Source organism: Cupriavidus sp. 05N39 (assembly GCF_056397325.1).
This window is the reverse complement of the sequence record NZ_JBFTNE010000010.1, coordinates 55016-105553: the sequence shown is the minus strand read 5'-3', so window position 1 is coordinate 105553 and position 50538 is coordinate 55016. Positions and strand designations below refer to the sequence as shown.

Sequence of the window (50538 nt, the reverse complement as noted above, 5' to 3'; positions counted from 1 at the left end):
TGCCTACTTTTTTGGCAAGACAAAAAAGTAGGTCGCCGCCCCGAAGGGGTGGTGAAACTGCCTTTGACTTTAAGCCTTTGACGTTGACGTTAGGCAGTTGCAAGTTGCAAGTTGCAACCAACAACAAACCCTCACTCAACAACAGCCCCACCCACCACCCCCTTCTCAAACCGAACAAACTCCAACTTGTTCTCCTCCATCCCACCAGCAAAAACCAACGGCTGCTGCGAAAAGGTGGTCTCGCCAAACAGCGCAGCCTCATCCACCTTCGCCAACCCGGTAGCCAGCCCATTGAAGTCAAACAAATCCGTATCTGCCAGATGCGAAGGCACCACGCTACGCAGCGCGGCAAAGATATTGTCGGTGCGGCCCGGATTCTGCCGCTCCCACTCGACCAGCATCTCCTTGACCTTCTTGCGCTGCAGGTTCTCCTGCGAACCGCACAGATTGCACGGAATAATGGGGTACTCCATGGCGCGCGCGTAGGCGGCGATGTCCTTTTCCGGGCAGTAGGCCAGCGGACGGATCACGATATGCTGGCCGTCGTCGGTGGCCAGCTTGGGCGGCATCGCCTTCATCTTGCCGCCGAAGAACAGGTTCAGGAAAAAGGTCTGGATGATGTCGTCGCGGTGGTGGCCCAGCGCGATCTTGTTGGCGCCCAGTTCCTTGGCGGTGCGATAGATCACGCCACGGCGCAGCCGCGAGCACAGCGAGCAGGTAGTCTTGCCCTCGGGCACCTTCTCCTTGACGATGGAATAGGTATCCGCATCGACGATCACATATTCCACCCCCACCGATTTCAGGTAGGCGGGCAGGATATGCGCGGGGAAGCCCGGCTGCTTCTGGTCAAGGTTCATCGCGATCAGCTTGAACTTGACCGGCGCGCGCTTCTGCAGCGCCATCAGCACCGACAGCATGGTGTACGAGTCCTTGCCGCCAGACAGGCACACCAGCACCGTGTCGCCATCCTCGATCATCTTGAAATCGCCGATGGCACGGCCCGTCTGCGACTGGAGATAGGTCTCCAGGCGGAAGAAGTTCTTGGAATGCGTGGTGGCGGTCATGGCAATAAGGCGACGGGGCGACGGAGACAACAAGGAAAAGGCGAAGCGGCGCACAGTGCGGCAGTTGCATCACATGCAGGCTGCCGGGGCCGGACAACCGGGTATTTTACCGTGGCCGGCCTCCCCGCGCCGGCCGGCTTACTCGCTCTTGATATGGAAAACCTCGACGCCGACGGAATCGCAGTCCGGGTAGACGTCGGGCTTTTCGGTCGATACGCGCACGGCGCGCACCTTGGGGTGCTTGAGCATGGCGCGCGCCACGTCGTCGCACAGCGTTTCCTGCAGGTGGACGTGGCCTTGCGCCATGCGCTCGGCCACGGTGTTGCGCATGAAGTCATAGTCCACCACTTCCTGCAGCTTGTCGTCGTGCGGCGTGCTCTGGGCCAGCGGCACGAACAGGTCGATATTGATCAGCACGCGCTGCTCGCCTTTTTTCTCGAATTCGTGCACGCCGATATTGATCTGCACTTCGTAGTTGCGCAGGAACATGCGGCGGCAGTCCTGCAGGCTGGGGTGTGTGAGGGCGGCGAGCATGGTCATGATGGAGAGAGGGGAAAAAGTAGGAAAAGGCACGCGCGGTCTGGGACGCGCGCCGGGTACGTCATTCGGTCAGGAACATCACGTCGCGCGCGAGCGGCATCAGGTGCTGGCCGCCGTCGACGTAAAGCGTGGTGCCGGTCACGGCGCGCGCCTCGGCCAGGTAGGCCACGGCCTGCGCGATGTCCTCGGGAGTGGACGACTGGCCCAGCGGCGTCATGCGGTGGGCGCGCTTGAAGCCGGGGCTCGACTGGTCGCCTGAAACCATGGTGATGCCCGGCGCCACGCCCACCACGCGCAACTTCGGCGCCAGGGCCTGGGCCAGTTGTACCGTGGCGGTCTGCAGCGCCGCCTTGGACAGCGTGTATGACAGGAAATCCGGATTGAGGTTGTCCAGCTTCTGGTCGAGCAGGTTAATCACCACGCCGCGCTGCTTGTCCGACAGCGCCCGATRCATTTCGCGCGCCAGCAGCAGCGGCGCGGCCACATTGGTGCGCATATGCGTGTCGAGCGAGGCATAGGAAAAGCTGGTCGCCACGTCATATTGGAACAGCGAGGCATTGTTGACCAGGCAGGTCGGCACGCCCAGCGCTTCGCTGCAGGCAGCGATCAGTCTGGCGGTGGACGCCTCGTCGGCCAGGTCAGCCTGCAGCACCGCCGCCCGGCGGCCGCCGGCGCGGATCTGCCCGGCCAGCGTCTCGGCCTCGGCCAGCGAGCGGTGGCAGTGGACCGCCACGTCCCAGCCGCGGGCGGCCAGTTCCAGCGCGATCACGCGCCCGAGCCGGCGCGCGGCGCCGGTCACGAGCGCAACGCCGCGCGCGGGGGTAGCGGAGGCTGCGGCGGCGGTGGCGCCGGCAGGCGATGCGGAGTCAGGAGATTCGGAGGCTGGCATTGCTACAATCGCGGTATGCACAAAGGCGCTAGTTTACCCCTTCCCCCCGCGGACGCACTCTCGGCGTCCGCCGCGCTGACCGCGCACATCGGCCAGGCCATCGACGACGCAGGCGGCTGGCTTGGTTTCGACCGTTATATGGCGCTTGCGCTATATGCGCCCGACCTGGGCTACTACAGCGGCGGCGCCGCCAAGTTCGGCCGCGACGCGCGCGACGGCAGCGACTTCATCACCGCCCCCGAACTGAGCCCGTTCTTCGCCCGTACGCTCGCACGCCAGTTCGCGCCGCTGCTGGCGCAGGGCCTGTCGCAGTTGCTGGAATTTGGCGCCGGCACCGGCCGGCTCGCCGCCGACCTGTTGCTCGCGCTGGAGCAGGAAGGCCAGTTGCCTGAGCGCTACGACATCGTCGAACTGTCCGGCGAGCTGCGCGCGCGCCAGCAGGCCACGCTGGCCGAACGCGCCCCGCACCTGGCGCCGCGCGTGAGCTGGCTGGATACGCTGCCCGGACATTTCGAAGGGATCGTCGTCGGCAATGAAGTGCTCGATGCCATGCCGGTGCGGCTGTTTGCCCGCAGCCATGGCCGCTGGCTGGAGCGCGGCGTAGCCCGCCGGGACGACGATGCCGGTGAAACGGACGCCGCCTTTGTCTTTTCCGACCGCCCGGTAGCAGCCGACGCCCTGCCCGAAGCGCTGCACGCCGTGCCCGGCGACCACGACATCGTCACCGAAACCCACGCCGAGGCGGAAGGCTTCATGCGGGCGGTGGGTACGATGCTGACGCGTGGCGCGGTATTCCTGATCGACTACGGTTTTCCCACTGCGGAGTATTACCATCCGCAGCGGGTCGGCGGCACGCTGATGTGCCACTACCGCCAYCACGCCCACCCGGATCCCTTCCTCTACCCCGGCCTGCAGGACATCACCGCSCACGTCAACTTCASCGGYATCGCCCACGCCGCCGCCGATGCCGGGCTGACCGTCGCCGGCTTCGCCTCGCAGGCGCGCTTCCTGATGAATGCCGGCATCACCGAGTTGCTGATGGCGCTGGACCCCAACGACACGCGCAATTTCCTGCCTGCGGCCAATGCGGTGCAAAAGCTGCTGTCCGAGGCCGAAATGGGCGAGCTGTTCAAGGTCATCGCGCTGACCCGCGACTTCGATGCGGCGCTGCCGCTGGCGGGATTCGCGCGCGGCGACCGCAGCCACGCGCTATAGTCCAGGCACCTCACCTCAGGCACGCCAACATGCTGCGCTGGACTTTCACCATCTTCCTGGCCGTCATCGTGCTATCGGCGGCGCTGCCGTGGCTGCAAAAGCTGGGGCTGGGCCGGTTGCCGGGGGACCTGCGGTTCCGGTTGTTCGGACGGGAGATTGTGTTGCCGTTTGCTTCGACGATCTTGTTGTCGATGGTGGCGTTGCTGGTAGGAAAGCTGCTGTAGCGGCCCCCTACTCTCCCAGCCGCGCCGCCACCGCCGCCACCCGCGCCGCATGCACGCGATCCTTGATCAGGCTGACGTTGTCAGCGCATTCCCGCGCCACCGCCCCCGCATCCACCGAAGCCGCCGCCTCCAGCGCCATCAATAACCGCGCCGTCTGCGGATACTCCCGGTCCTCGAACCCGAGCCGCCCGCGCGCATCGGCCTCGCATGCCTGCAGCGCCTGCGCAAAACGCCCCGGCTTGCGCAGCGCATCGCAACGCTCCAGCAGGCGCGTCAATGCCGCCGCGCCGAACGCCTCCGAACGATGGATATTGCCGTGCTCGCGCGCCACCACCACCGCCAGATCGCGGCAGTCGGTCGGCACGCGCAGGCGCTTGCAGACGGCTTCGAGCAATTCCACGCTGCGCTGCTCATGTCCGAGATGGCGCGGCAGCACATCATCCGGCGTAGTGCCCTTGCCCAGGTCATGCACCAGCGCGGCAAAGCGCACCGCCAGCGAGCCTCCCATCGCGGCGGCGGTATCCACGACCATCATCACGTGCACGCCGGTATCCACCTCGGGATGGTAATCGGCACGCTGCGGCACGCCCCACAGCCGGTCCAGCTCGGGCAGAAGGCGCGCCAGCGCGCCGCATTCGCGCAGCACCTCGAACATGCGCGAGGGCCGCGCCTCCATCAGGCCGCGCGCGAGTTCCTGCCAGACGCGCTCGGCCACCAGCGCGTCGACCTCGCCGGCCTCCACCATGCGCCGCATCAGCACCAGCGTCTCGGGCGCCACGGTGAAATCGATGAAACGCGCGGCAAAGCGCGCCACGCGCAGGATGCGCACCGGATCTTCGGCAAAGGCATCCGATACATGCCGGAACTGCCGCGCGGCAAGATCGCGCTGTCCGCCGTAGGGATCGATCACGGGGCCGGCGAGCGCGCCGCCGTCGTCCACCGCCTGCGCCATGGCGTTGATGGTGAGGTCGCGCCGCACCAGGTCGTCTTCCAGCGTCACGTCCGGCGAGCAGTAGAAAGCAAAGCCCTTGTAACCCGCCGCGGTCTTGCGCTCGGTGCGGGCGAGCGCGTACTCCTCCCTGGTCCGGGGATGGAGAAAGACCGGGAAATCCTTGCCCACCGGCTTGTAGCCGGCGGCTTCCATCTCGGCCGGGGTCGCGCCCACCACGACGTAGTCGCGGTCCTGGCTGGGCTGGCCCAGCAAGGCGTCGCGGATGGCACCGCCTACGGCATACACCTGCATGGACATGCTCAATGGTTGATCACGATCGCGTCGGCGCGATCGGGGGCCAGCCGGTAGGGCTCGTCGGACGCCAGGAAGTCGCGCTCTTCGCGCGCATCGGCGATCCAGGCCTGCATGGCCGGCAGCGCGAGAATGAAGTCCGCGTATTGCTTGGCGGCATCGGGCAGGTGGATGCCATAGGTGGCAAAGCGGCTGACCACCGGCGCGAAGTACGCATCGGCGATGGTGAAGGTGCCGAACAGGAACGGACCGTCGGCGGCATGGCGCGCGCGCAGCTCGGACCAGATCGTGGCGATGCGGCTGACATCGCGCTGTACCGCCACGTTCCAGCCGCGGCCCGGCAGCACCGCGGTGACGTTCATCGGCAACTGGCTGCGCAGGTTGACGAAACCCGAATGCATCTCGGCGCAGATCGAGCGCGCGTACGCCCGCTGCGCGCGGTCGGCAGGCCACAGTTGCTTCTCGGGGAAGGATTCGGCCAGGTATTCGGCAATCGACAGCGTATCCCACACGGTGATGTCGCCATCGACCAGCACCGGCACCTTGCCCGTGGGCGAGTGCTGCGCGACGGCTTCCTCAAACCCCGGCGCGAACAGGCGCACCTTGATTTCCTCGAAGGCGATGCCGGCATGCTGCATCAGCAACCAGGGGCGCAGCGACCAGGACGAGTAGTTCTTGTTGCCGATGACGAGCTTCATCGCGAAATCCTTGCAGGAAACATGGGGGAGAGTGAGGCCGGGGCAAACCGCCACGCGATGGGGCGGGCGGGACAACGCGCCGGCGAACGAACCATTGTAGCCAGCCGCGCCGAGCCCCTCAAAGCGAATTACGCTCGCAGCGATGTGAATCCAGGTCACAAGCGGGCAGCCTGGCCGGGTGCCTGATCAACCTGCGCCCGGCCGCGCCGGGCGGCTGATGGCTCAGCGATATACGCTACGCCGCAGAACCTGCATATAGCTCTCGTGCCCACGGCCCGCCAGCACGTCGGTCATCACCACTTCGAGCCCCACCGGCTGGCGCAGGCCAAGTTCGGGCGCGATAGCCCCGTGCATGACGCTGTCGAGCCGCATGGAGTCGAGGTTGTCGCGCGACATCACCGGCGCGCCCGGCAAATGTTCCAGCATGGCCGCCTGCACGCGCGCGAGCGCGTCAGGCAGGTGCAGGACCGGGCGCGGATGGCCGCTGGCGCGGCCGGCATAGCGCACCAGTTCCTCCAGCGTATAGACCTGCGGTCCCGCCAGGTCGTAGGCGCGGCCGATGGTAGCCGGCGCGGCCATGGCGTTGACGAAGGCCTGCGCCACGTCCTCCACGTACACCGGCTGAAATTTCGCCTGCGCGCAGGCCAGCGGCACCACCGGCGCCAGTTGCTGCATATGGGCGAAGAGATTGAGGAAATGATCGTCGGGGCCGAAGATCACGGACGGCCGGACGATGGTCCAGTCCAGGCCGCTGTCGCGCACGACGCGCTCGCCGTCGCCCTTGCTGCGCAGGTACATCGACGGGCCCGAGCTGTCGGCGCCCAGCGCGCTCATGTGCAACAGCCTGCGGACACCGGTGCGCCTGCAGGATTCCACGATGCGCCGCGGCACCTCCACATGCGCAAAGGCGAAAGCCTCGCCGTAGGGCTCGGCGCGTTCGCCGTGGAGAATCCCGATCAGGTTGACGACGATGCCCTCGGTGCCGAGCGTGCCGATGGCCGCGTCCAGCGCGACATCGTTTCTCACGTCCAGCCCGGTCACCTCCACCCGTGGCAGCAGCAGCAGGTGCTGCGCGTGCTCCGCGTCACGGGTGGCGACCACGATGCGTTCAGGGTCGAGGGGCGGCTCCACGACGGTGCCAGGCTCCAGCGGCGTGGCCGATGCGGTGGCAACGCCTGCCAGCCGGGCTACCAGATGACTGCCGACGAAGCCGGCCCCTCCGATCACTAGAACATTGCTGATCTGCATGGATTTCTCCGTGGCAAGGCATGACTGGCGCGTTCTCCAGGGCTGGTGAACGCACCGGCAACCGCATTGGCCGGCAGACCGCGCGCCCCTGAGGCTCAGGGCAGGCTGGTGGTGGTGACCTGCGACGGTGCCACCATGCCCAGGCGATCCTTGAGCGACTGCGGCCGGCCGCTCATCAATGCAGCATAGTACGTGGCGTTGGACAGCACGTTCTTGACGTAGGTCCGGGTCTCCGAAAAAGGAATGGTCTCGGCGAAGATCGCGCCCTCGACCTGGCGCTGCAGGCTGGAGCGCCAGCTCTTGGGTCGGCCGGGACCCGCGTTGTAGGCAGCCGATGCCAGCGTCCAGGAACTGTCCAGGTCGGTAAAGACCATGCTCATGTAGTTGGTGCCAAGCATGATGTTGACATTGGGATCGCTCATCATCGACGGCGAGAAGTCCGACATGCCGATCTTGCGTGCGACCCACTTGGCGGTGGCCGGCATCACCTGCATCAGCCCGTGGGCGCCCGCCGAGGAGCGCGCGTTCATGATGAAGCGCGATTCCTGGCGCACCAGGCCGTAGGCCCATGCCATGTCCAGGCCCACTTCGTCGGTGGCACGCTGCATGATGTCGCGGTACGGCATCAGGAAGCGCAGCGAGAAGTCGTGCTCGGCCTGGGTGCGGTCGGCGGTGTTGACTGCGCGGTCCAGCAGCTCGATGCGGCGGGCGTAGTCGGCGGCGGCCAGCAACTGGCGGTCAGTCATGCCGCGCAGCTCCCAGTTCCACTCGCGGTTGCCCTCGAAGCGCAGGTTGAGATCGTATAACTTCTGCGCCCGCAGGAAGCCCGGGCGGGTGCGCATGGCGTTGACCTCGGCATCGCTGACCTGGGTGCGGGCCGGCAGCACGATGCGATTGCCCAGTTCCTCGCTGGCCAGCTGGCCGTAGAAGCTGAACTGGCCGGCAATCGACTGGAACTGCTTCTCGGCCTCGGCGCCACGGTTGTCCGCCTTGAGCGCGCGGCCGTACCAGTAGGTCCAGGCCGGGTCCTTGGCGCGCAGTTCGGGGCGCATCAGTTCCACAGCCTGGCGCACCTGCTTCCAGTCGCCCTGGCGCAGCGCGGCGCGCACGCGCCACTCCTGGGTTTCGTCGGACAGCCACTGGTTGCCGCCCTGGTCGATCTGGCGGCGGTAGTAGCCGGCGGCTTCGGGCGCCAGCTTCTTGGCCGCGAACTGGCCGATCACGCCCCAGCCGGAGCCCTGCTCGTCGCGCGACAGGCTGCCGGCGTTGGCACTCAGGAAAGCCGCGGCCTGGGCGGGATCGTTGCGCGCCATCTTGACCACGGTGGCGAGCGTGTTGCTGTCGCCGCGYGTGTCAGGCGCGGTGGCGGCGATGCGCGCGGCCAGGGTCACATAGTTCTGCTCGAGCGCCTGGCGCGCCTGGAAAGCCACGTCGCTGGGCTCGATCTGGCGGCTTTGTGCCAGGTAGCCGATCAGGTCGACACAGCCTTCGCCGTAGTACCTCGGATCGCTCAGCGCGGCGCGTGCATCCGCCGCCACGTTCTGGCCCTTGAGCGCACGCGACAGCAGCGCATAGCATTCGACCTGCGTATCGTCCTTGAGCACGAACTGCGGGTATTCGACGTCGAAATTGGCCCAGTCGCGCTTCTTGCCCAGCACCAGCAGCCAGTCGTTGCGCATGCGGTCGGCAATGGCTTCGCCCTTGTAGCGCTGCAGGAAAGCGCGCACCTGGTCGTCGGGGGCGTCGATACGGGCCAGGCCGCTGGCGTCGAACATCTGCGGCTTGATGCGGAAGTACTCGACGTAGGACGAGATCGGGTAGTCCACCAGGGTGGCGGAGATGGCGTCGGCGCGGACCACGTCGTTCTTGCGGGCGGCTTCGCGCAGCGCCACGAAAGCGTCGTCGGGGTTGCTCGGGATGGTGAGCGACTGCGGTTGCTGTTGCGGCTGGGGCTTCTTCTGCGCAAATACCGGCGTGGCGAGCAGCGCGCACGCGATTGCCGCCAGGGCGGCCTTGGCCGCACGCTGCGGATATACTCCCTTCGGCATTCTTCTTCCTTGTTGTGACGGTCGGGCAAGCCCATTCGAGGGCGCTCGTCCGACCGTGCAATGTTTGGTCAACCGCAGACATTATCCCACGCAGCCATGCCAAGCGACGACGTTCGCGACCCCTCCGGCGAGCCCGGAAAGCCTGATCCCGGCGTGCAGCGAGCGGCGCTGCGCCGCCAGCTGCTGGCGCTGCGCGGCGCATTGCCACAGCGCAGCGCCGCAGATGCCGGCATCGAAGCCACGCTGAGCGCACTGCTGGAGCGCCTGCCCGTGCATCGCCTGGGCTTCTACTGGCCAATCCAGCAAGAGTTCGACGCCCGTGCCGTGGTCTCGCGCTGGCTGGCCAGCGCCCCCGGGCGGCAAGCGGCCCTGCCGGTGGTAAGCCGGCCGGGCTCGCCGCTGGATTTCCACCTGTGGGAGCCGGCTACGCCGATGATTGCCGGGCATTACGGCATTCCCGTGCCCGACGGCACGCCGCCCTTGCTGCCAGACGCCCTGCTGATTCCATGTGTCGGTTTCAGCGCGAATAAGTTCCGCCTGGGCTATGGGGGTGGGTTCTATGACCGCACGCTGGCGGCGCTGGCTGCCGGCGGGAACGCGCCGGTTGCGATCGGCATCGGGCATGAGGCCTGCCGGATTGCGTTGGAGCCGCAGGAGCATGATTTGCCGATGGATTGGGTGGTTAGTGAGGGGGGGGTGTTTTGAGGGATTGGGGATGTGTCTTATTGTGGGGGTGCTCGCGGTTTCTTTGAGCGGCGGTGGCTCTTGCGCCCAACGGGCCGTACGACATCCCCTGAGATTCCCCTTGTTTTTCGCCTTCCAAGGGTAAGGGAGTCAAGCCGCCATGTCCCGTGGGTGTTCCCAGTCCCGGAGGTACTGTGCCGGGGACACATAGCCGAGCGTGGAGTGTCGGCGGCTCCGATTGTAAAAGATCTCGATGTAGTCAAAGAGATCGTCTTTGGCTTGCTCGTGCGTGGCGTAGCGCTGGCCATGCACCCGCTCGTTTTTCAGACTGTTGAAGAAGCTCTCGCTCGGGGCATTGTCCCAGCAGTTCCCTTTGCGACTCATCGAGCAGACCATGCCGTAATCCACCAGCTTGGCCTGGAAGGCCTGGCTAGCATACTGGCTGCCTCGGTCCGAGTGGTGAATCAATCCCGGTGCGGGCTTGCGGCGGAACCAAGCCATCGCCAGCGCATCTGTCACGATATCTGCCGTCATCCGGGGCCGAATCGACCAGCCAACCACTTCGCGGTTGAACAGGTCAAGCACGATGGCCAGATACAGCCAGCCTTCGTCGGTCCAGATGTAGGTCATGTCCGCCGTCCAAACCTGATTTGGCGCGGCGGGCGTGAAGTTGCGCTCCAGTCGGTTCGGCGCGATCGGCAGCGAGTGCCTGGAATTCGTCGTTGCCCGCCAGCGCCGCTTGTGCCGGGCGCGAATGCCGTTCTCGCGCATCAGCCGCTCGACCCGTTCCTTGGAGGCTGGGAAGCCTCGCGCACGGATTTCCCGGAGCATGCGTGGCGATCCATATGCGCCTTTGAGCTGGGCATGGGTCGCGCGGATCAACGCCATCATTTGCGTATCGGTCAGGCGCTTGCGCGACGGTGTGCCGCCGCGCTTCCAGGCCCGATAGCCGTTCACACTAACCGTCAGGACATTACAGAGAATCACCAGCGGATAGGTGGCTCGTTCCCGCTCGATCCAGGCGTACTTCACAGAAGGTCCCTCGCGAAGTACGCCGCTGCCTTTTTTGCGATTTCAAGCTCCATCGCCAAGCGCTTGTTCTCCGCGCGCAGGCGCGACAGCTCCATCTGTTCAGCAGTCACAGGCTTGGCACCAGCCCCATTGAGCTTGCCGGCCTCGGCGGCCTTGCGCCAGTTGCGCAGTGTCTGATCAGACACGCCCAATTCCGCAGCCAGCTCTCCTGTCGTCTTCCCGGCACGCAGTTGCCTGACGGCCTGTTCCTTGAACTCCGCAGTGAATTCCTGTTTCGGTATCTTTCGCATTTCGCTTCCTTCCAACTGGTTGAGGTTATACCTCACCTCTTGGAAGGCGAAATTTCGGGGGAAGCTCACCCCCTGTGGGGTTGGTCGCAGTTTCTTTGATCGGCGATGGTTATTGCACCCAAGTGCGTACGACATCCCCCTGCGGGGGACGCCGGTCACTCTTCTTTGCTTCGGCAAAGAAGACTAACGAGAAGAAAGCCGACCCTGCCGGGGGCAGAGCAATAAGGCTGATGGGCCTCGGTGGTTTCGTCGTACGGCCCTGAGTGTTGGCTGGCGTGCCTCACCGGCTTGAAGGACATCGCCACTGCATTACCCATTGGTCACGTGGTGGGGCCCCCAACCTCGGGCGCGGTGACCATTCGGCCATCTGCCGTTCGCGGTGCCGAGCGCCACGACGCTGCCCGCCTTGGTGGTTTCGTGGTTTTGTCTCTGGCGGCGGGCGCCCTGCCATTTGATGCCCTGCCGTACCGGCGCGAGCGGCACCTTGCTCTCAATGCCCTTGGTTTCGTGGTGGTGGCCCGGTTCGCGAGGGTCACGCTCGAACATCACCGCGCCTGCTCTCCGAGACAAAACCACGAAACCAGCCACACCCGAAACGGCGCAGCCCCTCGCACCGCGAACGGCAGATGTGGGAATGGGCACTGCACACGAGGTCAGGGGCCGCACCACGAAACCCATGGGGCACGCCATTGCGCTGCCCTGCAAGCCGGTAACGGCAGATACCAGCAGAACCGCTGCCCATACGACGAAACCAGCACCCTGCGCACCCGCGATTGCTCTGCCCCCGGCAGGGTCGGCTTTCTTCTCGTTAGTCTTCTTTGCCGAAGCAAAAAAGAGTGACCGGCGTCCCCCGCAGGGGGATGTCGTACGCACTTGGGTGCAATAACCATCGCCGATCAAAGAAACTGCGACCACCCCAGCAGAGGGATGTTGTAAGGCTCTCGGGTCCAAAGGCCATCGCCTCAAACAAACAAGCCACCAACTAAATCCGCCCCGCAGGCACCAACTCATCCACCAAATCCCTCATATGCCGCCAATGCGACCCCTCCCAAAACACCCTCTGACAGCACCCGCAAGTCACAAACCGCTCCTGCCGCGCAAACACGCCCGCCGGCACGCGGCCATCCACCTCGGCCTTGCCGATCGGCCGCAGCGGCACATTGCAATCCAGGCACAGCGAGAACGGCCGCGCGCTGCGGGCCAGGTCCAGTCGCGCGAAGATCTCGCGCAACTGCGGCGTGGCCTTGATGGCGCGCACATAGCAGCCGTGGGTGACGCCGCGGCGCTTGAGCAGTTCGCGGTCACGCGTGAGCACGATGCGTCCCTCGCGCATGGCGATGGCCTCGATCTCGCTATCGGCGAAATGGTTGTCGTAGAGGGTGTCGAAGCCGGTCAGCCGCAGCAGGTGGGCCAGCCCGCCCAGATGGGCGTCGGCAACGAAGCGCGTGGTGCGTAGTGGCTCGTCGCGCACGCGCAGCAACGGTGTGACGTCGAAGGCTTCGAACTTGGGATAAACGGACACGCGGTCGCCATCCTGCAGCGGGCGCTCGAATCCACATGACTCGCCGTTCACCAGGATCAGCTCGACCTCGGTGTGCGGTACCCCCAGCGCCTCGATCATGTGCTTGACGGTGGCGGCGCGCGCGCAGGCGCAAACGCAGTCCAGTCCGCGCTGCGCACGCGGCAGGAAGTCGTTCAGTTCCTCGTAGAAACGAAACGTAGCGGTGACGGCGGTGACCATGAGCCAAAGTATGCCACCGCGCGGCCGGGTGCCGGAACGGGTTCCGGTCCGCCGTTCAGCCAGCCTGGTTGGCCAGCCGCAGCGTGGATTCCACCGACAGGCGCGCCCAGGCCGTCATGGCCTCGGCCGACTCCAGGCAGGCCGGCGGCGCGCTCAGGTAGTGAAGCATGGCGATCTCGCGCCCGGCACGGTTGTAGCGGAACGGCTCGCCGCCCTCGGCCTTGAAACGCGCCCGCGTCTTGTCGTCGACTTTCAGGAAGCAGCGCCCGCCCAGGACCAGCGCGAACACCAGGCCGTCGTAGTACAAGGCATGGCCGCCGAACATGCGGCGCGAGGTGATCGGCCCGATGCGCGCCGCCAGCGGCCCCATCAGTTCGAGCAGATGGTCGATGAAGGGATCGGGGCGGCGTGGCATCGCGTCTGGCGCTGAGAGATGCCTTAGAGCTTCAGGCGCTGCCAGATCGCCTTGGTCGCGCTGGCCGTGTTGAGCGTATAGAAATGCAGCCCCGGTACGCCGGCCGCCAGCAAACGCTCGCACAGCGCGGTGACCACGTCCAGGCCAAAGGCGCGGATCGATTCGCGATCGTCGCCAAAGCCTTCCAGCCGCTTGGCCACCCAGCGCGGCACTTCGGCGCCGCACATCTCGGAGAAGCGCATCAGCTGCGAGGAATTGGTGATCGGCATGATGCCCGGCACGATCGGCACTTCCACGCCCATGGCGCGCACGTCGTCGACGAAGCGGAAGTACGCGTCGGCGTTGAAGAAGTACTGGGTGATGGCGGAGTCGGCGCCGGCCTTGACCTTGCGCACGAAATTCTCGAGATCGTGGCGCGGCGACTTGGCCTGCGGGTGGTACTCGGGATAGGCCGCCACTTCGATATTGAACCAGTCGCCGGTCTCGGCGCGGATGAATTCCACCAGCTCATTGGCAAAGCGGAACTCGCCGATCTCGCCCATGCCCGATGGCATGTCGCCGCGCAGCGCCACGATATGGCGGATGCCGCCATCGCGATAGGTCTTGAGGATATCGCGGATGCTCTCGCGCGAGGAACCCACGCACGACAGGTGCGGCGCGGCCTCGATGCCTTCGCGCTGGATTTCCAGCACGGCATCCAGCGTGCCCTGCTGGGTGGTGCCGCCGGCGCCGAACGTCACCGAGATGAACTTGGGATGCAGCGGAGCGAGTTGCGCACGCGTGTTGCGCAGCTTCTCGGCGCCCTCCGCCGTCTTGGGCGGGAAGAATTCGAAGCTGAAGTAGCGGTCTTGCATGATGGTGGCGCGCCGCCTATGGCGCGGCGCGCTGAAAAATTGGCATGGGACGCCAGCAGGCGTCAGGCGCTGCGGCGCTCGCCCAGCAGCAGGCTGGATAGCGCCCAGGAGATCACGCTGTAGAGGATCGAGCCTAGCAAGGCCGCGCCAAAGCCGGTGACCACGAAACCGGCCAGCAGCTTGCCCACGAACAGGAACAGCAGCGCGTTGATCACGAAGATAAACAGGCCAAGCGTCAGCAGCGTCACCGGCAAGGTGAGGATCACCAGGATCGGGCGGATCAAGGTATTCACCAGGCCGAGCACCAGGGCGGCAATCATGGCCGAGCCGAAGCCGCCAAGATGAATCCCATCGATCAGGCTACCCACCAGGAACAGCGCGGCGGCATTGATGATCCAGACGGCCAACAGTCTCATGACGACTCCTTCGCTTGGGTGAAACGGATTCGGGGCAGCACGCCCGCGGCGTGGGCACGCCGCGGGTTGACGATCCGGGGATCGGTCAGAGACAGATCAAAAGCCGATCTGCTGATCAGCGGATCAATAGCGGTAGTGATCGGCCTTGTACGGGCCTTCCTTCTTCACGCCGATATAGGCTGCCTGCTGCTCGGTCAGCTCGGACAGTTGCGCGTTGAGCTTCTTCAGCTGCAGGCGCGCGACCTTCTCGTCCAGATGCTTGGGCAGCGTGTAGACGCCGACCGGGTACTTGCCGCTATCGCGTTCCTGCCACAGTTCGATCTGGGCGATGGTCTGGTTGGCGAACGAGCTGCTCATCACGTACGACGGGTGGCCCGTGCCGCAGCCCAGGTTCACCAGGCGGCCCTTGGCCAGGATGATCAGCTTCTTGCCCGGCTGGTCGCCAACCGCGGGGAAGACCACATGGTCGACCTGCGGCTTGATCTCGTCCCACTCGTACTTTTCCAGCGAGGCGATGTCGATCTCGTTGTCGAAGTGGCCGATGTTGCAGACGATGGCCTGGTCCTTCATCTTGGCCATGTGGTCATGGGTAATGACGTGGTAGTTGCCGGTGCAGGTGACGAAGATGTCGGCCTTGTCGGCAGCGTATTCCATGGTCACCACGCGGTAGCCTTCCATCGCGGCCTGCAGCGCGCAGATCGGGTCGACTTCGGTCACCCACACCTGGGCCGACAGGGCGCGCAGTGCCTGCGCGCTGCCCTTGCCCACGTCGCCGTAGCCGGCCACCAGCGCAACCTTGCCGGCGATCATCACGTCGGTGGCGCGCTTGATGCCGTCCACCAGCGATTCACGGCAGCCATACAGGTTGTCGAACTTGCTCTTGGTCACCGAGTCGTTGACGTTGATGGCGGGGAACTTGAGCTCGCCCTTTTGCGCCATCTGGTACAGGCGGTGCACGCCCGTGGTGGTTTCCTCGGTCACGCCCTTGATGGCGTCCAGATTACGGCTGTACCAGGACGGGTCCTTGGCCAGCTTTTCCTTGATCGCGGCGAACAGGAAGGTCTCTTCCTCGCTGCCCGGCTTGGCGATCAGCGATGCGTCCTTCTCGGCGCGGGCGCCCAGGTGCAGCAGCAGCGTGGCGTCGCCGCCGTCGTCCAGGATCATGTTGGGGGTGCCGCCATCCGCCCAGTCGAAGATGCGRTGSGTGAAGTCCCAGTATTCCTTCAGCGATTCGCCCTTGAAGGCGAACACCGGCGTGCCCGAGGCGGCGATGGCCGCGGCAGCATGGTCCTGGGTCGAGAAGATGTTGCACGAAGCCCAGCGCACGTCGGCGCCGAGCGCGGCCAGCGTCTCGATCAGCACGGCGGTCTGGATGGTCATGTGCAGCGAGCCGGCGATGCGCGCGCCCTTCAGGGGCTGGGCGGCGGCGAACTCGTCGCGGATGGCCATCAGGCCGGGCATCTCGGTCTCGGCGATGGCGATTTCCTTGCGGCCCCAGCCTGCGAGGTTGATGTCGGCCACCAGGTAGTCGTTCTTGAGGTCAGTCACTGCGTTCATGTTTCACTCCGATGAAGAGTGGCGACGAAGGACAAGTGCGGGGGATACGGCCGCGCCATGCCGTGGCGGAAAAAGCCACTTTGCATAACGGGCGGATAGGTCGACTCGCCTCCGTGTATGTGCCACGGATCAGCGAGCGCCGTTGAAGACAGTCCGAGCCTGGCGAATGGCACAATGGGGCCCATTCGTTGCAACGCTCCTCGGAGTGGCGGTATTGTAGCCTGCCAAAAGGCGCCGCGCATTGCCGCCAACACGTTTTTTATTTGCCGCCCGTCCGATACATGACCCAGACGACACACCGCCCCCCGCGCACCCTGACCATCGCCGGCTCCGACTCGGGCGGCGGCGCCGGCATCCAGGCCGATCTCAAGACCTTTGCCGCGCTGGGCTGCTTCGGCATGAGCGCGATCACCGCCATCACCGCCCAGAACACCCTGGGCGTGACCGGCGTGCACGCCATCCCGGCCGACATGGTGGCGGCGCAGATCGACGCGGTGGCCAGCGATATCGGGGTGGATGCGGCCAAGACCGGCATGCTGGGCACGGCGGCCATCGTCGAAGCGGTAGCCGCCGCGGTGGACCGCCACGGCATCCGCCGGCTGGTGGTGGACCCCGTGATGATCTCCACCTCCGGCGCCACGCTGGCGGACGACGCCACCACCCGGGCCATGGTCAGCCTGCTGTTCCCGCGCGCCGCGCTGGTCACGCCCAACCTGCCGGAAGCGTCCTATCTGCTGGGCCGCAAGATCACCCGGCGTGACGAAATGGAGCAGGCGGCACGCGACCTGGCCGCGCTGGGCTGCCCGGCGGTGCTGCTCAAGGGCGGGCACCTGGAGCCGGAAGATGCCGGCCTGGACGACCTGCTGCTGGGCGCCGACGGCACCGTGCGCGTGTTCTCCCATCCACGCGTTGAAACCCGCAACCTGCATGGCACCGGCTGCACGCTGGCGGCGGCCATCGCGGCGCAACTCGCGCGCGGCGATACGCTGGAAGATGCGGTGGAAGTGGCGCTGGATTTTGTGGCCGATGCGATCGTGGCGGGCGCCGACTTTGAGCTTGGGGCGGGCAACGGGCCGCTGAACCACGGCTTTGCGCCGCGGGTACTGGGGTGAAACACGAGCAGCCCCCCCAATGCGAAGCGAAGCGAGCCGTGACGGCGTTAGAGGCCGTATGGGGCGCCTTCTTTGCCTACTTTCTTGGCAAGCCAAGAAAGCAGGTCGCTCCCCGCAGGGGAGTGAAACTGCCTTTGACTTTGACTTTGACTTTGAGCTTTCAGGCCCTTATCGCACCATGCCCACCCTGACCCACATCGACCTGCGCACCGACCCCGCCGCCGCCCCCTACCAAAAGCATGAAGTCGTCCAGGTAGCCTTCGCCAAGGAACCCGGCGAACTCATCAGCCTCGAAGGCCCCAACCGCTACCAGCCCGGCGACGCCATCATCACCGGCTCCACCGGCGACCGCTGGGTCGTATCGCGCGAGCGTTTCGACCCGAAGTACGAACCGCTGCAAACCGGCACGCACGGCCAGGACGGCGCCTACCGGAACATCCCGGGCGTCGTGCTCGCCAAACGCATGAACGAAGCCTTCAGCATTGCCCGCTCCACCGGCGGCGACGTACTGCATGGCGCGGCCGGCGACTGGCTGATGCAGTACGCCCCGAACGACTACGGCATCGTCCAGCAGGCGCGCTTCGCCCAAGTCTATCGTCCGGCCAGCGGCAACGCCTGAAGCGTCAGTCGCCGCCGCTGCTCAGCGGCACCAGCTTGAACGCCGCGCGCGCCACGCACACCACCTCGCCGGCGGCATTCTTCACTTCGCCTTCGCAAAAAGCGATGCGCGCGCCGCGCCGCATGCAGCGCGCTTCCAGGTGCAGTTCACCGCGCGCGGCGGCCAGGAAGTGCGTGGACATATCGATGGTGATCACGCCGGTATCGAGCGGCGCATGCGAGCGCGCCGCGCCGCTGAGCGTGAAATCCAGCGTCGCCATCAAGGTGCCGCCATGTACGTCGCCCCGGCTGTTGACCAGGAACGGGCTGACCGGCAGGCGCGTGCGGCACAGGCCCGCCTCCATCTGCACGGGTTGCAGGCCGAGATGGCGCATCAGCGGCACGTCGATGCCGAAATAGGGCTTCTCGGGCGTGCCCGGCGCAACCGGGACAATCTGAGCGGGACTTTCCAAAACAGGGTTTCCTTGTTCGAGTTCTGCGAATTCCACCACGGCCTGGCCTTCGGCCACGGCATCGCCGGCCGCAATCGTAACGCCAACGCGATGCGCATGGTGCGGACCTGGCCGTTCACCGCACGCTCTTGTGCCCTACAGGATCTCCCGGACGAACCACGCATTGAAGCGGTAAAGCGCAATGGACGGAATCACGACAAACAAGAGCAGGCTGACGACTGCGCGCCGGGTTCTATAGAGGTAGAGCGCCATCAGATCGCGCAGCGCGTAGCTGGCGACCAGCACCAGCAGCGGAATGTAGGCCAGCAGGCAAAACAGGAATATCCAGACAAGGACACCGCCCTGCAACGCGTGGTCAAGAAAACCAACGCCGTCCATCCAGCGCGCATCCCCTGCACTGAATGTGACAAGCAGCATCAACAAGGAAGCGACCAGAGTGGGACAGCGCAGCATTCAGGTCGGCTCTTTCGCTTCGCCCGGCTCACCATCGAGCAGCACGCGCAGCACGGCGATGGCCTCCATCAGCGTGGTTTTGCCCGAGCCGTTCTCGCCGACCAGGAAGGTGACCTTGGGATGCATCGCTATCGCATCCAGCGTGCGCACCGCCAGCAGGCAGAAGGGATAGCGCTCGAAGCTGTCGACGATGTCGCGCCGCAGGCAGACGCGGCTGATGAACTGGGGCGAGATCACGGTGTTCGCCGGGGTGGATGACACGGCGCTATCGTAACGCAATGCGGCGCCTGCAGCACCAGGCGCATGGCAATGCGCTGCCGCAGGCCAAGAATGGCCTCGTGCGTCAGCACGGCGGCCAGCCGGGGGCAGAGGCCGGCGTCGTCGAGCCGGCGAAAGCCGAGGCGCGCATAGAACGGCGCGTTCCAGGGGAGGTGGCTGAACGTGGTGAGGCCTAGCGATTGCACGCCCTGCTGACGGAAAGAAACGGCTACGGCGTTCACCAGTGCGCGGCCGAAGCCGCGGCGGGCATGGATGGGATGCACATCCATCTCGTCGAGGTAGGCGTGATGTCCATGCAGGCTGGCCAGCGCGAAGCCGGCGACGGTGCCGTCGGTGGCGATGGCAACCCACAGGCGGCACTCGCGCTGCGCGCGCCGGAAGTCTTCGATCGGGGTGACTTGCTCGCGCAGCGCCGCTGGCAGGTCAACCGCAGGGAATAGCGCGGCGGCGGCGCGTTCGATGGCGGGGAGAGTGGATATGTCCGCCGGCGTGGCAAGGCGGATGTCTGCAGGTGGCATGGGTGTTATGGCAGTGGTGGCGGGCCCGGGTTCCCGCCTGGCCAACCTACGGGCCGGAGGCATTCATGCCTCCGGGAACATTCCCAGCAGGTTGCTCACCGCGGCCGGCACATCCGCCGCCTCGGTAATCGCGCGGACCACCGCCGCGCTGCCCACGCCCGCGGCCAGCACCTGCGGCAACCGTGCCGCGTCGACGCCTCCGATGCCCACCAGCGAAGGCACCACGGGCCGCATCAGCCTGACGTACGCATGGAAGCGCCCCAGCCCCTGCGGCGCGGTCGGCATCACCTTGGTGGTGGTCGGGAAAATCGCGCCCAGCGCCAGGTAGCTCGGGCCGATCATCGCCACGCGCAGCATCTCCGCATAGCCGTGCGTGGACACACCAAGCCGCAGCCCGGAGGCGCGCAGCGCATCGAGGTCTGCTTCGTCGAGATCTTCCTGGCCGAGGTGGATACCGTAGATGCCGCTGGCCGCGCTGTCGTTGCCGTGGCTGGCGTGATAGTCGATAGCCGCACGCCAGTGGTCGTTGATAAACAGGCGCGACGCGCTGCCACGCGCGGCGTTCGCAGCGCGCTCGATTTCACTGCGCACGGCCTGCGCATCGTCCGACTTGAAGCGCAACTGCACCGTGGGCACCGCCAGCGGCACCAGGCGCTCGATCCACTCGGCACTCGGCACCACCGCATACAAGCCCAGCGGCGGGCACGGCGCGAATGGCTCGACGCGCGACTCCGGCGCGACCAGCGCGGCATGGCGCACGCGTGGGAATCGCGCGAATTCCACCGGCCATTCCTGCGAGCCGGGCTGCCATGCACGCGCCAGGCAGAGTGCGTCATGCGCGGGAAAATGCAGTGCCAGGCAAGCCAGCAGCACGGCCACGAAGGCCGGCGAGTGCGCGGTGTCGCCGTCGGCATGGGCGTTGAACACCCAGGTGCCCATCGGCGAGCGCACGGTATCGCTCCATTGCCCGCCCTCGCGGTCGCTTTCGATGGCGATGGCGCCGGCGGCGCCGATGCGCGCCAGCGTGCCGGCATCGGCTTCGCCGTCGAACAGCACCACGTCGGCATCGCCGAGCGCGGCGGGCACGGCGGCCTGCGTCCATACGCGCCACGCTTTCTCATTGCTGCCGAATGTGGCGCCGTAGCGCGCCAGCAGTGTGTCGTGCAGCGCGGCGTCGACACCGGCCTGGATACTGTGGCTCGTCATGCGCGGTCCTCCACGCCTTCGGCGTGCCAGAACGGCATGCCCACCACCGGCGTGCTCGCCTGCGCAATGTCGCGCTCGGGCATGGGGCCGGCCAGGTAGGCGGTGCGGCCGGCGTCGACGGCCAGCGCGAAAGCGCGGGCCATGTTCACCGGGTAGGCGGCTTGCGCCACGGCGGTGTTCAGCAGCACGCCGTCGTAGCCCCACTCCAGTACCTGGGCTGCATGCGATGGCAGGCCAAGGCCGGCATCGACGATCAGCGGCGTATCCGGCAGCCGTTCGCGCAGCAGGCGCATGGCGTGCGGGTTGACGGCGCCCTTGCCGGTGCCGATCGGCGCGGCCCAGGGCATCAGCGCCTGGCAGCCGACATCAAGCAGCCGGCGGCACAGCACCAGGTCTTCCGTGCAATACGGCAGCACCTTGAAGCCTTCCTTGATCAGCGTCTCGGCCACGGCAGGCAGGTTGAGCGTATCGGGCTGCAGGGTGTAGTCGTCGCCAACCAGCTCGAGCTTGATCCAGTCGGTCTCGAACACCTCGCGCGCCATCATGGCGGTGGTGATGGCTTCCTGCGGCGCCATGCAGCCGGCGGTATTGGGCAGTACCGGCACGTCCAGCGACCTGAGCATCTGCCAGAAGGCCTGGCCGCCCTCGCCTTCTCCGACCGCGCCCTGGCGGCGCAGCGCCACCGTCAGCATGGCAGGCTTTGCCACTTCCACCGCGGCCTGCAAGGTGGCGGGAGACGGATAGCGCGCGGTGCCCAGCAACAGGCGCGAGGCGAACGACTCGCCATAGAGCACGAAGGGATCGCCGAGCAGGTCGCGGCGCGATTCAGCGGTATTGAGGGTCATGTTGGGTCAGCCTCCCGTCACGGGTTGCACAAGGTCGATGCGGTCGCCGGCGGCGAGCGCGGTGGCCGCATGCGCGGCGCGCGGCACGAACTGGCCGTTGAGCGCGGCGGCAAAGGGCGGCGCGATGCCGGCGCCAGCCACCGCGTCGGCCAGGGTGGCGTTGTCGGCAAGAGCCAGCGGACGGCCGTTGAGCACGATATCCATGGGCGTTCTGTTCTGTTCCGTTCAGTGCAGCACCGGCGAGCCGGCAACGGTATCAAGCGCGGCCACGATCATGCCGGGCCAGCGCAGCGCTGCCGGCACGGCATAGGCCGCGGGGTCGTCATCGAGCAGGGCCCGCACTACCTGGCAGGCTGCCTCGGTGACTGCCGGCGCGATCAGGAAGCCATGCCGGTACAGGCCGTTGAGGCGCACGATGCGGGCATGCTGGTCGACGCGGATGGCCGGCAGGTGGTCCGGGCGCGTCGGGCGGCGCTGCACATTGAGTTCCAGCACGCGCGCCTCGCCGAACGCCGGATGCAGCGAATACGCCGCCGACAGTAGTTCCAGCGCCGAGCGCACGCTCATCGGCGAATCGTCCTCGCTTTCGAGTTCAGTGGCGCCGATCACGTACAGATCGTTGGGCTTGGGCGCGATATAGATCGGATAGCGCGGATGCAGCAGGCGCACCGGGCGATGCAGCTTGACTTCGGGCGCGTGCACGCGCACCACTTCGCCGCGCAGCCCGCGCAAACCCGGCATGCTGCCGTGCGCGGCCGGCTGCCCGGGCCACGCCGCGCGCGCGCCAAGGCCGCGGCAATCCAGCACCACGCGTGCGCAGATGCCAAGCGCCGGCAGGTCGCCGGCCTCGACTTCGCCGGCTTCCCACACGCAATGCAGGCCGCCGCCAACCGCGCAGGCCAGCAACGCGCGCAACGTGCCGCGATTGTCGAGCTGGCCTTCACCGGCCAGCAGCAGGCCCTGGGAAAAGCGGCCCGCCAGCGCAGGCTCGAGAGCGGCCACGCCGTTGCCGTCGAGCGCGCGCATGCGCTCCGCCACCAGCTCGGGCGGCGCCACCGCGCGCACGCGGCTGGTGAACAGCGACATCTCGCTGCGGTCGCGGGTATGCCAGACCACCAGCGTGCCGTCCTCCTGGAAGAACACCGGCTCCGGCAATTCGGCCACCCAGGCGCGCCACAGGTCGACGCTGGCGGTGCCCAGCTCGACGATGCGGCGCTCGGCGATGGCGGATTCCGCCAGGGGCGCCAGCATCGCCGCCGCCACATGCGCGGCCGAGCCGGCGCCATCGGGGCCGGCGCGTTCGACCAGCGCCACGCGCAGGCCGGCACGTACCAGTTGCCAGGCGGAAAGGCGCCCGGCCAGACCGGCGCCGAGCACGGCCACATCAAACGACTGCGTTGTCATGGGGATGGTTGTGCCGGTGCTCGCCGCGACTGCGCGGCGGCGCGCCGGCCTCCTTTAAGTCATGGCGTGCCCTGTCCATCGGGAAGGGCACAGAACTTCGCATGCGGCGCCCACGTTGGCGAGCGCCGCACCCATTGCATTGCCTTACGAGTAGATCTTGCTGCCGCTCTTGACGAACTCGATCGACTTTTCCTGCATGCCTTTCTCGGCTTCCGGCTTGAGCGAAGCGGCGTAGTCGCGCACTTCCTGCGTGATCTTCATCGAGCAGAACTTGGGACCGCACATCGAGCAGAAATGCGCGATCTTGGCGCCTTCGGCCGGCAGCGTGGCGTCGTGGTACGAACGCGCGCGTTCCGGGTCCAGGCCGAGGTTGAACTGGTCTTCCCAGCGGAACTCGAAGCGCGCCTTGGACAGTGCGTTGTCGCGCAGCTGCGCGCCCGGCCAGCCCTTGGCAAGGTCGGCCGCGTGGGCGGCGATCTTGTAGGTGATGATGCCTTCGCGCACGTCKTSCTTGTYCGGCAGGCCCARGTGCTCCTTSGGCGTGACGTAGCASAGCATSGCSGTGCCSAWCCAGCCGATATTGGCCGCGCCGATGCCGCTGGTGATGTGGTCGTAGCCGGGGGCGATGTCCGTCACCAGCGGTCCGAGCGTGTAGAACGGCGCTTCGTAGCAGTGCTTCAGCTCTTCATCCATGTTGGCCTGGATGCGCTGCAGCGGCACGTGGCCCGGGCCTTCGATCATGACCTGCACGTCGTGCTTCCAGGCCTTGTCGGTCAGCTCGCCGAGCGTGCGCAGTTCGCCGAACTGGGCGTCGTCGTTGGAGTCGGCGATACAGCCGGGACGCAGGCCATCACCGAGGCTGAACGACACGTCGTACGCCTTCATGATTTCGCAGATCTCGTCGAAGTGCGTGTACAGGAAGTTTTCCTTGTGATGCGCCAGGCACCACTTGGCCATGATCGAACCACCGCGCGAGACGATGCCGGTGACGCGGTCCGCGGTCATCGGCACATAGCGCAGCAGCACGCCGGCGTGGATGGTGAAGTAGTCCACGCCCTGCTCGGCCTGCTCGATCAGCGTGTCGCGGAACATTTCCCAGGTCAGGTCCTCGGCGATGCCGCCGGTCTTGTCCAGCGCCTGGTAGATGGGCACCGTGCCGATGGGCACCGGCGAATTGCGCAGGATCCACTCGCGGGTTTCATGGATGTGCTTGCCGGTGGACAGATCCATGATGGTGTCGGCGCCCCAGCGGATCGACCACACCATCTTTTCCACWTCCTCGGCCAGCGACGACGTCACGGCGGAGTTGCCCAGGTTGCCGTTGATCTTGACGCGGAAATTGCGCCCGATCGCCATCGGCTCCAGTTCGGTGTGGTTGATGTTGGCGGGAATGATGGCGCGGCCGGCGGCGATTTCCTTGCGCACGAATTCCGGCGTCATGTCTTCCGGGCGCAGCGGCAGCGCGGCACCCAGCGCATTGCCGGGGTGCTGGCGCAGCAGCGCCTTGTATTCGGGCTTGTCGTACAGCGCTTGCAGGTTCAGCGACTCGCGCAGCGCCACGTATTCCATCTCSGGSGTGATGATGCCGCGGCGCGCATAGTGCATCTGCGACACGTTGGCGCCGGCCTTGGCGCGGCGCGGGTTGGTCAGCTGGGCAAAGCGCAGGTGCGCGGTGGCCGGATCAGCGGCGCGTGCCAGGCCGTATTCCGACGACAGGCCGGACAGCACTTCGGTGTCGCCTCGCTCTTCGATCCACTTGCCGCGCACCGATGGCAGGCCGGCCTTCAGGTCGATATGGATGTCCGGATCGCTGTACGGGCCCGAGGTGTCGTACACGGGAATCGGCGGATTGGACATCTCGCCCTTGTCCGTGCGCGTGGACGTCTGCAGGATCGTGCGCAGCGGCACGCGGATATCGGGGCGGCTGCCGGTCAGGTAGGTCTTGCTGGATGCCGGATAGGCGAATTTTTTGTCGAGATCGGTTTCAAGCGACTCGAAAGATGCGGCGGGGGCGGTATTTGTGCGGGCCATGGGTGTCGTCCTCTCTCTTGCGGGGATGGACGAAACCAGGAGCCCTGTGAGCATGGCCGCGGCGCCGGGGCCGGGATCATGTGCCTTGGAGAAGGCAGGAGCTTTTCGGTAACCATGAAACTTCCCACGCCGGTACTAGCCGGATCGGGTTCGAAGGGACTCTCTCAGCCGCACGGCCCATCCGTACGGCACCCCTGTTTCATCCAACGGGGTGAATTTAAGCACAAGGCTCGGAGCTTGACCACCCCTGTTTCAATCTGGAGTGTCGTGCGTCAAGGTATGGCTGAGGGCCATGCGGCCCCCAGGCATTAACATGTACACCATTACGCTGCAACGCACCATGACTTAGCGTGCGCATGCACTGCCATTCGAACACCATTCGAACACCGCCGCGATTTCAAGCCTTGAAGGTCACCCAAGGCTTCAACCGCGCCACTGCTTCGATCAGCCCGGCCTCTTCCTGTGCCTGCCGCACCGGACCGATCGGCTTGTAGGCCTCGGGCGCTTCTTCCACCCTGCGCTCCTCGCGCAGCGTGACGCAGCGCCACCCGGCGTTGGCATGATCGCTTTTCAAGCGGCGCAAAGCCTGGCGCCGGACACTGCGGCCGGCTCCGTGGCTGCATGACGAGAGCCAATCGGTGTGACCCAAACCGCTCACTATATAGGAAGCATCCCCCATGGAACCGGGGATCAGGGCCAGGTCGCCGTGATGCGCGGGTGTCGCGCCCTTGCGGTGGATATTGAGGCCGTTTTCGCGCAGCACCACGTTATGCGGCACGTCGACCACCAGCCGTGAAGCCGTCGCGCCGCACAACTCGGCCAGTTCCTTGCGCACGAGTTCGGCCAGCACCACCCGGTTGGCCCAGGCATAGCGTGCCGCCGTACCCATGGCCACCAGGTACTCGTGCGCCAGGCTGCCCGCCAAGCCGTACAGCCCGCTCGTCGGATGCTTCAGGCCTGCGGGCCAGGCCTGGCGCGCCCGGTCCATCCAGCGCCGGCCCACGTAGAAGCCGACATCGCGCGAGCCGCTGTGGATCATCGCCACGACATCGCCGGGCGCCAGGCCGACGCGATATGCCGCGTGCCTGTCGAAGATCTCGTCCACCACCTGCAGTTCGACAAAATGATTGCCCCCGCCCGGCGTGCCGAGACAGGGATCGCGAAAGACCTCGCGATTGCCGACGTGCGCATCCGGCGCATAGCGGGCACTCCCGCCAAACGCATCCAGTCCGACGCAAGCGGCAAGTTCGGCCTCCAGCCGGGCACGATCGACCTGCGCCCACAAGCCTTGCGGCGCCACGCGATCGATGAACGCGGCGGGTCCCTCGTCGAATAGGGCGCGGAACGCGGCGCTATGCACCGGCATGTCGCGGCCGTTATCGAGCAGCGCACGCGTCAGCCTGCTCACAAGGGCATCCTGCTGCGGCAGCAGGGCGGCTTGCTTCAGGCTTGTAGTAATCAGGCGCATGCCGCAATTGATGTCGGTACCAATCGCGGCGGGAATGACGAAATCCGCGTCGGTGGCAACGATCGATCCGACCGGCGCGATGCCGCCGGGATGAAAGTCCGGCGTGGCGCAGGCTTTGCAAACGCCATGGTGGCCGTCCGGCGAACGCACCGCGGCAAAGTCGAGCAACTGCCGTACGGCTTTCGCTTCCAGGGGAAGCGTGGCGGGCAACAGCACGGAGGCTTGCGCGTGTTCGTTGCGCAGGTGATAGACACCCTGGATGCGCTCGACATGGATGCCCTGGCGCTGCAGGGCTTTTTCAAGACGGGGAAGGGAAGACATGGCTGCCGGGAATACAAGGTACGGGGGTGCCTCCGGCGGACCGGGGCAAAAAGTACCTTCTGCGCAGCAGCGTCGAGAAAGGAGCGTGCAGTGTATCGCCGGGAAGCGGCGAACGGCAAGCGCCCGGCCCGCGAGCCCAGCCATGACGGCGCAAAGTGTTGGGGGCCGGACACAGTGCAAGCCCACGCACATAGCGCGCCGCTTGCTCTACCATGCAATCAGACATGCCCATGCGCAACGCTCGCAGAAGACCGCACAGGAGACCTCATGACTGAAGCTGCCACCCACCGCGTGTTCAACCAGGTCCCGGACCTCACCGGCCACAACCTGTTCACCGGCGACCCCGCCTTGCGCGACGCGCTGGAGCGGCTTGGCGGCGGCTGGCACGCCAGTGCGCTCGATGTCTTCGGGGCGCGCCTGGGCAAACCCGATGTCCAGCAGTGGGCGGCCGAGGCCAATCGCCACGCGCCCGAGCTGCATACGCACAGCCGCACCGGCGAGCGCATCGACGAAGTGGAATTTCCGCCGGCATGGCACGCCTTGCTGGCCCTGCTGCGCAGCCAGCAGTTGCAGGCGCTGCCGTTCGCGCAGCCCAGGGAGGGCGCGTGGGTGGCGCGCGCCGCCGGCTATTTCCTGCAGGCGCAGGCCGAATCCGGATCCCTGTGCCCGCCCACCATGACGTTCGCCAGCATCCCGGTGCTGCAGAAGGAAGCGGCGCTGTTCGCGGAACTGGGGCCGAAACTGTTTGCCACCGAGCACGATCCGCGCGACCTGCCCTGGCGCGACAAGCATGCCGTGATGATCGGCATGGGCATGACGGARAARCAGGGCGGCWCCGATGTGCGCAGCAACACCACCGTCGCGCGCGCCGTGCGCGGCGAGGGCCGCGGCGCCGAGTACGCGATCACCGGGCACAAGTGGTTTTTCTCCGCGCCGATGTGCGATGCCCACCTGGTGGTGGCGCGCATGGGCGCGGAGGACGGGCCGCTGTCGTGCTTCTTCGTGCCGCGCTTTCGCGACGACGGCAGCAAGAACCCGGTGCAGATCCAGCGTCTCAAGGACAAACTGGGCAATCGCTCCAACGCCAGCAGCGAAGTGGAATTCCGCGAGGCCACCGGCATCCTGATCGGCGAGGAAGGCCGCGGCATCCCGACCATTATCGAGATGGCCACCTATACCCGGCTGGATTGCGTGATCGGCAGCGCCGCCATCATCCGCGCGGCGCTGGTGCAGGCCATCCACCACGCGCGGCACCGCATGGCGTTCGGCCGCCTGCTGGCGGAGCAGCCGCTGATGCGCAACGTGCTGGCCGACCTGGCGCTGGAAAGCCAGGCCGCCACCCTGCTCATGATGGAACTGGCACATGCTTTCGAGCGGGCCGATGCCGATCCGCTGGCCGCCGCCTGGAAGCGCATCGTCACGCCGGCGGCCAAGTTCTGGGTCTGCAAGCGCGCCATAGAGGTGACGGGCGAAGCCATGGAGGTATGGGGCGGCAACGGCTACGTGGAGGAAGGCCCGATGGCCCGGCTGTACCGCGAGGCGCCGGTCAACTCGATCTGGGAGGGCTCCGGCAACATCATGTGCCTGGACGTGCTGCGCGCGCTCCAGCGCAATCCCGAGGACGCGGGGCGGCTATTGCAGGACCTAGGACGGCGCGCCGGCGGCCATCCGGCGGTGCGCGCCGAACTCGCCTCGCTGCAGGCGATGCTGCGCGACGCGCCGGAACATCTCGAAGCCGGCGCGCGGCGCTTTGCCCAGGGCCTGGTGCTGACCGCGCAGGCGGCGCTGATGCTCGCCCATGCCGACACCGACGATGCCGAGCGCTTCGTGGCCAGCCGGCTTGGACGCCAGCATGGCCGCGTGTTCGGCACGCTGGAGGGCGACGAAGCCGCGCTGGCGGGCGTGGTGGCGCGCGCATGGCCGGCGTGAAGCCGCCGGTGCATCGCCGCGCGTGAACGCCCAGAGGCGCCCAGGCAGCTGACACGGCCGCACGCTGTCATGCTGGCGCATGGCGCGATTCGTCCGTGCGCACCTGGCCTCGCAACATACCCCCCGGATTAATTCCCCGCCTCGCTACAGCCAAGGCCAGTGATGCCGTAAACCGTTGATATAAAGGGCATACATTTAATACATAAGTGCCCGATAGTCATCTTTAAATATCAAGCGGAGCGCCTTGCCGCGGCGGGCGCCGACATCCCGACATGAACATCAGCCAACGCCTGCTACTTTCCTTATCTCTTGCCCTGTTCGCCTTGCTCGGGGTGGGCCTTGGTGGCATCTGGCAACTCCACCAGTCGGAACAGCGCTTCGAGTACTTCAACAACAACACGCTGGACAGCGTGCGCATCCTTGTCAGCCTCAAGGACGACGTCAACACCATGCGCATCGCGCTTTACCGGCATACCATGACCGACGACCTCAAGGGCAAGACTGAAGCCGAACAGTCGCTCGCCAGTGCGGACCAGCATTTCGACACTACCGCCGCCAAATACGAACGCGCGGATATCTCCGACGAGACTGATCGCAAGATGCTCGAGGCTGACCGGGCCGCCCTCAAGCGCTACCGCGCCGGACGCGCCGCCTTGCTGGAGAAATCGCACGCCAACGATTACGCAGCCGCGCAGGCCATGCTCGTGAGTGGTGAACTGCATGAGGCGTCGACCGCGATGCGCAAGACGATCGAGGATCACATCGCCTACAACGCGGAACTGGGCGAGCACGCCGTCCTGAGCAATCGCGAGCAGTACCACACTGCAGTCATGGTGTTCTCGGTCTTGATCGCCGTAGCCGTGCTGGGCACCGGTTTCCTGGCGGTGACGCTTTACCGGCGCATCCATGGCAGCCTGGCCGAGATCGAGCAGACCCTGGAATACGTCAGCGACTCCCTTGACCTCGCGCGCCGCGCGCCGGTCGGGCGCATGGATGAAATCGGCCGCACCGCGGCCGCCTTCAACCGCTTGCTCGAACGCGTGGCGGTGGCGCTGCACGAAGTGCGTCATTCGACCGAATCCGTGGGCGTGGCGGCACGCCAGATCGCCGCGGGCAACACCGACTTGTCGGCGCGCACCGAACAGCAGGCGGCCTCGCTGGAGCAAACCGCATCGAGCATGGAGGAGCTGACCACCACCGTGCGGCAGAACGCCGACAATGCGCGCCAGGCCAGCGGCCTGGCCGGCAATGCCGCCAGCGTCGCCGAGCACGGCAGCGCCGCGGTTCAGCAGATGGTGCAAACCATGGGCGCGATCAGCACCAGCTCCAGCCGCATCGCCGAAATCACCAGCCTGATCGAGGGTATCGCCTTCCAGACCAATATCCTGGCRCTGAATGCSGCGGTGGAAGCCGCGCGCGCCGGCGAACAGGGCCGGGGCTTCGCGGTGGTGGCGGGCGAAGTGCGCAGCCTGGCGCAGCGCTCGTCCAGCGCCGCCAAGGAAATCAAGGACCTGATCGACAGCTCGGTCGACACCGTGCGCACCGGCTCGGCACAGGCCGAGGACGCCGGCAAGACCATGGGCGAAGTCCAGAATGCAGTAAAGCGCGTGTCCGACATCATTGCCGAGATTGCCGCGGCCTCCGACGAGCAGAGCGCCGGCATCGAACAGGTCAACAAGGCGGTCGGCCAGATGGACGAGGTCACGCAGCAAAACGCCGCGCTGGTGGAAGAAGCCGCCGCCGCGGCGCAATCGCTGGACGACCAGGCCGGCAAGCTGCGCGATACGGTGTCGACCTTCCGGCTGGCGAACGCGGCCTGACGGCGCAGTATCTTCGCAATGCCGGCCCGAGAGCCAGCGCGAGTCCGGCCCGGCGCCGGGCCGGGGCTCACACCGCCAACACCTCCGCCATGCGCAGTACCACGCGGGGACCGTGCCGGATCAGGTCATGCGCGCGCTCGCCGATCATGATGGCCGGCGCATTGGTGTTGCCGCCGATCAGCGTCGGCATGATCGACGCGTCCACCACCCGCAGCCCTTCCACACCCCGCACGCGCAGTTGCGGGTCGACCACCGCGTTCTCATCCATACCCATGCGGCAGGTGCCGACGGGATGGTAGATGGTGTCGGCATGCGCGCGGATCATCTCGCGGATCGCGCTGTCGTCGCTGCCATCCGCGCGCAGGTGCGCGGAATACAACTCCTTGCCGCCGAACGCCGCCAGTTGCGGCTGCGCAAGGATGCGGCGCACGATGCGCACGCCCGCCACCAGGCCGTCGAGGTCACTCGGGGCGGACAGGAAACGCGGATCGATCAGCGGCGCCTCGCGGATATCGGGCGAGGCCAGCCGCACCTCTCCCCGGCTTTTCGGGCGCAGCACGCAGACGTGGCAGGAATAGCCGTGGCCGAAGCGCAGGCGGCGCATATGGTCGTCGGCCATGCCGACCACGAAATGTAGCTGCAGGTCCGGTTCTTCCAGTCCGGGATCGCTCTTGAGGAAAGCGCCCGCCTCGGCGAAGTTGGAAGTCATCATGCCGGTGCGTTCGCGCCGGTATCGCAGGATCTCCGCCAGCATGCGGAAGGCGCCGCCCACCGACACGCCGAACAGCTCCGATGCCGCCACGCGCTTGTGCACGATGACGTCGAGATGGTCCTGCAGGTTGGTGCCCACGCCTGGCAGGTCATGCACCACGGGAATGCCCAGCTCGCGCAAATGCGCCGCCGGGCCCACGCCCGACACCATCAGCAGTTGCGGCGAACCGAACGCCCCTGCCGACACGATCACCTCGCGGCGCGCCCGCAGCACGGTCTCGCGGCCATCCAGCCGCACCACGACGCCCACCGCGTGGCGGCCTTCAAACTCGATGCGCAGCACTTGCGCGCCCGTCAGCACATGCAGGTTGGCGCGGCCGCCATTGCTGGCGCGGTCGGCGGCATCGCCGCGGTGCAGGTAGGCGCGCGCCGCGTTCCAGCGCTCGCCGCCGTGCTGTGTCACCTGGTACCAGCCCGCGCCTTCCTGGTCCACGCCGTTGAAATCATCGTTGCGGCGGTAGCCGGCCTGCTGGGCCGCCTCGATGAAACGCTGGCCAAACGGATTGGGCGTGCGCAGGTCCGACACATGGAGCGGACCGCTGCCGCCGTGCAAGGGATCGTCGTCGCGCCCGGCCACGCGCTCGTTGCATTCCGCGCGGCGGAAATAGGGCAGCACGTCGTCCCAGGCCCAGCCATCGCACCCGGCCATGGCCCAGCCATCGTAGTCGGACGGCGTGCCCCGCGTGTAGATCATGGCGTTGAGCGAGGAACTGCCGCCAAGGCCACGCCCGCGCGGCTGGTAGCCGCGGCGCCCGTCCAGCCCCGGCTGCGGCACGGTGTGGTAGCCATAGTTGCGGCTGCCGGCGCGCGGCAGCAAAGCCGCGCAGCCTGCCGGCGTCGACACCAGCACATGGTGATCGTGGCCTCCGGTTTCGAGCAGCGCCACGCTGTCGCTGCCGCTGTCGGCCAGGCGCCCGGCCAGGGCACACCCCGCCGAACCGCCGCCAACGACAAGATAGTCAAAGGTGGTTTCCATCCGTCTCCCCGCGTGGTCGGAGGTCAGTCTGCCGGGGTTGCGCCGGACGCTGGGGCAGGCCGGGCATGCCGGGCAACCCGGTCTGGCGGGCACGCCGAGAGCATGCCGCGAAATCAGTGTAGGGCTTTGCCGGGGCGCTGGAAAGGGTAAAGGAAGGGCGATGAATACGGCTGTTTGAAGCACGAGGCTGGTGGCCGGCCTCCATTGCCAGTGGCGGCCGCATGACATATGGTGCGGGAATTGAAACGCCGCGCGCGCCACGGGCAGCGCGCGGCCCCGGGAGAACGAGAGATGAGAGAAGTGCCCGAGATGTCATCCGTATTCGACGCCATGCGCGCCGCCTCGCGGCGGGACCAGTCGCCTGCCTGGGCCGTGCGTGCCGACCGTCTGCGGCGGCTGCGCAAGCTGGTGGCCGAACACCGGGACGAGATCTCGCAGGCCATCAGCGCCGACTTTGGCAATCGCGCTCACCAGGAAACCGCGCTGCTCGAAGTCTTTCCCAGCGTGGCCGGGATCGACGATGCGCTGCGTCATGGCAAACGCTGGATGCAGGTGCGGCGGGCGCGCACCGGGTTGTGGTTCAAACCCGCCACGTCGCGGCTGATGCCGCAGCCGCTGGGCGTGATCGGCATCGTGGTGCCGTGGAACTATCCGCTCTACCTGACGGTGGGCCCGCTGGCGGGCGCGCTGGCCGCGGGCAACCGCGCCATGGTCAAGCTCTCCGAGTACACCCCGCGCTTCGCCGCGCTGTTCGCGCGCCTGGCGCAGCAACACTTCGCCGCCGATGAGGTCGCCGTGATCAATGGCGACGCGGAGGTGGCGAGTGCCTTCTCCGCCCAGCCCTTCGACCACCTGCTGTTCACTGGTTCGACCCAGGTCGGCCACCATGTCATGCGCGCGGCGGCGGCCAACCTCACGCCGGTGACGCTCGAGCTGGGCGGCAAGTCGCCGGTCATCGTCGGCCCGGGCGCCGACCTGGAACACGCGGTCGAGCGCATCCTGGTGGGCAAGCTGCTTAACGCGGGCCAGACCTGCATCGCGCCGGACTATGTGCTGCTGCCGGAAGCGATGCGCGAGCCGTTCGTCGCGGCGGCACGCGCCTGCGCCGCCCGCCTCTACCCGGACCTGGCCGGCAACCCCGACTACACCACCATCATCAGCCCGCGCCACTTTGCCCGGCTGGACGGGCTGGTCAACGACGCCGAACGCGCGGGCGCGCGCGTGGTGCCGCTGTCCCAGGCACCATCGGACCCGGCACGGCGCCGGCTGGCGCCGGTACTGTTGCTTGACGTGCCCGCCGACGCCACCGTGATGCAGGAAGAGATCTTCGGCCCGGTATTGCCGCTGGTGGCCTACCGCACGCTGGACGAGGCCATTGATTACATCAATGCACGGCCGCGCCCGCTGGCGCTCTACCTCTTCGAGAAAGACCCCGGCGCGATCGACCGGGTGATGGCGCAGACCGTGGCCGGCGGCGTCAGCATCAACGAAACGCTGCTGCATATCGCCCAGGAAGACCTGCCCTTCGGCGGCGTGGGGCCCAGCGGCATGGGCGCGTACCACGGCGAAGCGGGTTTCGAGACCTTCTCCAAGCTCAAACCGATCTTCCGCCAGTCCCGGCTCAATGGCGCCGGGCTGCTCAAGCCGCCCTACGGCAAGCGGTTCGAAACGATGATCCGGCTGCTGCTGCGCTGAGGGAAGACACGCCACTGGATGTGCGGCCCGCGATGCGAAGCGAGCCGTCAAGGTTTACCTATCCCGTATGGGGCGCCTTCTTTGCCTACTTTCTTGGCGAGACAAGAAAGTAGGTCGCCCCCCGCAGGGGGGTGAAACCGCCGTTGACTTTAAGCCTTTGACTTCGAAGATGGGCCTCAACCCACCACCATCGGCCGCCCCAACATCCGCGACAACACCGCCTCAGGCGAATGCGTATGGTCCCCGATCGCCTTCGGCGACAAATAATAAGTCTGCTCCATCATGGCCCGCCCCCGCATAGCCGCGTGCAGCACCTGATCGCTGAACACAATCCAGGTCGACCCCGGCGGGAAATGGAATTCCTGCTGCGGCACGCTCGCCTGGTACGCCAGATCGGCCTTGGCAAGATCATGCAACTGCAGCATGCGATGGTCATACTCCGAACGCCGGCGCTTGGTGATATGCAGCAACTCCATCACCTTCGCCTGCCCCGGCCACATCCCCTTGGTCTTCGGCACAAAGCGCTTCGCGAAGTCGCCAAAAGGTTCGCCCACCCGCCACACGCGCGGCGCCTGCGGGTCGATATTGTGGAATACGCGCAGCAGCCGCTGACCCAGCAGCGGATTGGACGGGAAGGAGTCCACATGCAGCCGGGTGTCGTCCTTGCGCCAGCTCACCGGCCGCCCGGCGATTTCGCTCGGGCGCAATGAGGTGCCGGCGCGCACCATGTGCGGGCCATATTCCGGGAACAGGCTCAGCACCAGCTTCTCGCTGTATTCGGCATAGCGCCGAATCAGGCGGTACAGGTCCTTCAGGTCCTGCTCGCCGCCAGTCGCGCCGCGCACAGCCTGGTCGCTGGCGCGCAGGTTGATGTTCTTGGATTTGCCGTCCGACCAGCGGCTATCGAGAAAGCGTTCCTCGCCCGGCTCGAACTGAAAGCGCAACTGGGGGAAGAACAGCACCGCGCCCTGCTCCAGTTCGCGGCGCAGTTCGGCTTTGGTGCCGGCATCGACCTGCGGCGCCCACTCGGTATAGGGCTGAGGCCGGATCAGGTTGAGCGCGGGCATGCCTGCCCCTGGCGCGGTGGCCGGGCTGGGCGCGGAAGGCGTAAGGGTCGAATCAGGTGACATGGGGCATCCTCGGTATGCGGGCTCCGGCGGGCTTCAGTGCGCACATGCACACGCTGCGCCGGGATAACAAAGCGCCACTCGCCGCACCGCTTTGCCATCCCGCGATTCTACCCTCGCGACCGTGCCCCGCCATGCCCCGCATCGGCCCGCTTGATCCAGGACAAGGCTCGCCCCAAGCCGCGCGCGGCACCTGCCAGACGAAAAAACGCCGCCCGAGGGCGGCGTTCCGGTGCGGCGGGTGCAGCGCTTACAGGCCGGCGGCAGCGCGCAGCACAGCGACCTTGTCGGTCGCTTCCCACGAGAATTCCGGCTCTTCACGGCCGAAGTGGCCGTAAGCAGCGGTCTTTTCGTAGATCGGGCGCAGCAGGTCGAGCATCTGCACGATCCCCTTCGGACGCAGGTCGAAATGCTCCTGCACCAGCGCGGCGATCGCCTCGTCTGAGATCTTGCCGGTGCCTTCGGTGTACACCGTCACGTTGATCGGGCGGGCCACGCCGATGGCGTAGCTGACCTGCACCTGGCACTGGCGCGCCAGGCCGGCGGCGACCACGTTCTTGGCGACATAGCGCGCGGCATAGGCAGCCGAGCGGTCAACCTTCGACGGATCCTTGCCCGAGAAGGCGCCACCGCCGTGCGGCGAAGCGCCGCCGTAGGTGTCGACGATGATCTTGCGGCCGGTCAGGCCGCAATCGCCYWSCGGGCCGCCGATSACGAASCKGCCGGTCGGGTTGACCAGGTACTTGGTGTCCTTGAGCATCTCGGCCGGCAGCACCGGCTTGATGATTTCCTCGATCACGGCTTCGCGGATCTGCGCCTGGCTGATATCCGGCGCGTGCTGGGTCGACAGCACCACGGTATCCACGCTGTGCGGACGACCGTCGACATAGCGCACGGTCACTTGCGACTTGGCGTCCGGACGCAGCCAGGGCAGACGTCCGTCGCGGCGCAGTTGCGACTGGCGCTCGACCAGGCGGTGCGAATAGTAGATCGGGAAGGGCATCAGCTCCGGCGTTTCGTCGCAGGCGTAGCCGAACATCAGGCCCTGGTCGCCGGCGCCCTGGTTCAGGTAGTCGTCGGAGGCGCGGTCCACGCCCTGGGCGATGTCGGGCGATTGCTTGTCATAAGCAACCAGCACGGCGCAGCCCTTGTAGTCGATGCCGTATTCGGTGTTGTCGTAGCCAATGCGCTTGATGGTGTCGCGCGCGACTTGGATGTAATCGACGTTGGCGGTCGTGGTGATTTCCCCGGCGAGGACTACCAGCCCGGTGTTGCACAGCGYTTCAGCTGCCACGCGCGCGTACTTGTCCTGCGCCAGGATGGCATCGAGGACTGCGTCGGAAATCTGGTCAGCGACCTTGTCGGGATGGCCTTCGGAGACAGATTCCGAAGTGAACAGGAAGTCGTTTGCCACGAACTTTTCTCCAGGTTTGGCTATTGCGCGCCAACCTCTCAGCCCGGGCGGCGACGCTTTAGCGGTATTTTCAAGCCGTTCCGGTAGAACGGTATCGCCCCGCAAGTTGTCAGTTAACTCGGCGATACGCGCTATTATACGCGCCTGCAAGCGGTGCTGCAGCGTGTCGTTATCTTGGACTTGCTTGCATACCAGGCGCTGTCGCCGGCTAGCGCCATCCAGTTAGCGGCATACCGCTGGCTTGGCACCTGCCCGCAGGCCGTGCACGCCGCAAGGCGGGCCCCGTTACAGCATTGAATGCTTGTTGATAGCCCCACTAACGGCACCGCCCGGCAAAACATTAATTACCCACCCGGCCCACCGGGCCGCTATCGCAACCCGATGACCTTCCTGTTCTGGCTGATTTCCCGCTTGCCGCTCTGGTGGCTGCACGCCATTGGCGGCGTGCTCGGACTATTGGCGGCACGCCTGCCAGGACGCTATGGCAGGCGGCTGGCCGAAAATCTGCGCCAGGCTTACCCCGATGCCAGCAAGGCGATGCTGGCCGAAGCGGCCCGCTCGACGGGGCGCATGATCCTGGAAATGCCCTATTTCTGGAGCCGGCGCAATCCCGAGGCGCGCATGTACGGCTTTGCCGACCGGCTCTGGCCGGAACTCGACCGGCTGATGGCGCAGGGGCGCGGGCTGATCATCCTGGTGCCTCACCTGGGCTGCTTCGAAGTGCTCCCGCAGGCATTTGCACTGCGGCATCCGGTCACGGCGCTGTACAAGCCACCACACCAGGCCTGGCTGCGCGACTGGATCGTCAAGATGCGCACGCGGCCCAACCTGGCCATGGCGCCCGCGCAGCCGCGCGGGGTGCGTATGCTGGTGAAGGCACTCAAGCGCGGCGAGGCCATTGGCATCCTGCCGGACCAGGTTCCGACCGGCGGCGAAGGCGCCTGGGCGCCGTTTTTCGGCAAGCCCGCCTACACCATGACGCTGGTGCAGCGCCTGCAGCAACTCACGGGCGCACCGATCGCGGTGGTCTTCGCCGAGCGCCTGCCGCGCGGCGTCGGCTATCTCGGCCATATGCAGGTCATCAACCATCTTCTGCCCGCCGACCCGGCCGAAGCTGTCGCCGTCATCAACGAAGCCGTCGAAAAGCTGGTGAGGGCATGCCCGACCCAGTACCTGTGGGGCTACAACCGCTACAAGCATCCGGGTGGCGCGGAGTTGCCACCAGCGGATCCGCCCCGGGCGCCGCCGGGCGACGCCTCGCGCAATCCACTGGAAGTGCCGCCCACAGCATCCGTATCCCTCTCTGACGACCAAAAATGAGCCGCATTTTCACCTGGCTTGGCATCGGCCTGCTGACCGTGCTGGGCAAGCTTCCCTATCCGCTTGTTGCACGCTTCGGCGAAGGACTCGGCAGCCTGCTCTACCTGATCCCCAGCAGCCGCCGCCGCGTGGTGCAAACCAACCTGCGCCTGTGCTTCCCCGAGCGGACCGAGGCCGAGATCGAATCGCTCTCGCGCCAGACCTTCCGCAATGTCTTCCGCAGCTTTGCCGAGCGCGGCATCTTCTGGACTGGCAGCGAGAAACAGATGCGCCGCTGGGTCCAGATCGACGACCAGGCCGATCTCGTGGCGCTGGATGGTACGCCCCACATCCTTGTCACGCTGCATCTCTCAGGCGTGGAGGCCGGCGCGATCCGGCTCACCATCCATCTGCGCGAACACGTGAGGCGCTCCGGCGCATCGCTCTACACCAGGCAGAAGAACGAACTGTTCGACGGTTTCCTCAAGCATGCGCGCGGCCGTTTCGGCGCCAAGATGATTGCCCGCAACGACAGTGCGCGCGACATCATCCGCTGCCTGCGCAAAGGCGAAGCCCTGCAACTGATCGCCGACATGGACTTCGGCGAGCGCGACTCGGAATACGTGCCGTTCTTCGGCGTGGAAGCCCTCACGCTGACTTCGGTATCGCGCCTGGCGCGGCTGACCGGCGCCAAGGTCGTGCCGATCTATACCGAGATGCTGCCCGACTACAAGGGATATGTGCTGCGCATCCTGCCAGCGTGGGAAAACTATCCCGGCGACAGCGTGACCGCGGACACCCGGCGCATGAACGCCTTCTTCGAAGATTGCATCCGCCCGCGCGTGACCGAGTATTACTGGGTGCACAAGCGCTTCAAGCACCGCCCGGACGGCGAGCGCGAAAACTACTGACCAGGCAGGCACGGCGCGGGCACCACCTGTCAGATATGCCGCCCGAGCCACCTTCGATAAGCCGCCGGCAAGCGCCGGACAGCCCGACTACAATCGCACTATGAAACTCCAGTTCACCAAGATGCACGGTGCCGGCAACGACTTCGTCGTGCTCGACGGCATCCACCAGACCCTGAACCTGACGCCCGGGCAATGGCGCGCGTTGGCCAGCCGCCATTTCGGCGTAGGCGCCGACCAGATCCTGGTGGTCGAGAAGCCCACCCGCGACGACGTCGACTTTCGCTACCGCATCTTCAACGCCGACGGCGGCGAGGTGGAGCACTGCGGCAATGGCGCCCGCTGCTTCGTGCGCTTCGTCACGGACCAGGGCCTGACCGACAAGCGCTCGGTACGCGTGCAAGTGATGAATGGCGTCATCACCCTGACCCTGCAAGACGACGGCCAGGTCACGGTCGACATGGGCGCGCCGGAACTCGAGCCGGCCCGCGTCCCCTTCCGCCCCGACGGCCTGCCGACCAGGGCCGAAGGCCGCGATACGCTCTACGGGCTGGAAGTGAACGGCCGCACGGAATGGATCTCCGCGGTTTCGATGGGCAATCCGCATGCGGTGCAAGTGGTGGATGACACCGAGGCGTTCCCCGTGCTGCAGGACGGTCCCATCATCGAGCATCACGCGAGCTTTCCCAACCGCGTCAACGCGGGCTTCATGCAGGTGCTGGAGCGTCATGCCATTTGCCTGCGCGTGTTCGAGCGCGGGGCCGGCGAGACGCTGGCCTGCGGTACCGGCGCGTGCGCGGCGGTCGTCGCCGGCATCCGCCGTGGTCTGCTGGACTCGCCGGTGCTGGTGCATACGCATGGCGGCGACCTCTCCATCGCCTGGGACGGCGAAGGCGAGTCGGTGCGAATGACCGGCCCGGCCACCACGGTATTCGAAGGCAGCATTGACCTGGACCGGCTGCCGGCCTGACCATAGGGGCTTGCGGCCAGCCACGGCCGCGCCCACCATGGAGTGCCAATGTCGCTCGCCGATTTCCGCATCACCTCGGGCAAGAACTTTCGCCTTGCCGACTTCAACAGTGGCGCCAAGCCGTTCTCCAGCGGCGACAAAATCGCCGACCAGGCCCGCCTGACCGAGCTGAGCACCCAGCTCGACGCGGTGCAAGACATCTTCTACGCCGAACACAAGCGCAAGCTGCTGGTGGTGCTGCAAGGCATGGATACCAGCGGCAAGGACGGCACCGTGCGTGGCGTGTTTCGCAGTTTCGACCCGCTGGGCATTCGCGTGGTCGCCTTCAAGGCCCCTACCGCCGAAGAACTCGCGCACGACTACCTGTGGCGCATCCACGCCCAGGTGCCGCGCGCCGGCGAGATCGTCGTGTTCAACCGCAGCCACTACGAAGACGTGCTGATCACGCGCGTACACGAATGGATCGACGACGACGAATGCGAGCGCCGCTACAAGCAGCTACGCGCATTCGAGACGATGCTGCTGGAAACCGGCACCACCATCGTCAAGTGCTTCCTGCATATTTCCAAGGACGAGCAGAAATCCCGGCTTGAAGCGCGGCTGGCGGATCCGCAGAAGCATTGGAAGTTCGACCCCAAGGACCTGGAAGAGCGGCAGTACTGGAAGAGCTATGCGACCGCCTATGAGGCCGCCATTGCCGCCACAAGCACGCCGGAAGCACCGTGGTATATCGTGCCGGCGGATTCCAAGACGCATCGGAACCTGATGGTGGCTGAGATCCTGATGGAGGTGTTCACCAGGTTGAAGCCGGAGTATCCGCCGGGCAAGCCGGAGTTGGCGAAATTGAAGGTGGTGTAGGGTTGGCGGGGGCTTTAACTGCGACCGCGACCGCAGTCAAGCCTTCTCCCCGCCCAATCACGAATGCCCGTTCCCCCGATGAATATCGTGCGTGACAAACGGCTTCTCATGCGTGGGCATAGCCAGCCATTCCGGATGCTTCAACGTCTCCCGAATATCATCCAGCCCGCTGGTCCAGTGCTCATTCATCGTCAGTCGTCCAAACTGGTAATCCTTGGCATTCCCCTCGAATGTCTTATCGCGATAAATGAGCTGGATCACATTGCGTCTCGCGTCGCACGCGTACCCCGCCGCTTTCCGGTACCAGTCGTTGTCGCGCTGGCCCTGCGGCACCAGCGCCATCACTTCGCTCAGCATGCGGCGGTAGTTCTGCTGCTCGGCCATGTAGTCGGTGATGGTGCGCGTGCGGCTGGAATACTGGATGTCTTTCTGGCGCTCGGCCACGTCCAGCAGGTTGTGCGGCAACTTGCCTCGCGCGCTCCACAGGTCCACCTGGAAGATCAGCGCATCGCGCCGCGGCTGGGCGGTCAGCACCTCGGACAACGGCGTGTTGGACACCAGGCCGCCATCCCAGTAGAACTCGCCATCGATCTCAACGGCCGGGAAGCCGGGTGGCAAGGCACCCGAGGCCATGAAATGCTCGGCACGCAGCTTGCGGCGGGTGTTGTCGAAATAGGCAAAGTTCCCCGTATGCACGTTGACCGCGCCAACCGACACCCGCATCTCGTGATGCTGCTCGTTGATGCGGTCGAAATCGGCGAAACGCTCCAGCGTGCTCTTGAGCGGCGAGGTGTCATAGTAGCTGGAGGCGCCCGGCCCGGCCTGGCGTTCGAGCAGGCTGGGCCAGGGGCGTGGCTGGAAGAAGCCACGCTGTCCCTCTAAAACCGCGCGCGCGGCTTCGATGCCGTCGAACCAGACGCGCATCGGATCGGGCCAGTGCACGGCGCTCTCGGCAACGACCTCATACGGCAGCAGGCTGGGCAGCCAGGGCTGCCGGCAGATGTACTCCCAGAAGGCGCGCAATTGCTCGACCCTGCGCTCGGGCGCATTGCCTGCAATCACCGCGGCGTTCAGCGCGCCGATCGAGATGCCTGCCACCCAGTTCGGCTGGATGCCGGCTTCGGCCAGGCCCTGATACACCCCCGCCTGATAGGAACCGAGCGCGCCGCCGCCTTGCAGCACCAGCGCCCTGACGGTGTATTCGTGGTGAACCGGCCGCTTGCTGCCGTCCCCTTGCGGCTCCGGGTCCGGCGGCGCGCAGCCGCCGGGCGGCAGGAGGTTTGGCTCCGGCGGGTCCAGCGCTTCGCTCTTGCGCGCCTCGCGCTTGATCGCCGGCGCTGCGGGGTCCGCCACAACGGCTGCCGCTGCGCTCTTCACGGCCGCCTTCGGCGCGCTCCTTCCTGGTACTGCCTGATCCTGCTTTTGCCGACGTCCGCCTGCCACGACCCCTCCTTGATTGCTTTGCTTAACAACGTTGCCTGCAGCCATGCCGGCCGGGCGGCGGTGCCGTGGCGCGCCAGCGCCCGGCCATCCCGCCGCAAGGCCGTTTCCTTGCCGCTTATTGCATGTACCAGCCGTGGCTCACGATAAAGGACTGCCCCGTCAAAGCCGCCGACGGGAACGCACACAAGAACAGCGCGGTCTGCGCCACGTCGTCCACGGTGGTGAATACGCCGTCCACCGTGCCACCCAGCATGACGCGGCGGATGACGTCTTCCTCGCTGATGCCGAGTTCCTTGGCCTGTTCGGGAATCTGCTTGTCCACCAGCGGCGTACGCACGAAACCCGGACAGATCACGTGCGAGCGCACGTTGTACTCCGCGCCTTCCTTGGCAAGCACACGCGCCAGGCCCAGCAGCGCGTGCTTGGCGGCCACGTAGGCCGATTTCAGCGGCGAGGCCTCGTGCGAATGCACCGACCCCATGTAGATCACGGTGCCGCCGCGCTTGTCCTGGTACATGTACTTGAGCGCGGCCTTGGTGGTGAGAAAGGCGCCGTCGAGATGGATGGCCTGCATCTTCTTCCAGTCGGAGAAGGCGTAGTTCTGGATCGGGTTGACGATCTGGATGCCGGCGTTGGAAACGAGGATGTCGATGCCGCCAAACGCCTTGGCGACCGCGTCGGTTGCATTGTTGACGGCGTCTTCGCTGGTCACGTCCATGGCCACGGCGATAGCGCGCCCGCCTGCTGCCTCGATATCGGCAGCGGCCTTCTGCGCCGCCTCGAGGTTCAGGTCGGCGATGGCGACCGCTGCGCCTTCCTTGGCCAGCAAATCAGCGATAGCCTTGCCAATGCCGCTGGCGGCGCCGGTAACGATGGCGGATTTTCCCTGGAGCTTCATGACGTACCTCCCTTGCGGATGATGCGGGTGGATCGGGCTGACCGGATTGACCGCATGGGTCGAGCCGATGGAGACCGATGTGGATGCAGGCCGTTCAGGCCAGATAGTCGAACACCACCTCGCCCAGCCCGAGGGTGAGGTCGGCAACGTAATGCTTGGCGCCAATGACTTCCAGCACCGGCAGGCCGGCCACCGGCGCCAGCGCATGCGGGAACAGCGACAGTGCCGCCGGCCCGGTCCAGGCGCCCTTCATTGCCACGTCCTTGAGGAAGTAGCAGACCAGTTCGCAAATGCGCGGGGTGCCATCCACGTGGGGTATGACCTTGAGCAGATAGTTGGGCGTGGTGGACAGCGCCACCCCCAATGCGGCCGCATCGAGCTCGCGATGCTTGTAGCCCATGGTGCCGGTGGCCACGCGCACCGGACCGTAGTCAAGCGTGCCGACCAGGGTATCCGTATGGACGGCCAGCTGCGGGGAAGCGAGCTTCTTCGGGAAGCCCCATAGCTCGCGCCCGCCCGCCAGTGGCGGCAGGTCGTCGAGGTACATGGCGTGGGTGTAGTTGCCGGGCTTGCCCTGGTAGGTGACGGGAATCACCTGGCCCGATTCGGTGTAGTCGCCGAAGCCGGTGGAGTCCGGCATGCGGATGAATTCGTAATTGACCACCGCATCGGCGATCTCCAGGGGTTCCGGCACCACGGCGCGCAGGAGCCCGGGATCGGTGCGGTAGGAGATGATGAAGAATTCCCGATGGATGAAGCGGTATGGCCCCATCGGATAGGCCGGACTGGTGAGCGGCATGGCGAATGCCTGCTCGCGGATCGTCTTGATGTCCATCGCCAGCTAACCTCCTGAGAGATGCTGCGTCGCCTTGCCGGGCGGCAAGGCGAATTGCCGGCGGCCGGGCTGGCCAGCCAGCTAGATCAGTCAGACCGGCGTCCTTCCTGCGCGGTTCCCGTCATCTGCTGCATTGCGACAGACCTTTGCACGCAACCTGCAACAGGTTCCAGACTATACGCCGTAGCGCTGCCGATAGGCAGCCACTGCCTCGCGCGAGCCGCCCAGCGCGGGATCCTGCGAAGCATCCAGGTAGGCCAGCAGGTCGGTCAGGCTGGCGATCGAGATCACCGGCACGCCATATTCGCGCTGCACATCCTGCACCGCGGAATGCGTCCCCACCTGGTCCGCGGTGCCGCTCTTTTCCATGCGGTCCAGTGCGATCAGCACGGCGGCGGGCTCCGCACCCGCGGCGCGGATCATCGCCATCGATTCGCGCACCGAGGTGCCGGCCGAGATCACATCGTCGATGATCACGACCTTGCCCTGCAGCTTGGCGCCCACCAGGGTGCCGCCCTCGCCGTGGTCCTTGGCTTCCTTGCGGTTGTAGGCGAAGCCGACATCACGTCCGAGACCGGACAGCGCAACCGCCGTGGCGGACGCCAGCGTGATGCCCTTGTAGGCTGGCCCGAACAGCACGTCGAACTCCAAACCGGAGGCCAGCAGGGTTTTCGCATAGAATTGCGCCACCTGGCCCAGCATCGCGCCCTGGTTGAACAGGCCCGCGTTGAAGAAATACGGCGACTTGCGGCCCGCTTTGGTCACGAATTCGCCGAAGGACAGCACGCCGGCGTCCAGCGCGAAGCGGATGAAGGTCTGGCTCAGGTCGCCAGCGCCGGGCTGCGTCGTCTGCTGCGTCATCTTTTCTCTCTGATTTCAAAATTTCCCGAGATGTTACGGATTATCAGCGCCAACCTCAACGGCATCCGCTCCGCGGCCAAGAAAGGCTTTTTCGAATGGATGGGCAAGCAGGACGCCGACATGGTCTGCGTCCAGGAGCTCAAGGCGCAGGCTGCCGACATGACGGAAGCGTTTCTGGCGCCACATGGCTACCACGGCTACTTCCATTATGCGGAAAAAAAAGGCTATAGCGGTGTCGGCCTTTACACGCGGCACAAGCCGGAGCGCGTGATCACCGGCTTCGGCGTCCCCGAGTTCGACAACGAAGGCCGTTATGTCGAGGTGCAGTATCCGCACCTCGCCGTGATCTCGGTCTATGTGCCCTCGGGCTCCAGCGGAGAAGTACGCCAGCAGGCGAAATTCCGCTTCATGGAAGCCTTCCTGCCCCACCTGCTGCAACTCAAGGCCAGCGGCCGCGAGATCGTGCTGTGCGGTGACGTCAACATCGCGCACAAGGAAATCGACATCAAGAACTGGAAGGGCAACCTGAAGAACTCGGGTTTCCTGCCGGAAGAGCGCGGCTGGATCGGCGAACTCTTCGACGTGCATGGCTATGTGGACGTGTTCCGCAAGCTGGACCCGCGCCCCGAACAGTACACCTGGTGGAGCAACCGAGGCCAGGCCTATGCGAAGAACGTCGGGTGGCGCATCGATTACCACCTGACCACGGCGAAGATCGCCGAGACCGCGCGAGCCACCTCGATCTACAAGGACGAGAAGTTCAGCGATCACGCGCCGCTGTCGATCGACTACGACTTCCCGCTGTAACGAGTACGGCCAAGGGCGCACCGGCTACGCCGAGCGCACCTCTTCCAGCAGCTCCGGGTGCCGCTCCAGCACCTTGAGCAGCTTGACCAGCGCCAGCGGYGGCTTGGTCTTTCCGGTTTCGTAGCGCGAGAAGGCATTGACGCCGCCGCCGAATATCTCGGCGGCCTCACGCTGGTCCAGGCTCAGCTTCTTGCGCACGGCCACGATGAAGGCGGGATCGACGATGGCGGCATTGACCTGCTTTTGGAACGCCACCGCCGCTTCGCCGTACCGGTCCGCCTGATCCGGATCCAGCACGATTTCCCCGCACGCCGGACAAAAGCCGCCCGAGACCGCGGAAATGATGACAGTTTCGCCCTTGTACGTAAAAAGCACGTCGCGCGTGTCCTGCACCAGTTCCGCACCCCCGCATTCTGGACATTTCATGGTTCCAGCTCCTTGAATGACACAACCAGCACCGCATCGGTGACCGTCAGTTTCAGATACAGGGCACCGGCGGCGGTAATCGGCCGGTAAACGTCCTGCCATACCTTGTGATCCGCGTAGGTCGTCATGCTCTTGTAAAAGTCGGCCGAAGTCGGCGAAGCAATGACGGCGATCACGTCGGCACTGTCGAATCCGAGCTTGCGACTGTGAACGGCAGCAGAGCTGGTCAGGCAAATCCGCCCGTCGATGGCCAAGTCCTGATCACCGAGAGCCTGCAGTGAGGCGTATGTTTCTCCATCGAATTTAACCTACTAGGTTACAACTAACAAGGGAATTTGCGATGCACCGCGGCATGCACCCTGCGACGTCCCCCAACCTAGTTACAATGCTGGTTCCCATCCGATTCCGGCATGGGACCTTTCGTATTTCCGAGTGAGTCCGCCATGGTTTTCAAAGTGTTCGTAGATGGTCAGGAAGGCACTACCGGTCTCCGGTTGCTCGACTATCTCTCCGGCCGTTCCGACGTGGAGCTGCTGCGTATCGCCGATGACAAGCGCAAGGATCCGGCCGAACGAGCACGCTTTCTGAATGCCGCCGACGTCGCTTTCCTGTGCCTGCCCGATGTCGCCTCGCGCGAAGCCGTGGCGCTGGTGACCAACCCCAATACCTGCGTGATCGACGCCAGCACGGCGTTCCGCACCACCGACAGCTGGGCCTATGGCCTGCCGGAACTCACGCGCGGCCAGCGCGAGAAGATCCGCACCAGCAAGCGCATCGCGGTGCCGGGCTGCCACGCCAGCGCCTTCCTGATGGCGGTGCGTCCGCTGGTGGAAGCCGGCGTGATGCAGGCCGACTACCCGGTCTCGGCGTTCTCGCTGACCGGCTACAGCGGCGGCGGCAAGCAGATGATTGCCGAGTTCGAAGCCGGCGGTAACCCGAAGCTGGACAGCCCGCGTCCGTATTCGCTTGGCCTCGCGCACAAGCACCTGCCCGAGATGCGCGTGCAGGCCGGCCTGGCGCAAGCGCCGATCTTCAACCCCATCGTCGGCAACTTCCTCAAAGGCCTGGCCGTGACGGTACCGGTGTACCCGGATCGCCTGGCGCGCAAGGTCACGCCCGAGCAGATCGCGGATATCTACCGCAAGCACTACGAAGGCGAGCAGTTCGTGCGCGTGATGCCAGTGGGCGACGAAGCCAACCTCGACGGCGGCTTCTTCGACGTGCAGGGCAGCAACGACACCAACCGCGTCGACCTGTTCGTGTTCGGCTCGGCCGAGCGCATCGTGCTGATGGCGCGCCTGGACAACCTGGGCAAGGGCGCTGCCGGCGCCGCGGTGCAATGCATGAACGTGCATGTGGGCGCGGATGAAGCGACCGGCCTGAGCGCCTGAAGCAAGCCAACGTCCTCGAGAACAAAAAAAGAGCCACCCTGTGTGGCTCTTTTTTTGTCTGGGGCCGAAGCGCCCGGACCAGCCCGCTCGGCATCCTCGCTCAGGATGCGCCCCTGTACCGCTGGCGCCTTTACTTCTTCAGCGGCTTTTGCCGGTCGTCGTCGCCGCTGTCCATCGGCGCGCCGCCCAGGTTGGCCATATTGGCGCGGTAAGGCGGCAGCTTGCCGACGCTGGAGTCGATCGCGCGGGCATAAAGCGGCAGCACCTCGGGCAGGTGCTTCTCGAGTTCGGCGATGCGGGTGCGGCCCGAGGGATGGGTGGAAAGAAACTCCGAGCCTGACTGCGCCGTGGATTGGGACACCGTGCCCATTTTCTGCCACAGCGATACGGCGGCGCGCGGGTCGTAGCCGGCGCGCGCCGCGATGTCCATGCCCACCAGGTCGGCCTCGGTCTCGTCCGAGCGCGAGAACCGCAGCGTGAGCAACTGCGCCCCGGTGCCCAGCGCCATATTGCCCAGGTTGCCGAAGCCGAACAGTTGCGAAATCACGTTGGCGCCCAGGTTGGTGATCTCGGACTTGGCGGCCCGCTCGCGCGCATGCTCCTGCAGCGCGTGTGCGATCTCGTGCCCCATCACCATGGCGACTTCGTCGTCGGTCAGCCTGAGCTGGTCGAGCAGGCCGGTGTAGAAGGCGATCTTGCCGCCCGGCATGCAGAAGGCATTGACCTGCTTGGCATTGATCAGGTTGACCTCCCACTTCCATTGCTTCGCGCGCTCGTTCCAGCGCGTGGTCTGCGGCAGGATGCGCCTGGCGATGGCGCGCAGGCGCTGCAACTGCGGATTGTTGTCGCCGACCAGCGTCTTCTTGGCCTGCGCTTCCCCCTTGATCTGCTCGTACTCCTGCGAGGCCTGCTGCTCGATGACCTCCACCGGCACGATCTGGCGGATGGACGCCCCGCCGCGTTGCACGCGGATACCCTCGTCCGCGTCCTGTGGCTGCGCCTGGCCCTGGGCCTGTACCACTCCCATGCCAAGCGTGGCACTGGCGGCCAGCGCCAGCGCGGCCAGTTGCCGCGGCAACGCAATCCCGGCCCGCTGGTGGCGGTTCTGACAACGCTGGCGATCGGACATGGCGATTCCTCGGATGCGGTTTTCGGCAAGCAGGGCGCTGAAGGATTGGCGCGGCCAGGGCACCGCACGGACCCGGCGCATCCCGCTCACCAGGCCTGTGCTGACGGTAATGCAATAATACACGGCGCCTTGCCCCGCCTGATTGCCATCCTGATTCATGACCTTCCAAGACTATCTCGACATTTTCCGCAATCGCCGCATTGGCGCCATGCTCACGCTGGGCTTCGCTTCCGGGCTGCCGCTGGCGCTCACGTCCGGCACCTTGCAGGCCTGGATGACGGTGGAAGGCCTGGACCTCAAGACCATCGGCTTCTTCTCCCTGGTGGGCCAGGCCTATATCTTCAAGTTCCTGTGGGCGCCGCTGATGGACCGCTACACGCCGCCGCTGCTGGGCCGGCGCCGCGGCTGGCTGCTGGTGACCCAGCTCGGCCTGGTGCTGGGCATCGCGGGCATGGCCTTCTGTCCGCCGCACGAGGCGCTGTGGACGCTGGCGGCACTGGCCACGCTGGTGGCCTTCCTGTCGGCGTCCCAGGACATCGTGTTCGACGCCTACAGCACCGACGTGCTGCGCGCGCCCGAGCGCGGCGTGGGGGCGGCGGTCAAGGTGCTGGGCTACCGGCTGGCAATGCTGGTGTCGGGCGGGCTGGCGCTGTGGCTGGCCGACCGCGTGATGGGCTGGCAGCAGATGTACATCCTGATGGCGGGCCTGATGGGCATCGGCATCTTCAGCCTGCTGTGGGCGCCCGAGGCGGAATCTCCGGCGCGCACGCCGCGCTCCATGGAGGAAGCGATTCTGGGCCCGCTGCGCGACTTCTTCTCGCGCCCCGGTGCCTGGTGGCTGCTGCTGCTGATCGTGCTCTACAAGCTGGGCGATGCGTTTGCCGGCAGCCTCTCCACCACCTTCCTGATCCGCGGCGTGGGTTTTTCGGCTGGCGAAGTCGGCCTGGTCAACAAGACGCTGGGGCTGGCCGCCACCATCGTGGGCGCGCTGTTCGGCGGCACGCTGATGGTGCGCCTGGGGCTGTATCGCTCGCTGATGCTGTTCGGCATCCTGCAGGCTGTATCCAACCTGGGCTACTGGATCCTGGCGGTGACGCCGCAGCACCTGTGGACCATGGGCGCCACCATCGCGGTGGAAAACCTCTGCGGCGGCATGGGCACGGCGGCCTTCGTGGCGCTGCTGATGACGCTGTGCAACCGCTCGTTCTCGGCCACCCAGTACGCGCTGCTGTCGGCGCTGGCCTCGGTCGGGCGCGTCTATGTGGGCCCCAGCTCGGGCTACCTGGTGGAGGCCTTCGGCTGGCCGGCGTTCTACCTCAGCACCGTGGTGGCGGCGCTGCCCGGCGTGGCGCTGCTATGGGCGATGCGCCACACCGTGCACCACTACGAGGCGCAGGCCCGCGCCGCGGCCTGAGACCAGCTAGCACGCGCTTACTCTTACTGCTTGTAGTAGACAATCTGGTGCGAGGTCGCGAGCAACTCGCCCTGCGGGCTCCAGATCTGCGCGCTCTGGTCGAAGAAGCCCTGGCGGAACACCTGGGCCTGGGCGCTGCCCAGCACATGGCTGTCACCCAGCGCGGCCAGCGTGGGCGCGTCCGCATGGAAATACGTGGTCAGCGACACCGTGCCGGCCGGTACGAAACCGGCGCGCTTGAGGAAGATGCGCGGGTAGAAGGTATCGCACCATGCCGCCATCGCGGCAAAGTCCGGCGTACGCGCCGGCGCGTCGCGCAGCCAGAACTGCGTCAGGCTGTCCGGGTGCTCGGTGCCCGGTTCCGTGCTTGGCTTGGCGCCGCGCACTGGCCGCAACTCATAAGCATCCAGCCAGCGCACCTTCGCGAAGCCCGACATCGGCGCCACGGTTTCCGCCGGCGGTACTTGCGGGAACACCGCCTCGCCGCAGTTCCAGGTCTCGCGGCGCACCGCGAAGAAGGCGGTGGCCGTGGTTGCCACCTCGTCCCCCTGGCGCAGTTCGATGGACCAGTGCTGGGTGTTGCGGTTCGTGCGCACGGGGCGCGCCTCGATCACGAACGGCCCTTCGACGATCGGCCCGGCGAAGTTGACAGTCAGCGCGGACGGGTCGCCCAGCCGGGCGGGATGCTGCAGCACGGCCTGC

The 50538-nt window shown here is 66.1% G+C and carries 49 protein-coding genes, 1 pseudogene and 2 riboswitches (1 of these 52 running past the window's edge); of the genes and pseudogenes, 15 read left to right on the top strand and 35 right to left on the bottom strand.

All coding sequences use genetic code 11. The features are described from left to right. Positions 1-131: 131 nt before the first annotated feature. The 3 genes from ttcA to AC1DN0_RS07370 form a co-directional block, all read right to left on the bottom strand. Positions 132-1064: a tRNA 2-thiocytidine(32) synthetase TtcA gene (gene ttcA / locus AC1DN0_RS07380; protein ID WP_045236154.1), complete on the bottom strand. Its 933-nt coding sequence runs from the start codon at positions 1062-1064 to the stop codon at positions 132-134. A 138-nt stretch (positions 1065-1202) separates the two neighbouring features. Next, complete coding sequence (locus tag AC1DN0_RS07375) at positions 1203-1604, bottom strand: dihydroneopterin aldolase (protein ID WP_035870426.1); 402 nt, start codon at positions 1602-1604, stop codon at positions 1203-1205. A gap of 61 nt (positions 1605-1665) precedes the next feature. After that, on the bottom strand, positions 1666-2493 hold the full coding sequence (locus tag AC1DN0_RS07370) for an SDR family oxidoreductase (protein WP_477145624.1): 828 nt from the start codon (positions 2491-2493) through the stop codon (positions 1666-1668). 15 nt (positions 2494-2508) lie between these two features. Here AC1DN0_RS07370 and AC1DN0_RS07365 point away from each other — a divergent pair, with 15 nt between their 5' ends. After that, positions 2509-3708, top strand: a complete 1200-nt coding sequence (locus AC1DN0_RS07365; protein ID WP_477145623.1) for a class I SAM-dependent methyltransferase — start codon at positions 2509-2511, stop codon at positions 3706-3708. Positions 3709-3737: 29 nt separating this feature from the next. Continuing rightward, a complete protein-coding gene (locus AC1DN0_RS07360; protein ID WP_035870430.1) occupies positions 3738-3932 on the top strand; it encodes a DUF2905 domain-containing protein in 195 nt (64 codons plus the stop codon). Positions 3933-3939: 7 nt separating this feature from the next. Here AC1DN0_RS07360 and AC1DN0_RS07355 read toward each other — a convergent pair whose 3' ends face one another. The 4 genes from AC1DN0_RS07355 to AC1DN0_RS07340 form a co-directional block, all read right to left on the bottom strand. After that, positions 3940-5175 (bottom strand): multifunctional CCA addition/repair protein, encoded by a 1236-nt coding sequence (locus tag AC1DN0_RS07355; RefSeq protein ID WP_441635702.1) that lies wholly within the window; start codon positions 5173-5175, stop codon positions 3940-3942. A gap of 8 nt (positions 5176-5183) precedes the next feature. After that, on the bottom strand, positions 5184-5873 hold the full coding sequence (locus AC1DN0_RS07350) for a glutathione S-transferase family protein (protein WP_441635700.1): 690 nt from the start codon (positions 5871-5873) through the stop codon (positions 5184-5186). A gap of 222 nt (positions 5874-6095) precedes the next feature. Then, entirely contained in the window at positions 6096-7121 is a 1026-nt protein-coding gene (locus tag AC1DN0_RS07345; protein WP_441635698.1) for a complex I NDUFA9 subunit family protein, read from the bottom strand. Between the two features lie 95 nt (positions 7122-7216). Further along, the gene (locus tag AC1DN0_RS07340; RefSeq protein ID WP_441635697.1) at positions 7217-9169 is read right to left on the bottom strand and encodes a lytic transglycosylase domain-containing protein; all 1953 of its coding nucleotides are present in this window, start codon (positions 9167-9169) and stop codon (positions 7217-7219) included. A 96-nt stretch (positions 9170-9265) separates the two neighbouring features. Here AC1DN0_RS07340 and AC1DN0_RS07335 point away from each other — a divergent pair, with 96 nt between their 5' ends. Then, the gene (locus AC1DN0_RS07335) at positions 9266-9874 is read left to right on the top strand and encodes a 5-formyltetrahydrofolate cyclo-ligase (protein ID WP_441635695.1); all 609 of its coding nucleotides are present in this window, start codon (positions 9266-9268) and stop codon (positions 9872-9874) included. A gap of 129 nt (positions 9875-10003) precedes the next feature. On the opposite strand, the gene AC1DN0_RS07330 is transcribed toward AC1DN0_RS07335, so the two are convergent. From AC1DN0_RS07330 to ahcY, 7 genes are all read right to left on the bottom strand, one after another. Then, positions 10004-11175 (bottom strand): IS3 family transposase gene (locus AC1DN0_RS07330; RefSeq protein ID WP_441635693.1). Its coding sequence is split into 2 segments (ribosomal slippage): positions 10004-10911 and positions 10911-11175, totalling 1173 coding nucleotides; the frame shifts between segments, so codons are not numbered across the junction. 309 nt (positions 11176-11484) lie between these two features. Beyond that, a complete protein-coding gene (locus AC1DN0_RS07325) occupies positions 11485-11721 on the bottom strand; it encodes a hypothetical protein (RefSeq protein ID WP_441635691.1) in 237 nt (78 codons plus the stop codon). A 436-nt stretch (positions 11722-12157) separates the two neighbouring features. Continuing rightward, positions 12158-12916: a Mut7-C RNAse domain-containing protein gene (locus AC1DN0_RS07320; RefSeq protein ID WP_441635689.1), complete on the bottom strand. Its 759-nt coding sequence runs from the start codon at positions 12914-12916 to the stop codon at positions 12158-12160. A 55-nt stretch (positions 12917-12971) separates the two neighbouring features. Further along, on the bottom strand, positions 12972-13331 hold the full coding sequence (locus AC1DN0_RS07315; RefSeq protein ID WP_276289833.1) for a TfoX/Sxy family protein: 360 nt from the start codon (positions 13329-13331) through the stop codon (positions 12972-12974). 23 nt (positions 13332-13354) lie between these two features. Beyond that, the gene (metF, locus tag AC1DN0_RS07310) at positions 13355-14185 is read right to left on the bottom strand and encodes a methylenetetrahydrofolate reductase [NAD(P)H] (protein ID WP_045236164.1); all 831 of its coding nucleotides are present in this window, start codon (positions 14183-14185) and stop codon (positions 13355-13357) included. A gap of 62 nt (positions 14186-14247) precedes the next feature. Then, entirely contained in the window at positions 14248-14601 is a 354-nt protein-coding gene (locus tag AC1DN0_RS07305; protein WP_035870441.1) for a phage holin family protein, read from the bottom strand. A gap of 123 nt (positions 14602-14724) precedes the next feature. Further along, the gene (gene ahcY, locus AC1DN0_RS07300; protein WP_441635687.1) at positions 14725-16158 is read right to left on the bottom strand and encodes an adenosylhomocysteinase; all 1434 of its coding nucleotides are present in this window, start codon (positions 16156-16158) and stop codon (positions 14725-14727) included. A gap of 127 nt (positions 16159-16285) precedes the next feature. Beyond that, positions 16286-16366, bottom strand: a riboswitch (S-adenosyl-L-homocysteine riboswitch). Positions 16367-16439: 73 nt separating this feature from the next. Between ahcY and thiD the strand changes: the two genes are divergently transcribed. Both thiD and AC1DN0_RS07290 read left to right on the top strand, forming a co-directional pair. Then, the gene (thiD, locus tag AC1DN0_RS07295; RefSeq protein WP_441635685.1) at positions 16440-17270 is read left to right on the top strand and encodes a bifunctional hydroxymethylpyrimidine kinase/phosphomethylpyrimidine kinase; all 831 of its coding nucleotides are present in this window, start codon (positions 16440-16442) and stop codon (positions 17268-17270) included. Between the two features lie 178 nt (positions 17271-17448). Beyond that, on the top strand, positions 17449-17889 hold the full coding sequence (locus tag AC1DN0_RS07290) for a PGDYG domain-containing protein (protein WP_441635683.1): 441 nt from the start codon (positions 17449-17451) through the stop codon (positions 17887-17889). A gap of 4 nt (positions 17890-17893) precedes the next feature. Here AC1DN0_RS07290 and AC1DN0_RS07285 read toward each other — a convergent pair whose 3' ends face one another. From AC1DN0_RS07285 to AC1DN0_RS07240, 10 genes and pseudogenes are all read right to left on the bottom strand, one after another. Continuing rightward, complete coding sequence (locus tag AC1DN0_RS07285) at positions 17894-18340, bottom strand: PaaI family thioesterase (RefSeq protein WP_045236253.1); 447 nt, start codon at positions 18338-18340, stop codon at positions 17894-17896. Between the two features lie 135 nt (positions 18341-18475). After that, entirely contained in the window at positions 18476-18793 is a 318-nt protein-coding gene (locus AC1DN0_RS07280; protein ID WP_441635681.1) for a hypothetical protein, read from the bottom strand. Between the two features lie 51 nt (positions 18794-18844). Further along, positions 18845-19030, bottom strand: a pseudogene (locus tag AC1DN0_RS07275) (AAA family ATPase); the annotation flags it as partial. Next, positions 19027-19590 (bottom strand): GNAT family N-acetyltransferase, encoded by a 564-nt coding sequence (locus AC1DN0_RS07270; RefSeq protein ID WP_441635679.1) that lies wholly within the window; start codon positions 19588-19590, stop codon positions 19027-19029. The gene AC1DN0_RS07270 and the pseudogene AC1DN0_RS07275, both read right to left, overlap by 4 nt. Positions 19591-19653: 63 nt before the next feature. Continuing rightward, positions 19654-20796, bottom strand: a complete 1143-nt coding sequence (locus AC1DN0_RS07265) for a thiamine phosphate synthase (protein WP_441635677.1) — start codon at positions 20794-20796, stop codon at positions 19654-19656. Then, the gene (locus tag AC1DN0_RS07260) at positions 20793-21641 is read right to left on the bottom strand and encodes a thiazole synthase (RefSeq protein ID WP_441635675.1); all 849 of its coding nucleotides are present in this window, start codon (positions 21639-21641) and stop codon (positions 20793-20795) included. Before AC1DN0_RS07260 ends, AC1DN0_RS07265 begins: the two co-directional genes overlap by 4 nt. 6 nt (positions 21642-21647) lie before the next feature. Beyond that, entirely contained in the window at positions 21648-21845 is a 198-nt protein-coding gene (gene thiS / locus AC1DN0_RS07255; RefSeq protein WP_035868404.1) for a sulfur carrier protein ThiS, read from the bottom strand. Positions 21846-21866: 21 nt separating this feature from the next. Further along, a complete protein-coding gene (locus AC1DN0_RS07250; protein ID WP_477103458.1) occupies positions 21867-23045 on the bottom strand; it encodes an FAD-dependent oxidoreductase in 1179 nt (392 codons plus the stop codon). Between the two features lie 144 nt (positions 23046-23189). Further along, positions 23190-25076: a phosphomethylpyrimidine synthase ThiC gene (gene thiC, locus AC1DN0_RS07245; protein WP_477145622.1), complete on the bottom strand. Its 1887-nt coding sequence runs from the start codon at positions 25074-25076 to the stop codon at positions 23190-23192. 104 nt (positions 25077-25180) lie between these two features. Further along, positions 25181-25282: riboswitch (TPP riboswitch) on the bottom strand. Positions 25283-25473: 191 nt separating this feature from the next. After that, a complete protein-coding gene (locus tag AC1DN0_RS07240; RefSeq protein WP_441631517.1) occupies positions 25474-26865 on the bottom strand; it encodes an RtcB family protein in 1392 nt (463 codons plus the stop codon). Positions 26866-27132: 267 nt separating this feature from the next. Here AC1DN0_RS07240 and AC1DN0_RS07235 point away from each other — a divergent pair, with 267 nt between their 5' ends. Then, the gene (locus AC1DN0_RS07235; protein ID WP_477145621.1) at positions 27133-28794 is read left to right on the top strand and encodes an acyl-CoA dehydrogenase family protein; all 1662 of its coding nucleotides are present in this window, start codon (positions 27133-27135) and stop codon (positions 28792-28794) included. Positions 28795-29066: 272 nt separating this feature from the next. Then, positions 29067-30614, top strand: a complete 1548-nt coding sequence (locus tag AC1DN0_RS07230) for a methyl-accepting chemotaxis protein (protein WP_441631513.1) — start codon at positions 29067-29069, stop codon at positions 30612-30614. Between the two features lie 67 nt (positions 30615-30681). Here the strand turns inward: AC1DN0_RS07230 and AC1DN0_RS07225 are convergent, their stop codons facing one another. Beyond that, positions 30682-32361 carry a GMC family oxidoreductase gene (locus AC1DN0_RS07225; RefSeq protein ID WP_441631511.1) on the bottom strand — a complete coding sequence of 560 codons (1680 nt, stop codon included), beginning with the start codon at positions 32359-32361 and terminating at the stop codon, positions 30682-30684. 291 nt (positions 32362-32652) lie between these two features. On the opposite strand from AC1DN0_RS07225, the gene AC1DN0_RS07220 reads away from it, so the two are divergent. Then, complete coding sequence (locus tag AC1DN0_RS07220; RefSeq protein WP_441631509.1) at positions 32653-34056, top strand: coniferyl aldehyde dehydrogenase; 1404 nt, start codon at positions 32653-32655, stop codon at positions 34054-34056. 176 nt (positions 34057-34232) lie between these two features. Here the strand turns inward: AC1DN0_RS07220 and AC1DN0_RS07215 are convergent, their stop codons facing one another. Next, positions 34233-35123, bottom strand: coding sequence for a Kdo hydroxylase KdoO (locus tag AC1DN0_RS07215; protein ID WP_441631527.1), 891 nt, complete (start codon positions 35121-35123; stop codon positions 34233-34235). Positions 35124-35433: 310 nt separating this feature from the next. Then, entirely contained in the window at positions 35434-36597 is a 1164-nt protein-coding gene (gene metK / locus AC1DN0_RS07210) for a methionine adenosyltransferase (protein ID WP_477145620.1), read from the bottom strand. Between the two features lie 381 nt (positions 36598-36978). Here metK and AC1DN0_RS07205 point away from each other — a divergent pair, with 381 nt between their 5' ends. The 4 genes from AC1DN0_RS07205 to AC1DN0_RS07190 all read left to right on the top strand — a co-directional run bounded on the left by AC1DN0_RS07205 (position 36979) and on the right by AC1DN0_RS07190 (position 40632). Further along, entirely contained in the window at positions 36979-37917 is a 939-nt protein-coding gene (locus AC1DN0_RS07205) for a lysophospholipid acyltransferase family protein (RefSeq protein WP_441631506.1), read from the top strand. Next, positions 37914-38807 carry a lipid A biosynthesis lauroyl acyltransferase gene (locus AC1DN0_RS07200; protein ID WP_441631504.1) on the top strand — a complete coding sequence of 298 codons (894 nt, stop codon included), beginning with the start codon at positions 37914-37916 and terminating at the stop codon, positions 38805-38807. The genes AC1DN0_RS07205 and AC1DN0_RS07200 overlap by 4 nt, the downstream gene beginning before the upstream one ends. A gap of 100 nt (positions 38808-38907) precedes the next feature. Further along, the gene (dapF, locus tag AC1DN0_RS07195) at positions 38908-39774 is read left to right on the top strand and encodes a diaminopimelate epimerase (RefSeq protein ID WP_441631502.1); all 867 of its coding nucleotides are present in this window, start codon (positions 38908-38910) and stop codon (positions 39772-39774) included. A 48-nt stretch (positions 39775-39822) separates the two neighbouring features. Beyond that, a complete protein-coding gene (locus tag AC1DN0_RS07190) occupies positions 39823-40632 on the top strand; it encodes a polyphosphate kinase 2 family protein (RefSeq protein ID WP_441631500.1) in 810 nt (269 codons plus the stop codon). Positions 40633-40689: 57 nt separating this feature from the next. Here AC1DN0_RS07190 and AC1DN0_RS07185 read toward each other — a convergent pair whose 3' ends face one another. The 4 genes from AC1DN0_RS07185 to pyrE form a co-directional block, all read right to left on the bottom strand. Beyond that, the gene (locus tag AC1DN0_RS07185; protein WP_441631525.1) at positions 40690-41907 is read right to left on the bottom strand and encodes a DUF3734 domain-containing protein; all 1218 of its coding nucleotides are present in this window, start codon (positions 41905-41907) and stop codon (positions 40690-40692) included. 283 nt (positions 41908-42190) lie between these two features. Then, complete coding sequence (locus tag AC1DN0_RS07180; protein ID WP_045236184.1) at positions 42191-42973, bottom strand: 3-hydroxybutyrate dehydrogenase; 783 nt, start codon at positions 42971-42973, stop codon at positions 42191-42193. Between the two features lie 94 nt (positions 42974-43067). Continuing rightward, a complete protein-coding gene (locus AC1DN0_RS07175; protein WP_441631498.1) occupies positions 43068-43808 on the bottom strand; it encodes an acetoacetate decarboxylase in 741 nt (246 codons plus the stop codon). Positions 43809-43982: 174 nt separating this feature from the next. Further along, on the bottom strand, positions 43983-44669 hold the full coding sequence (pyrE, locus tag AC1DN0_RS07170; protein ID WP_441631496.1) for an orotate phosphoribosyltransferase: 687 nt from the start codon (positions 44667-44669) through the stop codon (positions 43983-43985). A gap of 30 nt (positions 44670-44699) precedes the next feature. On the opposite strand from pyrE, the gene AC1DN0_RS07165 reads away from it, so the two are divergent. Continuing rightward, a complete protein-coding gene (locus AC1DN0_RS07165) occupies positions 44700-45476 on the top strand; it encodes an exodeoxyribonuclease III (RefSeq protein ID WP_441631494.1) in 777 nt (258 codons plus the stop codon). 24 nt (positions 45477-45500) lie between these two features. Here the strand turns inward: AC1DN0_RS07165 and AC1DN0_RS07160 are convergent, their stop codons facing one another. Continuing rightward, positions 45501-45902, bottom strand: a complete 402-nt coding sequence (locus tag AC1DN0_RS07160) for a type II toxin-antitoxin system MqsA family antitoxin (RefSeq protein ID WP_441631492.1) — start codon at positions 45900-45902, stop codon at positions 45501-45503. Beyond that, positions 45899-46156 (bottom strand): type II toxin-antitoxin system MqsR family toxin, encoded by a 258-nt coding sequence (locus AC1DN0_RS07155; protein ID WP_441631490.1) that lies wholly within the window; start codon positions 46154-46156, stop codon positions 45899-45901. The genes AC1DN0_RS07160 and AC1DN0_RS07155 overlap by 4 nt, the downstream gene beginning before the upstream one ends. Before the next feature lie 189 nt (positions 46157-46345). Between AC1DN0_RS07155 and argC the strand changes: the two genes are divergently transcribed. After that, positions 46346-47293: an N-acetyl-gamma-glutamyl-phosphate reductase gene (argC, locus tag AC1DN0_RS07150; protein ID WP_441631489.1), complete on the top strand. Its 948-nt coding sequence runs from the start codon at positions 46346-46348 to the stop codon at positions 47291-47293. Between the two features lie 130 nt (positions 47294-47423). On the opposite strand, the gene AC1DN0_RS07145 is transcribed toward argC, so the two are convergent. Further along, complete coding sequence (locus AC1DN0_RS07145; RefSeq protein ID WP_441631523.1) at positions 47424-48320, bottom strand: M48 family metallopeptidase; 897 nt, start codon at positions 48318-48320, stop codon at positions 47424-47426. A gap of 259 nt (positions 48321-48579) precedes the next feature. Between AC1DN0_RS07145 and AC1DN0_RS07140 the strand changes: the two genes are divergently transcribed. Continuing rightward, a complete protein-coding gene (locus AC1DN0_RS07140) occupies positions 48580-49836 on the top strand; it encodes a muropeptide transporter (protein WP_441631488.1) in 1257 nt (418 codons plus the stop codon). Positions 49837-49859: 23 nt separating this feature from the next. Here the strand turns inward: AC1DN0_RS07140 and AC1DN0_RS07135 are convergent, their stop codons facing one another. Then, positions 49860-50538: the 3' portion of an acyl-CoA thioesterase gene (locus AC1DN0_RS07135; protein WP_441631486.1), read on the bottom strand. It continues 152 nt past the right edge of the window; the window shows 679 of its 831 coding nt (coding positions 153-831); its start codon lies beyond the right edge, outside the window; the stop codon is at positions 49860-49862.

Excerpts from the sequence above, each read along its gene's own strand:
- ttcA (WP_045236154.1), bottom strand. The coding sequence starts at position 1,064 with ATGACCGCCACCACGCATTCCAAGAACTTCTTCCGCCTGGAGACCTAT.
- AC1DN0_RS07375 (WP_035870426.1), bottom strand. The coding sequence starts at position 1,604 with ATGACCATGCTCGCCGCCCTCACACACCCCAGCCTGCAGGACTGCCGC.
- AC1DN0_RS07360 (WP_035870430.1), top strand. The coding sequence starts at position 3,738 with ATGCTGCGCTGGACTTTCACCATCTTCCTGGCCGTCATCGTGCTATCG.
- AC1DN0_RS07355 (WP_441635702.1), bottom strand. The coding sequence starts at position 5,175 with ATGCAGGTGTATGCCGTAGGCGGTGCCATCCGCGACGCCTTGCTGGGC.
- AC1DN0_RS07350 (WP_441635700.1), bottom strand. The coding sequence starts at position 5,873 with ATGAAGCTCGTCATCGGCAACAAGAACTACTCGTCCTGGTCGCTGCGC.
- AC1DN0_RS07345 (WP_441635698.1), bottom strand. The coding sequence starts at position 7,121 with ATGCAGATCAGCAATGTTCTAGTGATCGGAGGGGCCGGCTTCGTCGGC.
- AC1DN0_RS07335 (WP_441635695.1), top strand. The coding sequence starts at position 9,266 with ATGCCAAGCGACGACGTTCGCGACCCCTCCGGCGAGCCCGGAAAGCCT.
- AC1DN0_RS07325 (WP_441635691.1), bottom strand. The coding sequence starts at position 11,721 with ATGTTCGAGCGTGACCCTCGCGAACCGGGCCACCACCACGAAACCAAG.
- AC1DN0_RS07320 (WP_441635689.1), bottom strand. The coding sequence starts at position 12,916 with ATGGTCACCGCCGTCACCGCTACGTTTCGTTTCTACGAGGAACTGAAC.
- AC1DN0_RS07315 (WP_276289833.1), bottom strand. The coding sequence starts at position 13,331 with ATGCCACGCCGCCCCGATCCCTTCATCGACCATCTGCTCGAACTGATG.
- metF (WP_045236164.1), bottom strand. The coding sequence starts at position 14,185 with ATGCAAGACCGCTACTTCAGCTTCGAATTCTTCCCGCCCAAGACGGCG.
- AC1DN0_RS07305 (WP_035870441.1), bottom strand. The coding sequence starts at position 14,601 with ATGAGACTGTTGGCCGTCTGGATCATCAATGCCGCCGCGCTGTTCCTG.
- thiD (WP_441635685.1), top strand. The coding sequence starts at position 16,440 with ATGACCCAGACGACACACCGCCCCCCGCGCACCCTGACCATCGCCGGC.
- AC1DN0_RS07290 (WP_441635683.1), top strand. The coding sequence starts at position 17,449 with ATGCCCACCCTGACCCACATCGACCTGCGCACCGACCCCGCCGCCGCC.
- AC1DN0_RS07280 (WP_441635681.1), bottom strand. The coding sequence starts at position 18,793 with ATGCTGCGCTGTCCCACTCTGGTCGCTTCCTTGTTGATGCTGCTTGTC.
- AC1DN0_RS07270 (WP_441635679.1), bottom strand. The coding sequence starts at position 19,590 with ATGCCACCTGCAGACATCCGCCTTGCCACGCCGGCGGACATATCCACT.
- AC1DN0_RS07265 (WP_441635677.1), bottom strand. The coding sequence starts at position 20,796 with ATGACGAGCCACAGTATCCAGGCCGGTGTCGACGCCGCGCTGCACGAC.
- AC1DN0_RS07260 (WP_441635675.1), bottom strand. The coding sequence starts at position 21,641 with ATGACCCTCAATACCGCTGAATCGCGCCGCGACCTGCTCGGCGATCCC.
- thiS (WP_035868404.1), bottom strand. The coding sequence starts at position 21,845 with ATGGATATCGTGCTCAACGGCCGTCCGCTGGCTCTTGCCGACAACGCC.
- AC1DN0_RS07250 (WP_477103458.1), bottom strand. The coding sequence starts at position 23,045 with ATGACAACGCAGTCGTTTGATGTGGCCGTGCTCGGCGCCGGTCTGGCC.
- AC1DN0_RS07240 (WP_441631517.1), bottom strand. The coding sequence starts at position 26,865 with ATGTCTTCCCTTCCCCGTCTTGAAAAAGCCCTGCAGCGCCAGGGCATC.
- AC1DN0_RS07225 (WP_441631511.1), bottom strand. The coding sequence starts at position 32,361 with ATGGAAACCACCTTTGACTATCTTGTCGTTGGCGGCGGTTCGGCGGGG.
- AC1DN0_RS07220 (WP_441631509.1), top strand. The coding sequence starts at position 32,653 with ATGAGAGAAGTGCCCGAGATGTCATCCGTATTCGACGCCATGCGCGCC.
- AC1DN0_RS07215 (WP_441631527.1), bottom strand. The coding sequence starts at position 35,123 with ATGCCCGCGCTCAACCTGATCCGGCCTCAGCCCTATACCGAGTGGGCG.
- AC1DN0_RS07205 (WP_441631506.1), top strand. The coding sequence starts at position 36,979 with ATGACCTTCCTGTTCTGGCTGATTTCCCGCTTGCCGCTCTGGTGGCTG.
- AC1DN0_RS07200 (WP_441631504.1), top strand. The coding sequence starts at position 37,914 with ATGAGCCGCATTTTCACCTGGCTTGGCATCGGCCTGCTGACCGTGCTG.
- dapF (WP_441631502.1), top strand. The coding sequence starts at position 38,908 with ATGAAACTCCAGTTCACCAAGATGCACGGTGCCGGCAACGACTTCGTC.
- AC1DN0_RS07190 (WP_441631500.1), top strand. The coding sequence starts at position 39,823 with ATGTCGCTCGCCGATTTCCGCATCACCTCGGGCAAGAACTTTCGCCTT.
- AC1DN0_RS07180 (WP_045236184.1), bottom strand. The coding sequence starts at position 42,973 with ATGAAGCTCCAGGGAAAATCCGCCATCGTTACCGGCGCCGCCAGCGGC.
- AC1DN0_RS07175 (WP_441631498.1), bottom strand. The coding sequence starts at position 43,808 with ATGGACATCAAGACGATCCGCGAGCAGGCATTCGCCATGCCGCTCACC.
- pyrE (WP_441631496.1), bottom strand. The coding sequence starts at position 44,669 with ATGACGCAGCAGACGACGCAGCCCGGCGCTGGCGACCTGAGCCAGACC.
- AC1DN0_RS07165 (WP_441631494.1), top strand. The coding sequence starts at position 44,700 with ATGTTACGGATTATCAGCGCCAACCTCAACGGCATCCGCTCCGCGGCC.
- argC (WP_441631489.1), top strand. The coding sequence starts at position 46,346 with ATGGTTTTCAAAGTGTTCGTAGATGGTCAGGAAGGCACTACCGGTCTC.
- AC1DN0_RS07145 (WP_441631523.1), bottom strand. The coding sequence starts at position 48,320 with ATGGGAGTGGTACAGGCCCAGGGCCAGGCGCAGCCACAGGACGCGGAC.
- AC1DN0_RS07140 (WP_441631488.1), top strand. The coding sequence starts at position 48,580 with ATGACCTTCCAAGACTATCTCGACATTTTCCGCAATCGCCGCATTGGC.